This window comes from Pseudomonas putida (assembly GCF_001941965.1).
Classification (GTDB): domain Bacteria; phylum Pseudomonadota; class Gammaproteobacteria; order Pseudomonadales; family Pseudomonadaceae; genus Aquipseudomonas; species Aquipseudomonas putida_L.
On sequence record NZ_MKZO01000001.1, the window covers coordinates 56,263 to 112,732 of the forward strand.

Below are 56,470 nucleotides of genomic sequence, written 5' to 3' on the forward strand. Positions count from 1 at the left end.
GGCGTGGCGACTCACGCCCAGGCCCTGGCCGACAAGGTCGCCGACACCCAGGTGCGCTTGCTCGACACGCGCAAGACCCTGCCCGGCCTGCGTCTGGCGCAGAAGTACGCGGTCACCTGTGGCGGTTGCCATAACCACCGCATCGGGCTGTTCGATGCCTTCCTGATCAAGGAAAACCATATCGCCGCCTGCGGCGGGATTGCCGAGGCCATCGCGGCTGCGCGGCGCATCGCCCCGGGCAAGCCGGTGGAAGTCGAGGTGGAGAGCCTGGAAGAGCTGCAACAGGCCCTGAACGGCGGCGCCGACATCATCATGCTCGACGAACTGAGCCTGGATGAAATGCGCGAAGCGGTGCGTATCACCGCCGGCCGCGCCAAGCTGGAAGCCAGCGGCGGGATCAACGACAGCACCCTGCGGGTGATTGCCGAGACCGGGGTGGACTACATCTCGATCGGGGCGATGACCAAGGATGTGAAGGCCGTGGACCTGTCGATGCGCCTGAGCATCTGACACTCTCTCCAGACCGCCACAAGTCCCTGTGGGAGCTGGCTTGCCAGCGATAGGGCCCGACCTGACAACATCATTGCTCAGGCTGGCCTCATCGCTGGCAAGCCAGCTCCCACAGGGTTTTCTGCACGCCTGTTCCATGTCGCAATCGGAAAGCCCCAAGCCGCAACCGGGTCAATTTGCCCGCCCCGCCTCGCGGTAAGGTAGCTCCGCCGGACCGCCTGACCCGGCGCATAACGACACGCGTAGAGGCACGTCCCTTGAGCGTCGCTGCTTTGTCTCTGCCCCGTTAACTCCCTTCCAACAAGAGCAGAGTATGTCGAGCCCGAATGCCTCCCACGGTGGACAACTGTCCGCCGGTTTCAAGCCGCGCCACGTCACCATGCTGTCCATCGCCGGGATCATCGGCGCCGGACTCTTCGTCGGTTCCGGCCACGCCATCGCCGCCGCCGGCCCCGCCGTGATCCTCGCCTACCTGGCTGCCGGCACCCTGGTGGTGCTGGTCATGCGCATGCTCGGCGAAATGGCCGTGGCCAATCCCGACACCGGCTCCTTCTCCACCTACGCCGAGAAAGCCATCGGCGGCTGGGCCGGCTTTACCATCGGCTGGCTGTACTGGTGGTTCTGGGTGTTGGTGGTGCCGATCGAAGCGCTGGCCGCCGGTTACATCCTCAACCAGTGGTTCCCCGGCATCGACAGCTGGATCTACGCCCTGGCCTCGGTGGTGCTGCTGAGCATCACCAACCTGTTCGGCGTGGCCAAGTACGGCGAGTTCGAGTTCTGGTTCGCCCTGCTCAAGGTCACCGCCATCGTCCTGTTCATCGGCTTCGGCGCCGCTGCCCTGACCGGCTGGGTACCCAACCACGAAGGCGCCGGGCTGTTCAACGTGATGAAGGAGCACGGCGGCTTCGCCCCCAACGGCATGACTGCCGTGGTCGGTGCCTTCATCACCATCATGTTCAGCTTCATCGGTACCGAGTCGGTGACCATCGCCGCCGCCGAATCCGGCGAGCCGTCACGCAATATCGCCAAGGCCACCCGCTCGGTGATCTGGCGCATCGGGGTGTTCTACCTGCTGTCGATCATGGTGGTGATTTCCGTGGTGCCCTGGAGCGATCCGCAACTGGCCACGGTCGGGTCCTACCAGCGCGCCCTGGAACTGCTCGACGTGCCCCACGCCAAGCTGATCGTCGACCTGGTGGTGCTGGTGGCGGTGACCAGTTGCATGAACTCGTCGATCTATATCGCCTCGCGCATGCTCTACTCTCTGGCCCGGCGCAACGATGCACCAGCTGCTGCCGCACGCACCTCTCGCAACGGCGTACCGCGCACGGCGGTACTGGTCACAGCGGCAGTCGGCGCCTTCATCGCCGCGCTGAACCACTTCGCCCCGGCCAGCCTGTTCGACTTCCTGCTGTCCAGCTCCGGCGCCATCGCCCTGCTGGTGTACCTGGCGATCGCCATCTCGCAACTGCGCATGCGCCGCCTGCATGGCGATGCACTGGTGCTGAAGATGTGGCTGTTCCCCTGGCTGACCTACGGCGTGATCCTGTTCATCTCGGCGGCGCTGGCAGTGCTAGTGGTGACCCCGGAGCATCGCGCCGAGGCGACCAGCACCCTGGCGTTGGCGATGGCGGTATCGCTGATAGGCATCGTGGTCTGCCGCAAGCGCGGCAAGGAGACGGCGGCGGGGCTTGAGCGGGTGTACTGAAGACCTGCGCAGAAATGAAAAAGCCGCGAAGGGCCCGGAGGCCCTTCGCGGCTTTTTTGCGTCAGGTCAGAACGAAGCGTTCTGCAGGCCGTCGAGGTAGCGCTCGACGTCCAGTGCGGCCATGCAGCCGGCACCGGCCGAGGTGATCGCCTGGCGGTAGACGTGGTCAGCCACGTCGCCAGCGGCGAACACGCCTTCGATGTTGGTGGCGGTGGCGTTGCCTTCACGGCCGCCGGCCACAACCATGTAGCCGTCCTTCAGCTCCAGCTGGCCTTCGAACAGCGAGGTGTTCGGGGTGTGGCCAATGGCGATGAACACGCCGTCGACCTTGATCTCGTCGAAGCTGCCGTCGTTGTTCTTCAGGCGCGCACCGGTGACACCCATGTTGTCGCCCAGGACTTCGTCCAGGGTGGCGTTGAGTTTCAGCTCGATCTTGCCTTCGGCAACCCGGGCGTGCAGCTTGTCGATCAGGATCTTCTCGGCGCGGAAGGTTTCGCGACGGTGGATCAGGGTCACCTTGCTGGCGATGTTAGCCAGGTACAGGGCTTCCTCGACAGCGGTGTTGCCACCACCGACCACGGCGACCGGCTTGTTGCGATAGAAGAAACCGTCGCAGGTAGCGCAGGCGGAAACGCCCTTGCCCATGAAGGTTTCTTCCGACGGCAGGCCCAGGTAGCGGGCGCTGGCACCGGTGGCGATGATCAGTGCGTCGCAGGTGTAGGTACCGTTGTCGCCCTTGAGAGTGAACGGCTTCTGCTGCAGGGCCACTTCATTGATGTGGTCGAAGACGATTTCGGTTTCGAAACGCTCGGCGTGCTCCTGCATGCGCTGCATCAGCGCCGGGCCGGTCAGGCCATGGGGGTCGCCCGGCCAGTTGTCGACTTCGGTGGTGGTGGTCAGCTGGCCGCCCGCCTGCATGCCGGTGATCAGCAGTGGCTTGAGGTTGGCACGGGCCGCATAGACGGCAGCGCTGTAACCGGCAGGGCCGGAGCCCAGGATGATGACGCGGGAATGACGTACTTCGGACATGACACGCTCCTGTCGGGCTGGCGCTGAATGATTGCCAGCCCCGAAGAATAAAAAAGAACCTGCCGAGCCTTGGGGAAGACCTATCGCGACAGGTTCTGAAAACCGTTGCGGCGCAGGCCTTACAGGCTCTTGGCGTTTTCCGCCAGGTAATCGGCGACACCCTGGGCGTCAGCCTTCATGCCTTTCTGGCCCGGACGCCAGCCGGCGGGGCAGACTTCGCCATGTTGCTCGGTAAATTGCAAGGCTTCGACCAGACGGATCATTTCGTCCACTTCGCGACCGAGCGGCAGGTTGTTCACCACCTGGTGCTGCACCACGCCTTGCTGGTCGATCAGGAACGAAGCACGCAGGGCCACGCCATCATCGTGCTCGACGCCGTAGGCGCGGGTGATCTCGTGCTTGACGTCGGCGACCATGGTGAATTCCACCGCGCCGATGCCACCCTTCTCCACCGGCGTGCTGCGCCAGGCGTGGTGGGTGAACTGCGAGTCGATGGAGACGCCGACCACTTCCACACCCAGCTCGCGGAAGCGCGACATGCGGTTGTTGTGGGCGATGATTTCCGACGGGCAGACAAAGGTGAAGTCCAGCGGCCAGAAGAACAGCACGACGTATTTGCCGCGCAGGGACGAGAGCTTGAAGCTGTCGACGATCGAACCGTCGCCCAGTACCGCTGCAGCGTCGAAATCAGGGGCTTGCTTGTTGACCAGAATGCTCATGGGAACTCCTTGAGAACCGTGGATTCGAAGGCGTTGAAAAAGAATGTGCGCACTGTAGCGAGAGCCCGAAGATTAAGGAAATATCCTTAAACAATCCACCTTATAGACTGGCTCTATACAGGCTCTGAAGGTCCCGGTCTTTGCCTATGACCTATCCTCCAGAGGATTTGTTACACCCCGTTTCGCCGCCCCTGCGCGGCTTTCGTCGCGCCGACAAACTCGGTAAGGTCGGCGCGTTTTCCCTCCCGGAGCCTTCTATGCAAGCCCCTGTTCTGTCCGGCCCGCAATACCTGCGCGAGGGCCTGAAGCTGGTCCTCAGCCCCGGCCTGCGGCTTTTCGTGCTGCTGCCGCTGGCCATCAACCTGCTGTTGTTCGTTGGCCTGATCTACCTGGCCGGGCATCAGTTCGCCCTGTGGGTCGATGCCCTGATGCCGACCCTGCCGAGCTGGCTGAGCTTCCTCACCTATGTGCTCTGGCCGCTGTTCGTGGTGCTGGTGGTGTTGATGGTGTTCTTCAGCTTCACCCTGCTGGCCAACATCATCGCCGCGCCGTTCAACGGCTTCCTCGCGGAAAAGGTCGAGGTGGTGGTGCGTGGCAAGGACGACTTCCCGCCCTTCAGTTGGGGCGAGCTGGTGGCCATGGTGCCGCGCACCTTCGGCCGTGAGATGCGCAAGCTCGGCTACTTCCTGCCACGGGCCCTGGGCCTGTTCATCCTCTCGTTCATTCCGGTGGTGAACATCGTTGCTGCGCCGCTGTGGCTGCTGTTCGGGGTGTGGATGATGGCGATCCAGTACATCGACTACCCGGCGGACAACAACAAGATGAGCTGGCAGGACATGCTCGCCTGGCTGCGCGCCAAGCGCTGGCAGAGCCTGAGTTTCGGCGGGATCACCTATGTAGCGCTGCTGGTGCCGTTCGTGAATATCCTGATGATGCCGGCGGCGGTGGCGGGGGCGACCCTGTTCTGGGTGCGCGAACGCGACGGACGCTGACTACCAGCGCAACAGGCGCGGCCCCAGGGCCGCGCCGATCAAGGTGGGCAGCAGCATGCCGAGCAAGTACCAGATCCCCCAGAACGGAATGCCCATCTCCGGGCAATGCAGGCAATAGGCGAGTGTTGCCGTGCTGCCCGCCAGCAGGCCGCCTGCCGCGCCAGCCTGGCGCAAACGGGTTGGTGCCAGGCCGCGCAACGCCCAGAACACCGCGATGAAGGTCGGCACCGACAACAGCCCGATATTCAATGCACAGGTGCGCCAGGTACTGCCGAAGATCAGTGCGGCCCGGGCCTGCGGCGCAGCATCGGCAAGACTCAACGCGGCCCCGAGCCAGACCAGCAGCACCGGCAAGGCCAGCAGTACCCAGATCGCTCCGCCCTTCACTCCCGGTCGCGACAACCGCTGATTCAGCCAGATTGCCAGCAGCGCCAGACTGCCCGGCAAGGCCACCTTGCCCCAGAACAGCGGTGTCGGCGCGACCTGCGCAAGGTCGCTGCGCACGCCATACAGACTTGCCACCAGCAACAGCGCGAGAAGCGTTCCGCCCAGCAGGGCAAGCCCCATGCGGCGCAGCACGGCATGGCGCTGCACCGGGCCCTCGCCGCTGGCCAGCAGGTTGATCAGTTCATCGGTCTTCATCGTTAGGCTTCCCTCGAATCATGCCCGCCAGCGCCTTCAGCCCGCGGTGAATGCCGACCTTGACGGCCGAGCCGGACAGCCCGGTCAGGCGCGCCGTCTCTTCCACCGACAGGCCCTCGACCTTGACGTGGAGGATCGGCAGGCGCTGACGCTCGGGCAACTGCTCCAGCAGCTTGTTGAGGTCACGACGGGCATCGCTCGCCTCTTCATCGCCTTCGCCGAACAGTGCGTCCTCTTCGCCCAGCGGATCATGCAAGGCATCCCGACGGGCAAAGCCGCGGAAATGATCGGCCAGCTTGTAGCGGGCAATGGCTTGCACCCAGGCAGTCAGCGGCTGCTCCGCCTGATAGGTATGGCGGGCATTGTGCACCGCCAGCAGCACCTCCTGCAGCAGGTCTTCGACCTCCTCCGGGCGCTGCCCGAGTCGTCGGCGCAGGAACCCACGCAAGTGGATGGCCAGGGCCGCGAGGAATTCGCGGTAGGCCAACGCATCGCCGGCCATCCCCTGCAGCAGCAGGGTCCGCAACTGCGCCTCGCGCTCGCTCAGCACCTCATATGAACCAGTTCGTTGCATTGGCCTGCCAGGTTACACCCATGGGGAGATTTATTTTCCAGTCGCCGGGAAACACGGCTCGGGGTGGAACATTAGGAGAGCGCAGAAGGAATCTCAAAAAAATTTTCGATCCGCTGTAACCGTTGCCGATTCCCCGGCGAATTACTCCACGAGCCGGCGGTAAATCACCGCGGCCATCCAACCCTGTGGAGACTGCACCATGAACAACCTCACCCTTGCCACCGCTGCCCTCGCCCTCGCTGCCCTGGCCGGTACCGTGCATGCCGACGACACAAAGACCCAGGCCCCGGCCATGGAGAAATGCTACGGCGTGGCCATGGCCGGCAAGAACGATTGCAAGGCCGGTGCCGGCACCACCTGCGCCGGTACGGCGAAGAGGGACTATCAGGGCAATGCCTGGAAGAACGTCCCCGCCGGCACCTGCACCTCGATCAAGACGCCCAACGGCATGGGCTCGCTGACCCCGCTGAAGTCCTGACCCGGAGCGCCGGCCATGAACCCGTGCAAGCACATCGGCGCAGGCCTCGGCCTCAAGGCGGAGCATTACGCCGAAGCCCTGGCCTGCACGGCCCCGGGCCTGTGGTTCGAGGTCCATCCGGAAAACTACATGGTCGGCGGTCCGCGTCGTGCCTGGCTGCAGCGGATCGGCGAACGTCATCCGCTGTCGCTGCACGGGGTCTCGCTGTCCCTGGCAGCGGATGCAGCCCCGGATGAAGCACATCTGGGCCGTCTTCGCGACCTGGTGGACCTGCTCGATCCGCTGCTGGTTTCCGAGCACCTGGCCTGGTCGGCCTGGCGCGGCACCTATCATCCGGACCTGCTGCCCTTTCCACGCACCAACGAGGCGCTGGGGCGTATCGCCGACAACGTCCAGCGCACCCAGGAGGCGCTGGGCCGGCGTATCGCCGTGGAAAACCCCAGCCATTACCTGCGTCTGGACGGGCACGACTGGGACGAGGTCGACTTCCTCGGCGAACTCGCCCGGCGTACCGGCTGTGCCCTGCTGCTGGACGTCAACAACGTCCATGTCAGCGCCCACAATCTCGGCTACAGCGCCAGCGCCTGGCTGGAGCGAGTGCCTGCGGCGCTGGTCGCCGAAATCCATCTGGCCGGTTTCAGCGACGACGATACCGGCAACCTGCTGATCGACTCCCATGCCGCGGCCGTTGCCGAGCCGGTCTGGGCGCTGTACCGACAACTGATCCAGCGCATCGGCCCGCGTCCGACCCTGATCGAGCGCGACGATGCCATTCCCGCCTTCGGCGAACTGCTGGGCGAACGCGAGACGGCCCAGCGCCTTCTCGATCAAGCGGAGCGACGCTCATGAAACTTGGAGAGTTCCAGGACGCCTTCGTCGCAGCGCTTTACCAGCGCCCGGCCCCTGCGTTGCTCGACCTGACCGCCCAGCCGGCATTCGCGGTGTACCGCAACACGGTGCTGAAGGGCTATGTCGATGCGCTGTGCGCCAACTTCCCCAGTGTCGAACGCCTGGTCGGCAGCGACTGGATGCACGCGGCAGCCAGCGCCTATGCATTGGCTTCGCCACCCGAGGATGCACGACTGGTGTTGTACGGGGCGAACTTCCCGGCCTGGCTCGCCGCCCTGCCCAACCTTGTCGAACTGCCCTGGCTGGCCGACGTGGCCCGCCTCGATCACGACTGGCTGAGCGCCTTCTGCGCACCTGACGACCCGGCACTCGACCTCGCTGCACTCACCGGCATCACCGCCAGCGACCTGGCCAACCTGAACCTGATGCCACGCCGTTCGGTGCGCTGGCGCTGGTGTAAAACCCACCCGGTCTACAGCCTCTGGCACTACAACCGCGAGGGGCTGGACTGGCACGACCAGGTGCCGTGGCAGGGCGAGGGCGCGCTGCTGGTCGGTGACCCGGACGGCGTCGCCCATCAGGCACTGGAGCCAGCAGGGTGCGCATTCCTCGACGCCTGCGCCGCCGGCGACACCCTCGATCACGCCTCGTCCCGGGCCCTGGCGATCCGGCCCGACCTCGATTTCACCGACCTGCTCGGACGCCTGCTGCGCGCCCGGGCGTTCCGCCCTCTGGCGCTCGATTGAAGGAGTCCGTCATGGATATCAGTCAAACCACCCCGCATTGTTCGCGCTCGCTCTACAACCGTATGGCCGACGCGGCGCAACGGCTGCTCGACGACTCCGTCCTGAGCCTGGTCGCGCGCCTGGCCATCGCCGGGGTGTTCTTCCTGTCCGGGCGCACCAAGGTCGAGGGCCTGCTGACCCTGACCCCGGGCACCTTCGAACTGTTTCGCAGCGAGTACATGCTGCCGCTGGTCCCGCCGCACCTGGCGGCCTACCTGGCGACCTACGCCGAGCATCTGTTTCCGCTGTTGCTGGTCCTGGGGTTGTTCACCCGTGGCGCGGCGCTGGCCTTGCTGGGCATGACCCTGGTGATCGAGATCTTCGTCTATCCGGATACCTGGCCGACGCATCTGACCTGGGCCGGATTGCTGTTGCTGCTGATCGCACGGGGCGGTGGACGATGGTCGCTGGACCGGTTGTTGCGGATTCGCTGATCGAACAGCTGCAAGCTTCAAGCCGCAAGTCATAAGAAAAAGCCGGCCATCGCTGGGTCTGCTTTTGTCTTATGGCTTGCGGCTTATGGCTTGCAGCTCACCTCAACTGATTGGAGAACTGCCCCACCGCATTCACCACCTTCTGCGCGCCATCCTGGATTTCGGTAATCACCGTCCCGGTCTGCCCCGCCAGCTCCAACCCCTGCTCGGCCTGGCGCTTGCTGCTGTCGATGATGTCCACCGCGGCCTTGGCCAGTTGCTCGTTCTGCTGCACCACCCGGGCGATTTCCTCGGTGGCGGTGCTGGTGCGCGAAGCCAGTTGGCGGACTTCGTCGGCGACCACGGCGAAACCACGGCCCTGCTCGCCGGCACGGGCCGCTTCAATGGCGGCGTTGAGCGCCAGCAGGTTGGTCTGCCCGGCGATGTCGCTGATGGTCTTGATGATCGAGCCGATCACCTGGGACTGCTTGTCCAGCGCCTGGATGCCGTTGGCGGCGTCCTGCATGTAGGACTCCAGGCCACGCATCACATCGACGGTCTGGGTCACCACCTCGGTGGCACGACGTGCGCTGGTGTCAGTGGCCAGGGAGTTGGTGTAGGCGATGTCGGCCGCCTGGGCGACGGCGTTTTCCTGGTTCACCTGCTCGGTGATCACGGTGGCGAACTTGACGACCTTGTAGAGCACGTCATGGGCATCGATGATCGGGTTGTACGAGGCCTCCAGCCAGACGGTGCGGCCATGGGCATCGACGCGCTTGAAACGCTCGGCGATGAATTCGCCCCGGCGCAGCTTGTCCCAGAACGCCTGGTACTCGGCAGAGTTGTACTCTTCCGGCTCGCAGAACATGCGGTGGTGTTTGCCGCGTACCTGTTCAAGGCTGTAGCCCATGGTGCGCAGGAAACGGTCGTTGGCCGACAGCACTTCGCCATTGAGGTTGAACTCGATCACCGCCGTGGAACGCATCAGCGCCTTGATCAGGCTCTCGTGCTCGCGGGAGGTCTCGATGGTCCGGGTCAGGTCGCTGGAGTGCATGGTGAAGTACTTGATGCGCCCGTTACCGTCCTTGACCGGTTGCAGGATCGAGCGCAGCCAGGCTTCTTCACCGTTGCCACGCAGCAGGCGGAAGGCGCCGTTGAGGTGTTCGCCACGGGCGATGGCCTGCTTCATGCGCTGGTAGAAATCCAGCGGCTTGACGTGGGCCGGAACGATCTCCTCGATAGACCGGCCGACCAGTTGCGAACTGCTCCAGCCCATCTCCTTCTCGAAATTGATGTTCGCCGACTCGATGCGCCCGCTCGGGTCCAGTTGCAGGACCAGCATCTCGCTGTCCAGGCTGTCCTTGACCTGTTCCAGGCTCAGCAGTCTTTCACGCAGTTCTTCGTTTTCTTTCTTCAGTTTGCTGTTGAACATCACCGCTCTCCTGGAGCGCTATCGTCATCGGGGAATGCCCAATGCATCGGCTGGCGGGGTGTCATTCTTGAGCAATAAAAGCGGAATATTTGATCGCAAAAAATGCCGGATATCGGGCGTCATGCAGTTGTCACCCGCGCGTCATCCAGGCGCCATTTGCCCGCCGGAGACTGGGCACCATGACGACACTCCCGCTGCACATCACCCTTATCAGTGAAACCTTCCCACCGGAAATCAACGGCGTGGCCAACACCCTTGGCCGCCTCAGCGACGGCCTGCGCCAGCGCGGCCACCGAGTGGAACTGGTGCGGCCGCGCCAGAACGACGATCCGCCCGGGCAGACCAACGCCGACCAGTTGCTCTGTCGCGGTTGGCCGCTGCCGGGCTATCCGGGGTTGCAGTGGGGCCAGGTGTCGATGCACAAGCTGTTGCGGCGCTGGCGCCGGGATCGCCCGGACGTGCTCTACATCGCCACCGAAGGCCCGCTGGGCCTGAGCGCCCTGCGCGCCGCCCGGCGCCTGGGGATCACCGTGGTCAGCGGCTTCCACACCAATTTCCAGCAGTACTCCAACCAGTACGGCCTCGGCCTGCTGGCCCGGGCACTGACCAACTACCTGCGCTGGTTCCACCACCGTACCCACAGCACCCTGGTGCCGAGCCCTAGCCAGCGCCTGTCCCTGGAACGGCGCGGTTTCGAGCGTCTGGCCCTGCTTTCGCGGGGTGTCGACAGTTGCCTGTTCAACCCGGCGCGACGCAATCCGGCGCTGCGCGAACAGTGGGGGTTGGGCCCTGACGATATCGCCTTGCTCTATGTCGGACGGCTGGCAGCGGAAAAGAACCTGGGCATGCTCGGGCGCACCCTGGAGGAGTTGCAACGCAAATATCCGAAGCAGCGCATGCGCCTGGTGATCGTTGGCGACGGCCCGCAGTGGGCGGCCTTGCAGGCGCAACTGCCGGACGCCATCTTCTGCGGTCCGCAGCGTGGTGAACAACTGGCCAGGCACTATGCCAGCGGTGACATCTTCCTGTTTCCGAGCCTGACCGAAACCTTCGGCAACGTGGTGCTGGAAGCGCTGTCTTCAGGACTGGGCGTGGTCGCTTACGACGAGGCCGCAGCAGCCCAGCATATCCGCCACGGCCACAACGGCGCGCTGGCGATGCCGGGCGATGCCGCAGCCTTTATCGATGCCGCCTGCTGGCTGCTGGAAGACGGCGAGACCCTGCGCCGGGTTCGCCTCAATGCCCGCCAGCACGCCAGCCGCCAGGGCTGGCCGGCGATCGTCGAGCAGTTCGAGGAACACCTGCGCAGCGCCTGCGAACCACTGCGGCCCGAGCCCGCCGTCAAAAGCGGGCCAGGGCTGCTGGTCAAACCAGGCTCGTCAGCGCCTCACGGCTGAACGGCAGGATCTCGCCCTCGCGGCCGTCACGTACCTTGGCCGCCCACTGCGGATCCACCAGCAGCGCACGCCCTACCGCCACCAGGTCGAACTCCTCGGCGTCGAGGCGTTGCAGCAGGTTTTCCAGGCTGGCCGGTTGCGCCACCTTGTCGGTATCGACCATGAACTGCAGGAACTCGCCATCCAGGCCGACACTACCGACGGTGATGGTCGGCTTGCCAGTGAGCTGACGGGTCCAGCCGGCCAGGTTCAGGGGCGAGCCCTCGAACTCCGGCTCCCAGAAGCGTCGGGTCGAGCAGTGGAAGATATCCACGCCGGCCTCGGCCAGCGGCTTGAGGAAATCGCCCAGGGCTTCCGGGGTGGTGACCAGGCGCGCGCTGTAGTCCTGCTGTTTCCACTGGGAGAAGCGGAAGATGATCGGGAAGTCCGGGCCGACGGCGGCGCGGACCGCCTGGATCAGCTCGATGGCGAAACGCGAGCGGCCGGCGAGGTCACCGCCGTACTCGTCATCGCGACGGTTGCTGGCCTCCCAGAAGAACTGGTCGATCAGGTAGCCGTGGGCGCCGTGGATCTCGACGCCGTCCATGCCGATGGCCTGGGCGTCCTTGGCGGCCTGGGCGAAGGCGGCGATGACGGCCTGGATATCCTCGCGGGTCATGCCATGGACCACCACCTGGTCGTCCTTGAGTTTCTCACTCGGGCCGTAGCCCGGGACGCTGGCGTCCGGCTCGGTGCCGAGGCGACGGACCATGCCCACGTGCCACAGTTGCGGCACGATGCGCCCGCCCTCGGCGTGGACGGCGTCGACCACCTTTTTCCAGCCGGCCAGGGCGTCTTCACCGTGGAAGCGCGGAACGTTGGGGTAGCCGTTGGCGGCCTTGTGGTCGACGGTGGTGCCCTCGGTGATGATCAGGCCGACACCGGCGGCAGCGCGGCGACGGTAGTAGTCGACCACCTTGGCATGAGGCACGCCGCCGGGGCAGAAGGTGCGGGTCATCGGGGCCATGACCACGCGGGTCGGCAGTTCCAGGGCGCCCAGTTGGAAAGGCGTGAACAGTGCGGTGGCGGACATGTGGCGCTCCTCGGGATGAAAGGCGCCTGAGCATAGGATGGGTGAGGTGGGGGGACGAGTACTATTGATCCGGGTGATTGGGGAGCAAAGATTTTGTGTTGTTCTTCCGGGCCTCATCGCTGGCAAGCCAGCTCCCACAGGTTTCGCGGTGCACGCGGTCCTTGTGGGAGCTGGCTTGCCAGCGATGAGGCCCGAAAGGCCAGCAAGGAAATCAGGCCAATGCCTTCTCGATCGCCTGCACCACCGCCGGATCATCCGGCGCGGTCCGCGGCGAAAACCGGGCCAGCACCCGCCCGTCCTTGCCCACCAGGAACTTCTCGAAGTTCCAGGTGATATCCCCGGGAAACTCCGCGCCCTCGCCCGCCAGCAGGCGATACAGCGGATGCCGGTGCGCGCCGTTGACCTCCAGCTTGCCCCCCAGCGGGAAGCTCACCCCATAGTTGAGGCTGCAGAACTGAGCGATCTCTTCCTCGCTGCCCGGCTCCTGCCCGGCAAACTGGTTGCACGGCAGGCCCAGCACGCTGAAGCCCTTGGCCTTGTATTGCTGATGGAGATTTTCCAGCGCCGCGTACTGCGGCGTCAGGCCACATTTGGAGGCGACATTGACCACCAGCACCACCTGGCCCTTGAACGGTGCCAGCGACAGGTCCTGGCCGTTCAGCGCTTGCAGTTTCAGGTCGTGAAATGCACTCATGACGTACTCCCCTCTACGACGGATCCCGGTCATCCCGGCGGCCGACCACGAACGCGGCCCACTAAAAAGGCGCCTGGCCTGCCGCATGCGCCCTTGCGGGACTGCACGACGGAAGGACAAGGCGCCTTCGCGACTCTCTGAGCTTAGCGCAGAAAATCAGTGGTGATGGCCACCTTCGCCATGGACGTGGCCATGGGCGATTTCTTCTTCGCTGGCGTCACGCACGTTGACCACTTTCACCTTGAAGTTCAGGCGCTGGCCAGCCAGTGGGTGGTTGCCGTCGACGGTGACGTCGTCGCCGTCCAGGTCACGAATGGTGACGATCTGCATCTGGCCGTCCGGCGCCGAAGCGTGGAACTGCATGCCGACTTCCAGTTGGTCGACACCTTCGAACATGCTGCGGTTCAGGGTGCTGACCAGCTCGGCCAGGTATTCGCCGTAGGCGTCTTCCGGCTCGATGGTGACGTCCAGCTCTTCGCCGACGCCCTTGCCTTCCAGGGCTTTTTCCAGGCCCGGGATGATGTTGGCGGCGCCGTGCAGATACACCAGCGGCGCGCCGCCGGCGGAGCTGTCGATGACCTCACCGGCGTCGTTGGTCAGGGTATAGTCGATGGAGACAGCCTTGTTGGCGGCGATCAGCATGGGGCGAGACCTTTTGCATAAGAAGTATGAAGGGCCAAGTGTAACCAACGCATCGGCCGAAAGCGAACGCAACCCGGACAAACGGGTCAGCCGGATCGAGGGTTTCCATCAGGACGAAGACGGCCATTGGGTGGTCGATCTGTCTTGCGGCCACACCCAGCATCTGCGCCACCAGCCGCCCTGGCAGTCGCGGCCCTGGGTGCTCGACGCCGACGAGCGCCAGCGCCGCATCGGCCAGGCTTTTGCCTGCGGCTGGTGCGCGAAAGGGGCCGATAGCGATACCCTTGGCAATTGACGCTTTTTGCACTCGCTCAATTCGAGAAGTCCGCATGCAAACTTTTTTCATCGCGCCGACCGACTTCGGCGTCGGCCTGACGTCCATCAGCCTCGGCCTGGTCCGCACCCTGGAGCGGGCCGGCCTGAAGGTCGGCTTCTTCAAGCCGATCGCCCAGCCGCACCCCGGTGACACCGGCCCGGAGCGCTCCACCGAACTGGTCTCGCGCACCCACGGCCTGAAACCGCCCACGCCCCTGAGCCTGGCCCATGTCGAGCGCATGCTCGGCGAAGGCCAACTGGACGAGCTGCTGGAAGAAATCATCACCCTCTACCAGCAGGCCTGCGTCGACAAGGACGTGCTGGTGGTCGAGGGCATGGTCCCGACCCGCCACGCCAGCTACGCCGCCCGGGTCAACCAGCACCTGGCCAAGAGCCTCGACGCCGAGGTGATCCTGGTCTCCGCGCCGGAAAACGACGTGCTTGCCGAACTCTCTGGCCGCGTCGAACTGCAGGCTCAGCTGTTCGGCGGCCCGCGCGATCCAAAGGTGCTCGGCGTGATCCTCAACAAGGTGCGCAGCGACGAGGGCATGGCCGAGTTCGCCAGCCGCCTGCGCGAGCACTCGCCCCTGCTGCGCAGCGGCGACTTCCGCCTGCTCGGCTGCATCCCGTTCCAGGCCGGGCTCAACGACCCGCGCACCCGTGACGTCGCCGACCTGCTCGGCGCCCAGGTGCTCAACGCCGGCGACTACGAAACCCGGCGCATGAACAAGATCATTCTCTGCGCCCGCACCGTGGCCAATACCGTGCCGCTGCTCAAGCCCGGCACCCTGGTGGTGACCCCGGGCGACCGCGACGACATCATCCTCGCCGTCAGCCTCGCCGCGATCAACGGCGTGCCCCTGGCCGGCCTGCTGCTGACCAGCGACAGCAAGCCCGACCCGCGCATCCTCGAGTTGTGCCAGGGCGCCCTGCTCGCCGGCCTGCCGATCCTCTCGGTGAGCACCGGCTCCTACGACACCGCCAACCAGCTCAACCAGCTCAACAAGGAAATCCCGGTGGACGACCGCGAGCGGGCGGAGATCATCACCGACTTCGTCGCCAGCCACCTGGATGCCGACTGGCTCAACCAGCGCTGCGGCACGCCACGGGAAATGCGCCTGTCGCCGGCGGTGTTCCGCTACCGCCTGATCCAGCAGGCCCAGGCGGCGAACAAGCGCATCGTCCTGCCCGAAGGCGCCGAACCCATGACCGTGCAGGCCGCCGCCATCTGCCAGGCCCGCGGCATCGCCCGCTGCGTGCTGCTGGCCAAGCCGGAGGACGTCCAGGCCGTGGCCCGGGCCCAGGGCATCAGCCTGCCGGAAGGCCTGGAGATCCTTGATCCGGACCTGATCCGCGAGCGCTACGTCGAGCCTATGGTCAGCCTGCGCAAGAGCAAGAGCCTGAACGCGCCGATGGCCGAGCAGCAACTGGAAGACCCGGTGGTGATCGGCACCATGATGCTGGCCCTGGACGAAGTCGACGGCCTGGTCTCCGGCCTGGTCCACTCCACCGCCAACACCATTCGTCCGGCCCTGCAGTTGATCAAGACCGCGCCGGGCTGCAGCCTGGTGTCCTCGGTGTTCTTCATGCTCTTCCCCGAGCAGGTGCTGGTGTACGGTGATTGCGTGATGAACCCGCACCCGAGCGCCGCCGAGCTGGCGGAAATCGCCCTGCAGAGCGCCGACTCCGCCGAGTCCTTCGGCATTACCCCGCGTGTCGCGATGATCAGCTACTCCAGCGGCGACTCGGCCACGGGCGAGGAAGTGGAAAAGGTCCGCGAGGCGACCCTGCTCGCCCAGGAAACCCAGCGCGCCCTGCAGATCGACGGCCCGTTGCAATACGACACCGCCGCCAACAGCGACATCGCCCGGCAACTGGCGCCCAACAGCCCGGTGGCCGGGCGTGCCACGGTGTTCGTGTTCCCTGACCTGAACACCGGCAACACCACGCACAAGGCGGTGCAGCGCAGCGCCGACTGCGTCAGCCTTGGGCCGATGCTGCAAGGCCTGCGCAAACCGGTGAACGACCTGCCGCGCGGGGCCCAGGTGGACGACATCGTCTACACCATCGCCCTCACCGCGATCCAGGCCAGCCACGCGGCGGAGTTCTGAATCATGGCCGACAAGCTGCGCGGCACCCTCGCCGCCCTGCTGCTGGGGCTCAACACCCTGGTCTGCTGCACGCCGCTGTTCATCGTCAGCCTGGTCAAGCTGTGCCTGCCGTTCGCGGCGGCGCAGCGGGTCACCGACGAACTCATGCGGCATATCCACGAAGCCTGGATCAGCAACAACAAGGGCTGGATGAAACTGCTCGGGCGTACCCGCTGGCAGGTCGAGGGGCTGGAGGGCTTCGACTACCAGCACAGCTACCTGATCACCAGCAATCACCAGAGCTGGGTGGATATCCTCGTCCTGCAATACGTTCTGAACCGGCGCATCCGCCCGCTGAAGTTCTTCCTCAAGCAGGTGCTGATCTGGGTGCCGGTGATCGGCCTGGCCTGGTGGGCGCTGGGCTTTCCGTTCATGAAGCGCTACAGCAAGGCGTACCTGGACAAGCACCCGGAGAAACGTGGCAAGGACCTGGAAACCACGCGCAGGACCTGCGCGAAATTCCGTGGCAAGCCGACGGCGATCTTCAACTTCGCCGAGGGCACGCGCTTCACCCGGGCCAAGCATGACCAGCAGCGGTCACCCTTCCGTCATTTGCTCAAGCCGAAGGCCGGCGGGATCGCCTTCGTGCTGGATGCCATGGGTGAACAGCTGGAGTCGATCATCGACGTCACCATCCACTATCCGGACAGCGCGCCCGGCTTTTGGGACCTGCTCTGCGGACGGGTGCGGCGGATCGTCGTGCAGTTCGAGGAACTGGCGATTCCGGAGGAGTTTCTCGGCAAGAGTTATGACCAGGACGAGGAATACCGGGTGGCGTTCCAGCAGTGGATCAACCGGTTGTGGGAGAGGAAGGATCAGCGGTTGGAGCAGTTGAATCGTTGAAACCTTGAGGGCCTCATCGCCGGCAACGCCGGCTCCCACAGGTATAGCGTCGGCATTGCCGGCGATGAGGCCAGCAAAGATTACTGCTGGTAGTTCTGCCCTGGAATCGGCTTCAGGTTCACTTCTACCCGGCGGTTCTGCGCCCGCCCGTTGGCATCGGCGTTGCTCGCGATCGGCTGGTCAGGGCCCATGCCGCGCACGCTCACCCGGGTCCCGTCCACGCCTTGCGAGGTCAGGTAGGTGCTCACTGCCTGCGCCCGGCGCTGCGACAGGTCCATGTTGTGCTGGCGGCTGCCGGTGCTGTCGGTGAAGCCCACCACCTCGATGGTGTTCTGGTTGAACTGCTTGAACGAGTTCGCCAGGTTGTTCAGCGGCGAGTAGAAGCTCGGGGCGATGTTCGCCGAGTCGGTGGCGAAGGTGATGTTGCCCGGCATGATCAGCTTGATCTGATCGCCTTCACGCTGCACTTCCACCCCGGTATTGGCCATGCTCGCGCGCAACTCGGCTTCCTGCTTGTCGGCGTAGTAGCCGTAGCCCGCGGCCGCGGCACCCACGGCCGCCGCGCCGATCAGCGCGCCCTTGCCACGGTTGTTGTGATCGATGGCGGCACCGGCGATGGCACCGGCCAGCGCGCCCAGGCCGCCGTACTTGGCGGTCTTGCTCATCCCTGAGGAGCCCTGCGCCTGACCCTGGTTGTCATAAGGGTTCTGGCTGGCACAGCCAGTCATCAGGGCAGCGGCGGTAGCGACGATAATCAAGCGACGCATGGTGAACATGGACAAGCTCCTGCGAAATTCGTGTAGATGGCAAACTGATTTGAGTTCGCCACCAGCCTTGGAGTGCGGCGGCGAGGAAAAATTCCCTTGGCTCATGCCCGAACGAAGGGGTTCTCGCGCATTTCCTCGCCCAAACGGGTGTCAGGGCCATGCCCGGCCACCACGGTCGCCTCTTCATCGAGGCGATACAGCCGCTGTTTGATGGATCGAACGATAGTCGCCTGATCGCCACCCCACAAATCGGTACGGCCCACGCCACGGCGGAACAGGGTGTCGCCGGCGATCAGCAGCTTGGCGTCGGCGAACCAGAAGCTCATCGAGCCCGGGGTGTGCCCGGGGGTATGCAGCGCGACGCCGCAACCGCAGGCCAGCTCCTCGTCATCCGCCAGCCAGCGGTCCGGCGACGGCACCGGCACATAGGGCACGCCGAACATGCGGCACTGCATCTCCAGGTTGTCCCAGAGGAACTGGTCGTCCTTGTGCAGGTGCAGGGTCGCGCCGGTCTTTTCCTTCAACTGGCCGGAGGCGAGGAAGTGATCGAGGTGGGCGTGGGTGTGGATGATGCTGACCACCTTCAGACCATGGGCGTCGAGCTTCTGCATGATCAGGTCGGGGTTGCCGCCCGGGTCGACGACGATGGCTTTCTTGGTGATGGGGTCGCCGATGATGGTGCAGTTGCATTGCAGCGGGCCGACGGGGAAGGTTTCGCGGATAAGTGCGGTTGGGGCGGGATTCATGACAGCGTCCTCTCTGGCGAATCGCCCATTCTAGCCATTCCCGCGACCACCCCCGAAGCACCGCAGTGACGCGCAAAAATCTCAATTGCGAAAAATTCTTATTCACTGCTACCATGCGCCCGCTTCGCACGGGGAGACGCGCCATGGAGCCGGGAGTCGGCAAACACGAGCTGGACGCTTTATTCGTCGACCAACGACCGGTGCTGGTGCGCATGCTGGCCAAGGTGGTGGGCTGCGCCACCCTGGCCGAGGACCTGGCCCAGGAAGCCTACCTGCGCGTGGCCCAGGCCATGCAGGGTCGGCAGATCGAGCACTTGCGGGCCTTCCTGTACCAGACCGCCCAGCACCTGGCCTTCGACCACTTGCGCAGCCAGCGCAGCAAGCGCCGTTTCGAGTGCGCCGCGGATGACGATGCCCAGCTCGCCGCCGTGCCCACCCCGCAACCCGGCCCCGAATCCCATGTCCAGGGCCAGCAGCAACTGCGCCAGTTGCAGGCGGTGCTGCGCCGTCTGCCCGAGCGCCAGCAGCGTATACTCCTGCTCCACCGCCTGCATGGCCTGTCCCAGGGCGACATCGCCGCCCGCTTGGACATCTCGCTCAGCACCGTAGAAAAGGATTTGCGCATGGCCCTGGCCGCCTGCCTCAAGGGCACCGAATGGGGGTCGCGATGAGCGTCCACCACCTGCCCGAAACCTGCGAAGAACAGGCCCTCGCCTGGTTCACCCGAAGCCTCGATGCGCCTCTGTCCGAGGATCAGCAACAGGCCTTTCTCGCCTGGCTCGACGCCAGCCCGGAGCACGCCGAAGCCTATGCCCGGGTAGAAAACCTCTGGCAGGCAGACAGTTTCGAACAGGCGCTGCGCGATCTCGAAAGCGACCTCACCCCTACACGGCGTCCACAAGCCCGGCGCTGGACCGGCTGGGCCACTGCCGCCGCAATCACCCTCGCCCTCGGCACCTGGTTCGGCGACCTGCCCCTGCGCCTGCAAGCCGACTACCTCACCGCCGTCGGCGAACAACAGCGCATCACCCTCCCCGATGGCTCGCACCTGCTTCTGGGCAGCAACAGCGCCGTCAGCGCGACGATCGACAACGGCCAGCGTTCCCTGCGCCTGCTGCGTGGCGACCTCTACCTCGAAGCCGCCCACGACAGCCAGCGCCCGCTGCGGATCAAGGCCGACAAGGCCAGCGTGGAGGTGGTCGGTACACGCTTCAGCGTCAGCTTGCGTGATGACGATGTGGCGGTGGCCGTGGATGAAGGTCGTGTACGCCTGAGCAATGCCAGCGGCGATTCCAGCCTGCTCGGACCGGGTGCCTGGCAGCATCTGCGTGGCGAGCAACTGGGTGAATTGCATCCCTGGGGCAGCGCCGACCAGCACGGCTGGACCGAGGGCCGACTGATCTTCCAGGACCGTCCGCTAGCCGAAGTGCTGGAGGAACTGGGCCGCGAGCGGCATGCGCCGATCCTGCTGTTCGGGGACGCCAGGAAGTTGCGGGTCAGTGGCAACTACCGTCTTGATGATCCCGAAACCGTGGTCACCGCCCTGACCCGCCTGGCCGGCGCACAACTGGCCCGTCTGCCCGGCGGTATCCTGGTGGTTCACTGAGCACAAGAAATCCCAAAAAATTTTTACGGGTTCCCCACCCTCAACCCGTCAAGGTGATTCGCGGTTGCAAATCATTCCTGTTCATGAGGGTTCCATGCAGCACTTCAACGTCAAGACCATCTTTGCCAACAGCGCCCTGGCGCTGGCAGTCTGCCTGGGCAGCGGCCAGATCCTGGCGGCCTCGCAAGCGTCCAGCAGCAGTCAACAGGAGCTGCGCCAGCGCTTCGACATCGCCGCGCAACCGCTGTCCAGTGCCCTCAACCAGTTCAGCCGCGAGACCGGCTGGCAGGTCGGCTACACCGCCGACCTGGCGCGGAACGTGAACAGCAAGGGCGTGAACGGTGAAATGACTGCCAGCGAAGCGATCGTGCAACTGCTCGCCGGCACCGGCCTGGGTTTCGACTTCAGCGGACCAAAGGCGATCCTGCTCAACCGCCTGCCCGACGACGGCACCCTGCAACTCTCCGCCACCAGCATCGTCGGCACCGGCGAACTGGGCGGCTACACCGAGAACTCCGGGTCCTACACCAGCGGCGCGGTCACGGTCGGCGGCAAGATGGCCCACAGCCTCAAGGACACCCCGCAGTCGGTGACCGTCATCACCCGCCAGCGCATGGAAGACCAGGCCATGACCAACCTGGCCCAGGCCCTCGACCAGACCCCGGGCATCACCCTGGTGGGCGGCAATGACGCCAACACCAAGATCCTTTCCCGCGGCTTCAACCTGACCAATATCCAGGTCGACGGCGGCGCGCCTTCGATGCGCGAGCAGACCTACGACAGCCTCGCCGATACCACCGCCTACGACCATATCGAAGTGCTGCGCGGCTCCGACGGTCTGTTCGGCGGCACCGGCGAGCCCGGCGGCGCGATCAACCTGGTCCGCAAGCGCGCCCTGGCCGAACCGCAGTTGAAGATCAGCACCTCCGCCGGCAGCTGGGACAACTACCGCAGCGAAGTCGACGTCACCGGCCCGATGGGCTTCGACGGCGCCCTGCGCGGGCGCCTGGCGGCCTCTGTCGAGGACAAGCGCTACTTCTACGACGGCGCCGATAGCGACAAGCACGTGCTCTACGGCACCCTCGAAGCCGACCTCACGCCGGACACCACCGTCAGCATCGGCGGCATCTACGAGTGGCGCGACATGGACGGCTACTGGGAAAACGGCATGCCGCGCTACAGCACCGGGGCCCCGTTGGGCCTGTCGCGCAGCGCGACCCTGGCCGCCGACTGGTCGACCAACAACTACAAGCGCACCGAAACCTTCCTCAAGCTCGACCACCGTTTCAGCGACGACTGGAAGGTCAACGGCAGCTTCACCCGCATCCGCTTCGACTCCGAGCAGGACATGGGCGAAACCAGCAACCCGGTGAACCCCGATACCAACGCCGGCGCTACCTTCCAGCGCGTGGTGCGCAACTTCGACAACCACCAGGACCTGTTCGACGCCAACCTGCAGGGCACCTTCGACGCCTTCGGCCGCCGTCATGAACTGGTAATGGGCGTGGACTACTCGGATATCCGCCGCAGCTACGCCGACCACAGCGAATGGACCTCGCGCATCCCGGTGGATGTCTTCAGCACCGATATCGGCGCACTGCCCAAGCCTGCCGAGCCGGCGCTGTACTACGAGTACCCGGACTGGAACGTACGCAAGCACGGCGCCTACATCACCACCCGCCTGGAGCTGGCCGACCCACTCAAGGCCGTGCTGGGTGCGCGCTATTCGGACTACTCCAGTACCCTGCTGGCGATCGTTCCGTCGTTCGGCACCAACAGCAAGGGTGGCGGTGACGACAGCGGCATCGTCACGCCCTACGGTGGCCTGGTCTACGCGCTGAATCCGCAATGGTCGGTCTACACCAGCTATGCGCAGATCTACAAACCGCAGATCGAAACCCTCGGCGCCGACTTCGCGCCCCTCGACCCCATCGAAGGCGACACCTACGAACTGGGCACCAAGGGCGAACTGCTGGACGGGCGCCTGAACCTGTCCGCCGCGCTGTACTACACCAAGCAGGAAAACAACGCGATCTACGTGTACTCCCAGGCCAGCACCTCGAATGCCTGCTGCTACGTGGCGGGCGGCAAGAACGTCAGCCGTGGCCTGGACCTGGAAGTCAGCGGCGAGCTGACCCCAGGCTGGCAGGTCAGCGCCGGCTACACCTTCAACATCAACGAACAGCGCAAGACCGGCGACGACGCCAGCGCCGGTACGCCGATCAGCACCCAGACGCCCAAGCACCTGTTCAAGTTCTTCACCACCTACCAGTTGCCGGGGCAATTCAACGACTGGAAGGTAGGCGGCGGCGCGACCATCCAAAGCCGCAACTACGTGACTGGCAACGTGCAGCGACGCCTCGAGGATGGCTCGTTGAGCCCGAGCACCAACAGCTTCGAGTACACCCAGGCCGGCTACGCGATCTGGAATGCCCTGGTCGAGTACCGCATCGACGAACACTGGACCGCTGCGCTCAATGGCAACAACCTGTTCGACAAGGAGTATTACCAGACGGTGGCGAGCAGCGCCTATGGCAACTGGTACGGGGCGCCGCGCAACTACATGCTGACCTTGCGCGGGAGTTTCTGAAGGATTTGTAGTGTTCTTCCGGGCCTCATCGCTGGCAAGCCAGCGATAGGGCCCTCGAGAACACCCTCAAATCCACGGCAACAGACTGCTCACGGCCAACGGCAGGGCCACCCCCGCCAGCAACGTCTGCCCGGCAATGATCCCTGCCATCAGCGGCGCATCCCCACCCAGTTGCCGGGCCATGATGTAGGACGACGAAGCCGTCGGCAGCGCCTGGAACAGCAGCGCCGCGATCGCCGCCTCGCCACTCAGCCCGAACAGATGACAGGCCGCCAGGGTCACCATCGGCATCACCACAAACTTCGCCACCGACGACATTCCCACCGGCCGCACCCAACTGCGCGCCGCCTTCAGGTCCAGCGCCGCGCCCACGCACAGCAGGCCCAGCGGCAATGACGCCTGCCCCAGCGCCTTCAGCAGTGGCTCGATCACCGGCGGCAGGCCCAGCCCGGTGGCATGCAGGAAGACCCCGCCGGCGCAGGCCATCAACAACGGATTGAAGGCCATCTGCCGGGCCACGCCTTTCCAGGTCATGCGCCCCGCCGCGCCATAACGGGCGAACACCAGCACGCAGAGGATATTCACCGTCGGCACGATGGCGGCGTTGGCCACCGCCGCCAGGGCGATGCCCTGGGTGCCGAACAAGCCCGCCGCCGCTGATACGCCGACGTAGTTGTTGAACCGCACCCCACCCTGGAACACCGAGGTGAACGCCGCATCACTCACCGCGAAACAGCGCCGCGACAGCACCAGCAACATCGCCACCAGCACCGTGGATGACACCAGCGCCAGGGCCATGCCCAGCACCGGCACGCCGTCCAGCTTCGCCGTTGCCAGGCCATGCACGAACAGCGCCGGCAGCAGCACGTAGTAGCCCAGGCGCTCGGCCTGGGGCCAGAAGGCATCGGCGATGAACTGGCTGCTGCGCAACCAGGTGCCAAGCGCGATCAGCAGGGCAATGGGCACGAGGGCGAGCAGCAGGGCGAGGGTCATGGCAGGGTCCGGACGATCAGCAGATGACCGTCACGATAAAGACCTGAACGCTTGATTAAAAACGATGAATTATTGAGCCATCCTCAAGTTTTACTCATCGGTCAGTGCAGCCTGCCGGCGGATCGCCTGGGCCAGCGCCGCTGCCAGGCGGCCTCGGGGGCGATCCTCGCGTTCGATCAGGACCACCTTGCGGGTCCGCTGCGGATCACCGAAAGGACGGTAGGCCAGATGCTCGATGCGCTGCAGCATCCGATCCGACGACGGCACGATGGACACGCCCAGGCCGCTGGCGACCATCCGTATCAGCGCCTCCTGGCTATCCAGTTCCATGGTGGTGCGCACCCGCAGGCGCATGCGCCGCAGCTCGCGCTCGATGGTGCGCCCGGCCCAGGCGCGGCGGTCGAAGCGGAAGAAGGGCTGCTCCTGCAACAAGGTCCGCGAATCGATATCGGCCAGTTGCCGCGGCGCGATGATCCAGAAGCCGTCCTCGTACAGCACCGTGCTCACCAGGCCATAAGGATGCGGCTTGACCGGCTCGGTGGTGACCGCCGCGTCCAGTTCCCCCGCCTCGACCCGGGTCGCCAGCTCCGCCGACATCCCCGACAGCACGTTGACGCGAAGATGGGGATGCTCGCTGCTCAACGCGGCCAGCGCCGCCGGCAGGATGCCCGCCAGCGCCGTATGGATGGCGCCTACCCGCAAGCGCCCGCGCAGCTCGCTGTCCTCGCCAAGATCCGCCGCGATGCTGTCGTACAGCGCCAGGATCTCCCGCGCCCGCTCCAGGGCCAGGTGCCCGGCCTCGGTCAGCACCGGCAGGCGCCGCGAGCGGTCGAACAGCGGCGCGTTGAACTCCTCCTCCAGCCCGCGGATATGCAGGCTCACCGCCGACTGGGTGAGGTGCACCGCCTCGGCGGCACGGGCAAACGAGCCGTGTTGGGCAATGGCGACCAGGGTTCGCAAGGCACGCAGGGACATGGGTAAAAGTCCGTAGGAAATGATGAATGGTCTGATCGGCGGCCTCGCTGGCACGCCAGATGCTTTCGACTTCGACTACGTTTAATTGAACCTGACCGGAAGTAAACAAGTCTCGGGAAAAAGAACACGGATTTACAGGATTGCACCCATGTCAGGAAAGGAACGCAGATACAAGGCCAGGGCCACTATCATCTGCCTGCGCAGCGGCAAGGTGTTGCTGGTGCGCAAGAAAGGCGGCAAGTGGAACTTCCCCGGTGGCACGGTCGAAGCCGGCGAGCAGCCGGTACAGGCTGCCGCCCGTGAGCTCGAAGAAGAAACCCGGCTGCGCTGCCTTGGGCTGTTGCAATTGTGCTCGGTTGAAGTGGGCAATATCGTCCATCACGTCTTCACCACCCAGTTCGACGACTACACCGAAGCGGTGGCCGACAACGAGATCGTCGCCTGTAAATGGGTACGTCGCGAACAGCTCGACGGCACCGCGCTCACCGCCAATGCCACAGCGCTGATGCTACGCCGGCTGCCTGCCCTCTGCGCCGGTTGAACCGCGCGTTTTGCACGGCCCGTCCGGGCCGGTCATGCAAAATGCACCGCCCCTCCTCCGCCCTCGCCAATGTTTGCTGGCTAAAACCCCTGTGACCAAACAGGCACGGCATTCGCAATGATCCCGTCACAATCCGATGCCTCGGCGCATCACGGCTGGTCAAACGGCTGGACAGCAAAACGGAGGGATTCCACCAATGGCGGGACAACAGTTGTACGTAATCGACTATGAGCTTCAGGGTCAGCCGCGCAGTTTCATCATTCGCCTGGAAAACATGGACAACGCCGAGGCCTGGCACTGGGCGAGTTGCGATGCCGGGGTGGGGGTGATTCCGCGCTTCGGGCAGCAGAAGATCAAGAAGGTCAGCCGGCCGATGGCCGAGCGCTACGGGATTACCAACGTGCGCTGGCGCGTGTCGGGCAAGGGCCCGGAGTTCAAGCCGATGCCGGTGGATATGGGGAAGTTTGCCGGGTCTGATTGATCCAGGGTGGCCTCTCGGGCCTCATCGCTGGCAAGCCAGCTCCCACAGTGACCGCATGCACCGCCGGACCCGTGGGAGCTGGCTTGCCAGCGATGAGGCCCTGAAAGTCACCCGAGAACCTTGGCCATTTCCGCCGTCTTATCCCATCCAAGCCCCTCATACACCGGCCGCCCCACCTCGGTAGCATGCAACACCGCAAACCCCAGCCCGCGCCGGGTGAACTCCGCCTCTCCCAGCCTCATCAACTTCGAAGCCAGACCCCGCCGCCGATACGCCGGCTCCACATACACATTCAGCACATACCCCCGCTGGTCCTGCTGCGGATGCGCCGGATGCGGTGGCCACTCGATGCTCATCAAGCCGATCGCCGCCGCGACCGTCCCGTCACCCAGCACGGCGAACCCGTAGTAGCGCCCATCCTCCAGGCGCGGCAGCAGCCAGGGCCGGAAGTGCTCGCTCATCACCCGCAACGTCGCCGGATCACCGCCAGCCTCCAGGAACATCGCCTCGCGATGCACGCAAATCAGTTCGGCGTCCTCCGGCAGCAGCCGGCGAACGGTCAGCGGAGCGAAATCGATATCACCGGGAATGTCGGTCATCACACTCATACCTTGGTCGGAGGCCCCGATTGTGAAACCCGTCCCGGCAAAGCGTTAGACACAGATCCGCTTTGCCCTCGCCATACAGTTGCGCCCTGCGACCAAAGTACCGACCCCATCGACGACAAAGAAAAACTTCTTTGCCCAAGCGTCAAATGCCCTCTATGAATTGCACATCACGCCCACTTGATCGCAACTCCATGCATCGAGCGCAATACGGGCGCAAAAGCTTTTCTACACACAGGCAACGTTGACATGAACAACAACAAGACGACGGATGCTGTACCGTTTTCCCCTTCCGCCCACTGGATCGGCCCGGCGCTGTTCGCCCTGCTGGCTTTCGCCGCCAACTCGATCTTCTGCCGCCTGGCCCTCATGCATGGCGATATCGACGCGCACTCGTTCACTGCCGTACGCCTGCTCAGTGGCGCGCTGTTGCTCTTCTGCCTGGTGCGTCTGCGCCAGCCTGGCCAGGCCCTGGGCGGCAGTTGGAAGGGCGGGCTGGCGCTGCTTGCCTATGCCTGGCTGTTTTCCATCGCCTATGTGCAACTGGGCGCGGGGGTCGGCGCGCTGATCCTGTTCGGTGCGGTGCAGATCACCATGTTCGCCTGGTCCTGGTTCAAGGGCGACCGGGTCGAGGCGCGGGTGCTGGCGGGCATGCTGGTGGCCTTCGCCGGGCTGATCGCCCTGCTGCTGCCCGGGGCCAACGCGCCTGCGCCGCTGAGCGCGCTGTTCATGGTGGTGTCCGGCATCGCCTGGGGCGCCTACTCGCTGATCGGCAAGGGCTCGGCCGATCCGCTGGGCGACACCGCGGGCAATTTCCTGCGCAGCCTGCCGTTGCTGGCAATCCCGGCACTGGTGGCCCTGCCTTCCGGTCAGCTCACGGCCAACGCCCACGGGCTGCTCTATGCCCTGGCCTCCGGCGTGCTTGCGTCAGGCGCGGGTTATGCGGTGTGGTATGGCGTGCTCAAGCAGGTCAGCGCGCAGCAGGCGGCCACCATGCAACTGAGCGTGCCAGTGATTGCTGCGCTGGGTGGGGTGGTGCTGCTGGGGGAACCATTGTCACTGCGCTTGGCAGTTATTTCGGCAGTGGTTCTGGGTGGGGTGGGACTGGCGTTGGGCAGGCGGAAGGCGAAATAACACGGCCAAGATTGGCCATATTCGGCTACGAAACTTCACCGGCTTCCGACTTTCTTGTAGGCAATTTCCCAAGCATACTTCCGCCGCTTGTTTGCCGTTGCGTGCTGGGGAAACGCTGCCTAGTCTTGCTGCCGTCGCTGATGTCTGGCGACCGGCTTTGACAGGCCGAAGTTTGCAGATTCTCCCTCAGCACCAGCCTCCTGCTTAATGGCGGCTGTACGTGTGGGCGCACTCGTGCGCGCCGGGCTTCTCTGCTCTCGGTCTGTCAACCCACGTACAGCTGCCACCCGATTGTTTGACAGCACTTCGGGGTCAGTTTCATCAGCAGAGAGAGGTATCCATGAAAAAGATCGTCCCCGATCCACCCGCACCATCCCCGCGTGCCGTCACCGTCCACACCCGCTTCGCCGCCTGCAATGGCCATCATCCCCCGTTGTTTGCCGTATGTGCCGGCGCCGATGTGGACGAGGCATTGCTCCATCTCATCGTGCTGCTGCGCTCGGCCTATGAAACCAATCTGCAGGCCTGCGATGTAGTGAAGGACAATCATCTCGCCGGCATCCTCTGGGCGACCCAGCACACCCTGGAGGCATCGCAGGCGTTGGCCGAGTCGATGTTGAGCGGGATCGCGCAGCAGCAGGCTTCGGGTTGAGTCAGCACTGATTCCGTCGTTGCTGATGGCCTCATCGCCGGCAAGACCGGCTCCCACAGAGTTCTGCGGTGCACGCGGTCACTGTGGGAGCTGGCTTGCCAGCGATGAGGCCGGAACTGACAGAAGTAGTCCCCCGCCTACCCCAGCACCATTTCCCTCCTACCTTCCCCTCGCCGTCGGCTGATAGCCCGACATCCGGCTCCAGCGGTTAACTACCCGCTCTTCGCAAAGGAGTCACCCAATGACCATCCGCAACCTGCTCTTGATCTTCATCGCCCTGGCCCTGACCGGCTGCGGGACCTTCAATACCGTGGTGCGCGGCGACCAGGTGACGGCAAAGAACCTCCGGGAATGGCGTACCCACTGCGCCTCCCTGCCCCGGGTCTACAGCGGGGCGGTGTACAACTTCTGCCTGCTGAATGGCGAGCCGAACTATTCCACCCGCGCTCCCGGCTCGCCTGCCGGGATACCCTTCGCCGTAGTGGATATCGCCTTGTCCGGTGTGCTGGATACCCTGGCATTGCCGTACACGATCTATCGCCAGGTGGAGGACGGGAATATCGAACTCCATCCGTAGTGGGATCAGGGCAAATACAACCTGAATAACCCGCCACCCAACGCCCCGCCATTGGCAATCTCGATCCGCCCCGCCACACCATTACGGGCATGCAGCGCCGCGATCCGCGCCGCGAAATACAACCCCAGCCCGGTACTCGCGGTGCTGTGCTCGATGCCCTGAACGTATTCGTCCTGCTGCGCGATCATCGCCGCCGGGAAGCCCGCGCCGTCGTCGTTGACGCTGATCACCAAGGCGTCGTTCTCCTCGCGCACGGTGACCAGCAAGGCATGCCCGGCATAGCGGGTGGCGTTGTTGATGATGTTGGAAATCACCGACTCCACCAGCTCGCGATCAAAGAAGCCCAGCGGTGTGGCTTCGTCGATTTCATAGCGGGCGACGATGCCGCGGCTGTCGAGAATTTCCTGGTAACCGGCCAGCAGCCCGCCGATGAAATCATCGAGGTCGTGGTAGCCCGGCAGCATCGGCAACTGGTTGATACCGAGTTTGTACAGGCCCAACAGCTGCACCAGCATACCGTTGAGGTGCACGAACTCATGCTCGATCACCACCTGTTCCGGCCCTTGCTGGTGGCTCTCCGGCAAGCGCGCCAGCCACTGGCTGTGCGCGCGCATGAGCATGGCAAGCGAGTTCTTCATGTCGTGCACGGTGGAGGCGATCACCGTGGAAAAATCCAGCCCCGATTCCTTGTCCCTGGACATCATGACCCCACAGCGCGAATGCGCAATTTTCGGTAGCGCTCATAGCGCGGATCGGTGTCGGGAATGCCGGCCACCTTGGCCAGGCAATCGCGACACTCCTGCAGCAGCGCCGCCGCCGGATTTTCCCCGCCGATACGCAGCAGGGCCTGGGCGGTATTGAGGGCGATGCTGATGTTTTTCGGTTGCAGCTTGAGGGCTTTGCGGAACTGCTCCAGCGCTTCGTGCAACTGCCCGGCCTGGTAGCTGCGCACGCCCTGGCGGTTAAGGTCGACGGCTTCGTTGCCGGCGCCGAGGATGCTCGGGTCGTCAGTGAGCTTGGCGATGCTCTGCATCACCGCATTGTCATCGCCGTAGACCTCGACGCAGTTCTTCAGGATGTTTTTGCCGGCGTCTTCCTGGCCCAGTTGCTTGAGCTGGGCGGCGACGGCCAGGGCGGCCTCGGCGGAGAAGAACTGGTCCATGGTTTCCAGGCGGGCCATGGCCGCCTCGGTGAGCTTGGCGGCGGTCTCGGCATCACCGGCCTGGGCCACGCCAGTGGCCTTGATCAGGCGCGCACGGACCTGCAGGCCCTGGTCTTCGCCGTACTCCTTGGCCACCTCGCCGAGCACCTGGTTGATCTCGACCCGGGTCCGCGCATCGAGGCCGTTGCCGGTGTTTTTCTGGATCAGTGCCTGGGCCAGGCCGAGGTTGCTTTCCGGGTCTTTGAAGCGCGAGTTCTGGCCCTGGCTGACCGCCTGGCGATAGGCCCGCGAAGCACCGTCGAAGTCGGCGTTGGCCAGGGCTAGCTTGCCCAGCAGCATCTGCCGCTTCACGGCCAGCGGCGAGAGGCGTACGGCGTCTTCCAGCACATGCTGGGCGCGGCGGTTGTCGCCCATCGACATCAGCACTTCAGCCAGGCCGTCGTACAGGCCCGGCATCACCGGGAAGGCCTTGATCGCCTGCTCGTAGATTTCCTTGGCCTGGGTAGCCTGCCCACGCTTGAACAACAACTTGCCCAGCGCCGAATAGGCCCAGGGCGTCGGGCGGTTGGCGAGGATCGCCTTGAGAAAGCGCTCCAGTTCTTCATGGCGGTTCAATGCGGCCATGGCATCGGCGCGGTAGCGCAGGCACAGCGGGGCGAAACGCGGATCCTGGCGGCACAGTTGCTCGCAGGCCACCAGTACTTGCGCCGGGTTGCCGCGATCGAGGGCCTGGAGAATCGGCTTGAGCAGGGTCTTGCGCTGCACCAGCTTGTCCAGGCGCTGGGTCAGGCCGACGCGGTTGAAGGGCTTGGTCAAGTAGGCGTCCGGTTCGTGCTCCAGGGCACTGAGGACCACGGCCTGGCTGCTCTCGGCGGTGATCATGACGAAGATCGCTTCATGACTGATCAGCTTGTCGAGCATCAGGTCTTCGAGCACCTGCTGGCCGTTTTTCTTGCCGTCGCCCATGTGGAAGTCATGCAGGACGAAGTCGTAGCGCTTCTGCCCGCACATGCGGATCGCCGTCTCGCCGCTCTCGGCGGTGTCGACGTCCTTGATCCCCACCTCGCGCAGCATGGAGCGCAGCGACGTGCGGAAATCGGTGAAGTCGTCGACGATGAGAAAACTCTTTTGGCTGTAGACCAGCATCCGCAGAACCTGTCTTGGAATTGAATGAAACGCACACGAACACACACAAGGACAGGCGCCTGGAAGGAACCAGGACGAAATCGTCGCCGCCGATCGTCGTAACGCTATCGGCAGCACGCGACAATTGCTTGAGCCGGCGAACGCCTGGGCGTCGACGGAGGTGAAACGAGGGCCGGGAGGGTGATGCCAGACAACAATAGCTAATTGCCACTATTGGAGTCCAGACTTCCGGCCCCGGGGTGTGCGCTAGTTCACTTGCGGGGCGGCGGCAGCCCTGCGCTGGCGGCTGTAGTTCAGCGCCCAGTGCGCCACCAGGCCGAAGATCAGGCCCCAGAAGGCGGCGGCCAGGCCGAGGAAACTCATGCCCGAAGCGGTGACCAGGAAGGTGATCAGTGCCGGCTCGCGCTGTTTCTCGACGGCCATGGCGCCGGCCAGCCCAGTCATGATCGCGCCGAACAGGGCCAGCCCGGCGAGGGCGGCGATCAGCTCGCGGGGCAAGGCCGCGAACACCGAGGCCAGGGTCGCGCCGAAGGTGCCCATCAGGATGTAGAACAGGCCGCAGGCGATCCCGGCCATATAGCGCTTGTTCGGTTGTTCGTGGGCCTCGCGGCCGGTGCAGATGGCGGCGGTAATGGCCGCCAGGTTGAAGCCGTGGGAGCCGAAAGGCGCAAGCAGCACCGAGCCGATGGCGGTCACGGCGAGGATCGGTCGCGCCGGGGTGTCGTAGCCGGCGCTGCGCATCACCGCCATGCCCGGCACGTACTGCCCGGTGAGGCTGACCAGGGCCAGTGGCAGGCCGATATTGATCACCGCATGCCAGCTCCATTGCGGCGCGGTGAAATGCGGTTCGGCGAGGGCCAGGGTCAGCGCCGAGGCATTCAGTTCGCCGAGCAGGCCGGCCACGGCGCAGCCGACGATCAGCACCGAGAGGATCGCGTAGCGCGGCGACAGGCGCTTGAACACCAGGTAGCTGGCGAACATCGCCAGCACCAGCGCCGGCTGCAGCTTGATCGAGGTGAACAGCTCGGCACCGAAGCGGAACAGGATTCCGGCGAGCATGGCCGCGGCGATGGCCTTGGGCAGGCGGCTCATCAGGCGGTCAAAGGCGCCGCTGAGACCGACCACGGCGATCACCAGCGCGGCGACGATATAGGCGCCGACTGCTTCGGCCAGGGACACCTGCGGCAGCATCGAGACCAGCAATGCCGCCCCCGGGGTCGACCAGGCAGTGATCACCGGGGCGCGCAGGCGCCAGCTGAGCAGCAGGCCGGTCACCCCGCTGCCGATGGAAATCGCCCAGATCCACGACGACACCTCGGCCGGCGACAGCTGCGCCTCGCGGGCGGCCTGGAACACGATGATCAGCGGGCCGGCGTAGGAAATGATCACGGCGATCAGGCCGGCGACCACGGCTGATAGCGAGAAGTCTTTTCTCAGGGTGTCCATGTGGAGGTCTCCAGTGCGGAAGGGAAGCAAATTGACTCGATCTTTTTTCAGCCTATTCGATTCAATTGAATCAACTCAATAGACTCAATTAAACAATTTGAAATATTCTCGCGTCATCCAAGGCCAATTGCTTCGATGTGATAGGCTCGGCCGCACTTGTTTCCATCGGTAGTACGTCCATGTGGGTCCCTCTGCTCAACGCCTTCAATCAACCTGTTTACCTGTCCATCGCCGATGCCTTGGCGCGCGATATCGCCAGTGGCCTGCTCAAGCCCGGCGAGCGTTTGCCGACGTTGCGCGAACTGGCGCAAGCGCTGCAGGTCACGCCTGGGACGGTCAACCGCGCCTATGGCGAAGCGCAGCGGCGGGGTTTGTTGCAGGGGGAAGTGGGGCGCGGAACTTATGTGCGGGCCACGCCGCTGGTGGAGGTGGTTGCCGAACCGGAGCCGCAGGTGCTGCCGTCGCCGCTGGCGGTGGCGCCGCAGGTGCTGGACCTGTCGATCATCAAGCCGGCAGGTGATACCGCCTCGACCTGGCTGCGTGGGGCGCTGGTGGAGCTGGCCAACGGCACCGACTTCGCCCAGGCGCTGGACTACGCGCCGGATGGCGGTCACCCGGCGCACCGTGAGGCGGGTGCGCAATGGTTGCGGCATTCGCTGCCAGAAGCGGTCTGGCAGCAGGTGGTGATCACGGCCGGTGCCCAGCATGGCCTGCTGGTGGCGATCAGCGCGCTGACCGAGAGCGATGACCTGATCCTCTGCGAATCGCTGTGCTATCCCGGGATCATCTCCCTCGCCCATAGCCTGCAACGGCGGTTGCGCGGCGTGGAGATGGACGAGGAAGGCATCATCCCCGCCTCGCTGCGCGAGGTGTGCCAGCGTGAGCGGCCGGCGATGCTGGTGTGTGTCGCCACCTGCCAGAACCCGACCACGGCGACCATGTCGCATCAGCGGCGGGCGGAGATTGCGGCGATTGCCGAGGAGTTCGACTTCCTGATTCTCGATGACGATATCTACGGGTTCCTCGCCACCGACACCACCCTGCGTCCGCTGGCGAGTTATGCGCCGGAGCGTTCGGTGTATCTCACCAGCCTGTCCAAGTCGGTGCTGCCGGCGTTGCGTATCGGTTACCTGTATGCCCCGGCGCGCTTGCTCTCGCGGCTGACGGCGATGGTGCGCAGCAGCGTGTGGATGCCCTCGCCGCTCACGGCGCAACTGGCGAGCAACATCATTCACGAGGGGCTGGATCAGCGCCTGGTGAAGCTGCAACGGGAAGAGGCGGCACGACGTCAGGCGATGGCCCGTGAACTGATGCCGGGGCTGGCGATCAAGGCCCAGGCGCACAGCTATCACCTCTGGCTGGAGTTGCCGGAGCCGTGGAATGCCGATGAGTTCGCTCATCTGGCGCGGGCGCAGGGGGTGAAGGTGCTCAGTGGCTCGCAGTTCCAGGCGGAGCGCAGTGGGGTCAGTCGCGGGGTGCGGGTGGTGCTGATGTCGCCGACGCGGGAGGATGAATTGCGCTTTGCGCTGACACAGTTGGCGAGTCTGGTGGGGGTTGGGGATCCGCGGCGGTTTTACTGAGGGTCTTGGTTGACCTTGAGGGCCTCATCGCTGGCAAGCCAGCTCCCACAGTGACCGCGTCGAATCGGGTATTGGTGGCTGGCAGACAACCTTGTGGGAGCCGGCGTTGCCGGCGATCTGGCCAGACCAGGCAGCCATTTTGTTTGGTCTGACCTCATCGCTGGCAACGCCAGCTCCCACAGGTTCACTGCCGTTCCTGAGAGCGGCGCAGTACCTGTGGGAGCTGGCTTGCCAGCGATGAGGCCCTCAAGAACGAAGCAGAATTACCTGACGAACACCTGCGCCGTAGTAATCGCCATGTCCCCCCCAGGCAACGTGATCTTGCCCAGCGGCTTCAAACTGTCCGCATCGAAGATCGCCACATCGTTGTACGTCCCCGCGAGATAGATCCTGCTCCCCGCCTTGTTCATCGAGACGCAGTAGTACGAGTGATCCAGGGTCGCCGCCTTGACCAGTTTCTTCTCCTTGATGTCGTACTTCGCCAGCCGGTTCAGCACGCCATACACCACGTTCGGATCCTTCGGCGAGCGCATGCCGCTGAAGTAGATTTCCGTGAGCGGACCGAAGTCGACGGTCTGGGTCTTGCCGGTCTTCAGATCGATGTTGAAGAAGCCATAGAGGTTCTCCGCCGTTGCCGGATCCTGCTTCTCATCGGTGAACTTCGCCGTGGTGTAGAGCAGCGAGAAGTCATGTCGATACGTCTGCTGGTTCCACACATAGAGCACGTCCGGCGCACTGTAGTTGGGGCGTTTCCAGTGCCGGCTGGGGACCAGCACATCGAACTTGCCGGTCTTCACATCTACCTTGTAGATATCCGGCCCGGCCACGTACAGGGTGCCGTCATCACCGCTTTGCATGATGGTCAGCTGGCGCGGTGCGGGGAAACTGCGCAGCGGCTTGGCATTCAGCCCGCCATCGGTACCGTAGACGTCGAGGCGCGGCGCCTGCACCTCATAGTGGTCACTGAAGATCTTGGTGGGGTTGGCTACGGTGTAGATCTCCTTGCCGTCATGACTGACGGTGAAGGAGAACATCGAGCGCGCTTTTTCACCCGGCAGCTGGGTGATGCTGGCGTGGAACACCTGCTTGCAGTTGTCCAGCTCGACACCATAGATATCGGCGTAGTGATTGTTGAGCACGTAGGCGATGCGCTTGTCCGGCGACAGCTGCACCGAACCCGGGCCGAATGCGTCAGGCATGGCGCAGGTCTTGTAGAGCTTTTCGCTGTTGAGGTCGATGACGTGCAGGTTGTTCGGGTAGTTGGTGACCACCATGTATTCGTGGCCGGCATTCAGCGCCTTGCCTTCGTCGGCGGCCATCGCCGTACCGGCGCCAAGCGCCACCAGGGCGGCCAGGCCGCGGGTTGCCATCTGGAGCATGCGGATATCCCTCTTCTTGTTCGCCTGGGGGCTCATTTGTTGTCCGGGAACACGGTCCCGAGGTTGCGCCAGTTGTCACCGGAGGACTGCGCGTCCTTGTTCCAGTCCGGGAAGGTACTCATCATGTCCGGCACCTGGGCCGGCCACCAGCATGGGTCGGAGCAGCCATAGAGGTCCGATTCCATCGGCTGGCACAACGACGAGACGCCGCCAAAAGCGTCGATTTCCCAGCCCGGGTCGGTGGTCGAGGCGCAGCCGGCGACCGAGTTCATCGCCACCACTTCCTCGATGCGGTTTTCCTCGGCGGCCTGGTCCAGCTTGAGGGCTTTGTTGTTGATCGGCTTGAGATGTTTCATGTCAGTGCACCTTGCGCGCAGTGATGTAGCGAGTGATGAAGGCCGGGTTCTCGGCCATGATCCGGCTGTAGACTTCGATGCCGAAGTCCACCCAGTCACGCATCAGTTCGCAGTAGTGATAGGTCGGATGAGTCGGGTCGCCATACCGGGCATAACTCTCGTGATAGCAGCCACCGGAGCACAGGTTGCGGATGCGGCAGCTGTCGCAACCGGTGTTGGTGCGGTCCAGGCGCTGTGACAGGAAGTCGTTGAGCTCGACCTGCTTCACCCCGCTGTGCACGTTGCCGAAAGTCGGCAGGCTGGAGCCGGTGAAGCGGTGGCAGAGGTTCAGCTCGCCCTTGTGGTCCACCGCCAGCATCTTCAGCCCGGCGCCGCACGGCAGCGCCTTCTTGTGCCCCTCGTGGATATCGGTGAGCAACTGGTGCAGGTTGGAGAAGCCGATATTGCGATGCTCCAGCGCCGCCTCCAGGTAACGCCGACCGAGAGCCTTCATGTTGGCGAAGACCTCGACCAGTTCCTCGCCAGTGAGGTTGTAGCTGCTGATATCCCCCGACGTCACCGGGGCGAAGCCGACCTCGGCAAAGCCCATCTCGTTGAACAGGTGGTTCCAGATGGTCTCGATATCCGTGACCCCGGTGGTCAGGGTCACCCGCGCACCCACCGGGCGACTGTCGTAGCGCGACAGCAGCATGTCGGCCTTGCGCCGCACCACGTCATAGGTGCCCTGCCCGCCCACGGTGATGCGGTTGCGGTCGTGCACGGTCTTCGGCCCGTCGATGCTCACCGACAAGCCGAAGCGGTGGGCATTGAGGTAGTCGACGATCTCCTCGGTGAGCAAGGTGGCGTTGGTGGTCATGACGAACTCGACGCGCTTGCCCGCCTCGACGAAACGCCGCTCGCAGTAGTCGACCATGTACTCGATCAGCTTGCGGTTGCTCAGCGGCTCGCCGCCGAAGAACACCACGGTGTAGACCGGCTCGTCCGGCGACTCCTTGAGCAGCATTTCCACCGAGGCCACGGCGGTCTCGACGTCCATGCGCTTGCCGGCCGAGGGCTTGTCCAGGTCTTCCTTGTAGCAGTAGGTGCAGCTCAGGTTGCAGCCGGTGTTGACGTTGAGCACCACGGTGTTCAGCGCCGTGCGCTCGACCCGTCTGGCGGAGATTTCCGGGGTCAGCGGCGAGCCGTCGCTGACCAGTTCCAGGGCGATCAGCTCGCGCAGCACCTCGTTGACTTCAGCACCATCGAAGCGCTCGGCCAGGCGTTGCACCAGCGTTTCGCTGGAGCAGCCGGCGCCGCGCAGGCTGTCGATGATTTCCCCGGTCAGGGCATCGCTGGCGAACAGCGAGCTGCTGGGGATATGGAACAGCATGCGGGCGTCGTCGACCCGCACTTCATGCAGATTGCGTTCTACCAGGTTCAGGATGGCACCCATCACAACCTCCTCGAAAACTCGAATGTGGCCAGGTCAAACCGCCGCCTCACGGGATGGGCGGGTTGTTCCAGCGCTGGATGGTCACGATCATCTGGCCCTCGCCGGTGCGCGCCGTGCCGGCGTCATCCACCGCGGCGATCACCTTGAGGTTGCCGGCATTTTTGGTGGACATCTTGCGCGCCGGGTTCGGCCCGGCATCGCCCGGGGTGAACACGCCGGTATCGGCCTGCATCACGCCAGCGAACTTGACGTCCTCGTCCTCGCGGGCACGCTCGTCGAACGGCTCGACCTTCCATTTGGCCGGGAAAACGCCAATGCGATAGGCCTTGCCATCGGCGCCCTGCCCCCAGGCCTCGGCGTCGAAGCGACCCTGCACCTTCGGCGTCGATCCGCCGTTGTCACCCACCCGGGCGACCGAGAAGGCCGGCACCACCTTCACTTCGGCGATCTCGCGATAGACCGCCAGTTGCTGGCCGCCGAGCTTGCCGACGGCAACCTCCTGCAGACCGCTGGCAGCCTCGGCGGAGGCTTTCACCTTCACCCGAATCCGCTGTGGTGTGTTCTCCAGCACCTCGACCACCTCGACGCCTTTGCCGAACGATGGCGTGCCGCTCAGGCCGCTGCCGACCAGGGTCAGTTCGCTTTCGCTGCCGGCCTTCACATAGCCCGGCTGCACCGCCAGCAGACGCGCACTGCCCTGCTGCGCGGCGGTGAAATCGAGGCCACGTTCGTCATGGGTCTTGTCGAACATGCGGCCGCTGAGCTGGCCATTATTGGCGGCGAGCACCTGGCGCATGCTCACGCCGTCCACGGTGACCGTGCCGCGCCATTCATAGCCGCTGTAAAGCACCGCCGAGCCGTCGCCCTTGAACGGCGTACCGTCGGCGTACTGGCCGTCGAGGCTGACCTTGAAGCGGTCGCCGTCCTCGGCAGTCACTTTCATCACCCCATTGAGTTCGCCCTTGCCCGGCAGATGACCACTGAAGCTCCAGTCGCCGGCCAGGGTCGCGGACTTCGGCATGGACTTCTGCCAGTCGCTCCAGGCCTTGCTGTCGAAGGGGTATTTCTGTGCGAGCAGCGGGACCATGTCCTTCTTCGCCAGATCGAACCAGTCGCGGTCGCGGGACAGCGCCTGATACTCCAGGGACGGCCACTGGCCGAGGTGGAAATTCACCAGCCGCTCCCATTCCTGGGCCGGCCGCCGCTGCAGGGCGATCCGCGCGCCGGAGTGGCAACGGGCACACATCTGCTGGGTCGGTTCCTCGATCTTCTCGACGGTGTTCAGGCGGCGTTCGAGGGCGTAGCGCACGCCATCGGTCTCGCTGGGGGCGAGGCCCTGGGTGTCGGCGAGGTACTTGACCAGGGTGCGACGGTCTTCGTCGCTGATCTGCAACTGGTGCATGGTCTGCATGCGGCCGATGGTCATCAGCCAGCCTTCCGGGGTCTTGCGCTGGTGGCTGATGCGGCTCAGGGCGTCGTTCCCTTCGGGAAGGTGGCAACCCTGACAGGTCTCCATAAGAATCTGCTTGCCCTCGCGGGCCTCACTGACCTGCGGCTGCACGGCAAGGCCGACGGCCACTGCCAGCAGGCCACCGGCGCTGGCGAACCTGAGTGTTCTCTTCATCGATGACTGACCTCCCACGGGGTTCTTCTTATTGTTCGTACACTTCTTATAGGTCTCTTCCGTCGGCCATACAGCGGCAGAGCGCGCACCGAAGAGCCGCTTGAGGGTGTCGATACATATTGTGTGCCAAGAGCCGCAAGCGCCGTTTTACGCGGCTTGCAGGCCACGGAGGGCGGGCCTTGCGGCACGTTTCGCGACGAATGAGACGGCGTGAGACAGCTGTCTCAAGGCGCCGAGACTGTCTCGCCCGCTGTCGCACTTTGCGACGACCGGCATGAGGCCGGGGTTTGCCGCACAGGTGCCCCGGCCTTGGATTGCACGGGCTGGCGCCGACATCCACGGGCTTGGCACAGCGGTTGCGATGGCCCAGGCAATCACTCACAAGAACGAGGTTTGCCATGTCCACCACTGCCCCTTTGCACCCGGCCGTCGAGGCTTTCGTCCGGCGTGCGCCGACCATGCTGATCGGTGCCGACTGGGCCGAGGCCGCCGACGGCGAACGCCTGACCCTGCGCAACCCGGCCACCGGCGAGGTGCTGTGCCAGGTACCGGCCGCCACCCCGGCCGACGTGGCCCGGGCAGTGGGCGCGGCGCGCCAGGCCTTCGACGACTCGGCCTGGAGCCGCACCCGCCCGCGCGAGCGGCAGAACCTGCTGTGGAAGCTGGCCGACCTGATGGAGCGCGACGCCGAGATCCTCGCCCAGCTCGAATGCCTGAACAACGGCAAGAGCGCGGTGGTGGCGCGGGTCATGGACGTGCAGTTGTCCATCGACTTCCTGCGCTACATGGCCGGCTGGGCGACCAAGGTCGAGGGGCACACTGTCGACGTCTCCATGCCGCTGATGCCGAATGATGAGTTCCACGGTTTCGTCCGTCGCGAGGCGGTGGGTGTGGTCGGTGCCATCGTCGCCTGGAACTTCCCGTTGCTGCTGGCCTGCTGGAAGCTCGGCCCGGCCCTCGCCACTGGCTGCACCGTGGTCCTCAAGCCGGCCGACGAGACCCCGCTCAGCGCCCTGAAGCTGGCCGAGCTGGTGCTGGAAGCGGGCTACCCGGCCGGGGTGTTCAACGTGGTCACCGGCACGGGCGCCATTGCCGGCGACGCCCTGACCCGCGACCCGCGGGTGGACAAGCTGACCTTCACCGGCTCCACTGCCGTCGGCCAGCACATCGGCCGCATTGCCATGGACAACATGACCCGGGTCACCCTGGAACTGGGCGGCAAATCGCCGACCATCGTCATGCCTGACGCCGACCTCGCCACTGCGGCTGCCGGTGCGGCCACGGCGATCTTCTTCAACCAGGGCCAGGTGTGCTGCGCCGGTTCGCGGCTGTATGTGCACCGCAAGCATTTCGACAATGTGGTCGCGGATATCGCCGGGATCGCCAATGGCATGAAGCTGGGCAACGGCCTCGATCCAAACGTGCAGATGGGCCCGCTGATTTCGGCGCGCCAGCAGAAGCGCGTGTTCGACTACATCGAGCAAGGGCGTGGCAGCGGCGCCACCATTGCCTGTGGCGGCGAGCAGTTCGGGCCGGGGTATTTCGTCAAGCCGACGGTGATCGTCGATGTGGACCAGAAGCATCCGCTGGTGCAGGAAGAGATCTTCGGGCCGGTGCTGGTGGCGATGCCGTTCGATGACGAGGCCGAGGCGCTGCGGCTGGCCAATGACAGTCCTTACGGGCTGGGGGCGAGTATCTGGTCGAATGACCTGGGCGCGGTGCACCGGATGATTCCGCGGATCAAGTCGGGCTCGGTCTGGGTCAACTGCCACAGCGCCCTGGACCCGGCACTGCCGTTCGGCGGCTACAAGATGTCCGGCGTCGGCCGCGAGATGGGCGCGGCGGCGATCGAGCACTACACCGAGGTGAAGTCGGTGCTGATCAAGCTGTAACGCAAATTCAGGTACCAGATGCCCAGTGGCTGATCGGGGCTGATCATCACATGCGAGGGCGGTCTGGTACCTGATCTATTTCTTGCACTTGAGATGTAGGAAATATCCCAGGAAGATCTTCTAGTTAATGCAGGAAGATTCCTTCTACCGCCACGGGAATTTCCTGAACCATCTGCGCACAAACTGCAAAACAAAGACAAGTTACTGATATATAAACAAAATTAAATATAACCAAAGAAACTGCGGGCGTGGAACGATAGCACCCTGTCCTTTTGATTTATCGGTTATCTGCGATTAGCTTCTAGCCCTCGATAATTTTTCACGGGGCCTTCCCTTGAGCGTTTTAATGGGATTGTTGACTGCCTTGCTTTGGGGGGTTACGGACTTCCTGATAGGTATCAACGCGCGAAGTGTCGGAGTAAGACAAGCCGTTTTCTTCAGTCAGGCCTTTGGGCTGCTGTTGATGGTCAGCATCATCGTGGTGTCTGGTGATCAGTGGGCAGTGCTGACTCCGGCGCCCCTTTCGGTAGTGATCCTTGCTGTGACTGCCTCGATATTTACGGTGTCAGGCGCCTTGGCGCTTTCCAAAGCGTTCCAGCTAGGTAAAACGGCGTTGGTCGCACCGCTGGTAACGATGTTCGGAGTATTCACCACTCTTCTGGCCTGGCTGGGAGGCGAAGTGCTTTCGGGGTGGCAGCTCTCAGGGATCCTGATTTGTGTTGTCGGCGTGTTGTTCGCCAGCGCCGGGCACAGCACAACCTCAGTTGAGGACAAGTCCCGTAGCAATGCCCCTTTCATGTATGCCCTGTTGGCAGCGATGCTCTATGGCACCAGCTTCTGGGTTCAAGGCAGTTTTGTCTTGCCAACACTTGGCCCGATAAACATGCTTGCCCTTGGGTACGCCGTTGGCGTTATCGTGCTGATTCCGGAGAGCCTCAGAGTCCTGCGTCGATACAAAGCTCTAAAGCCGCTGGTATTCCTGAGTCTTGTCAGCGCAAGCGTTCTTAACCTGGGTGCGTTTTCCGCATTTTCCTGGGGAGTGGTACATGGCTCGATTTCAGTTGTAACGGTCATCAGCACCCTGTCAGGTGCCATTGCCGCGATTCTCGGATATTTCCTTCATCAGGAACGCCTCAGCGCTCTTCAGATATTCGGGATTGGTTTGGCATTGGCGGGAACAATGTCGATTCACTTCTATGGGTGACGAGCCCCGAAAAGTTGGCGGGCACTGAGGGCCTCATCGCCGGCAACGCCGGCTCCCACAGGGTTCTGAGACAGCCATAAAACTTGTGGTCGCCACAGACCCTGTGGGAGCTGGCTTGCCAGCGATTGGGCCCGACCTGACAACATCATTGCCCTTGCCGGCCTCATCGCTGGCAAGCCAGCTCCCACAGGGTTCGAAGCTAGCCATGGGCGTTGTGTTCGACGCGGACATTGTGGGAGCGGCTTTACCCGCGATTGCGGTGGTGGGCCCACTATTGCAATCGCGGCGGTTCGGCGCTCCGATGAACCCGCTCCCACAGGGTCCGCGCTCTGCTTCAGGGGCGGTAACCCTGGCTCAGGAGCCAGCTGCGCAGGTATCGCTGTTGCTCCGGGCTTAGATGGGCCAGCACTTGCTCTGCCGGCTCACTCTGTAATCGACTCACCAACGGCGCCAGCTCCACCCCATTCAAATGCCAGATCCCCAGCGGCTGATCCGGGCTGATCACCACCTGCGCAAGATCCACGAACCCATCCCGCAACACCGGCGCCTGCTCGACCCGCAGATCATCGAAACACGCCTCGGCATGCACTGGCTCGCCATCCGGCCACTGCCGCCGTACCTGCCAGAACGGCTCCTCGGCCCAGCGCCGTTCCTCCAGATAGAAATCCCGCCCCAGCCGGGCGAAACGCCAGAACAGGTGCTCGACCCGTTGCTGATGGAACCGCAACGCCAGCTCACGCCGCTCAGGATAAGTCAGCAGGGTGTTGATCACCGCCGGCGCCTGCAACGCCGAGGACAGCGACTGGAAGATCCCATTGCCCGACAGCGGATCCACCGCCATCGCCGCATCCCCGACCCGCAGCCAGTTCTCCCCGCCACACACGGGCGTAAGGATCGCCGTGCTGCTGCGGGCATGCAGTTCGAGATCCTGTTCCTGGTCGTTATCGAAAAACGCCTTGGCCAATACCGACTCCCAGCGCCGAGCCCGGCAGAAATCCAGCAGCGCTGCCTTGTCCGGCAACGGCGTGGCGCCGACATCCAGGGTCCACTGCCAGTAGCAGCGGCCATCCGCCTGGCGGGCCATCCACATCCAGCCATCAGGCTGGCTTTCCACCGCACTGGCGCTTTTGCCGGGCGGGCCTTGCCAGCGATTGAGCAGGCTCAGCGTCTCCGGCCCACGGGCGGCACGGCCAATGGATTTATCGTGTTGCGGGGCCTGACGACCACGGGCTTCGACATGGAAATCGGCGACCAGGGAAGGCGCGCCATCCAGTTCGATCACGCTGCGTCCGTCCTCCTGCCGCACACCCAGCACCCGCGCTTCGACCAGGGCAATGCCCGCGGCATGCAGATCGTCCCGCAGCCCTTGATCGAAGCGCGGACGGTCCAGGAGGAATTCGACATTGCGATTCTGCGCTTCACTGTTCCACCGCGAATGCCGCCGCGACGGCTCACCCGCCACCGCCAGCGCATGGTTCAAACCCGCCCCGCGCAACGCCTCCAGCACCCGCTGGGAAACCCCTTCAAGCGCCGCGAAACGCCGCCATTCACTGACCACGCTGACCGGGTAGCCGAGCCGCTTGAGACCAAGGGCAACCGCCGCGCCCGCCGGGCCGGCACCTAATACGACAATGGATTTCAAGCACGTCCTCGATATTCACGACCACGGTAATGAGCGTTGTGCAGCAGCCAGGCCATGACCAGCGCATTGGTGGCATGGGGCTGGTCACGCAGGAACGCGGCGATTTGACCGGTCAGCGCCGCACAACCGAAACTGGCACCGGACAACGGACTTTCCTTGGCCCGCACGCAGGCGCCGAAGTCGGCCTGCGGGCTGTCCAGCCAGCTCCATTCGTCACGCTGGCAACGGGCATCGCCGGTGATGCGCAGCACGCCCGGATAGGCGGCGGGATAGACCGGCGCACCCTGCGCCGGTGTCGAGGCGCAGATCAGCACGCCGGCCTGCTGCGCCGCCTCGCAGGCTTCGCGCAACGCCGGGCGATCTTCGCGCAGGCCGAGGCTGAGGTTGATCAGGCGCACGCCGCGCATCACCAGCCATTCGATCCCGGCCGCCACCTGCAAGGCACTGGTCACGCCACGCTCGTCAAAGACCTGGGCGACATGGATCGGCATATCACCCGCCCCCGCCGCGATCAGCTCGACCACCGCACTGCCATGCCCCAGGGCATCTTCCCGCGCAGGTTGTTCGCTGACCCCGACCGCCGCCAACTGGAAGCGGCGCGACTCCGCTACCCGCTCCAACGGCGCCCCGCTGTCCACCACGCCGATCCGCACCTCAGACATGCCCCGCCTCCCGCTCGCGCAACTGGCCGTCCTGCAGGATCAGGTGCAGGTCGGCATTGGCCAGGGTCGAGGGGCGATGGCTGACCAGGATCCGCGTGCGGTCAGAAAAGAGTTGGTCTATTGCAGCTATCACTTCGCGCTCCGTGTCTTCATCGACTTGTGAGGTGGCTTCATCCAGCACCAGCAGCAGCGGATTCTGGAGCAATGCGCGGGCAATGGCGATACGTTGTTTCTGTCCGCCGGAAAGTTGCTGCCCGCGCTCACCCAGCGGGCTGTCCAGGCCCTCCGGCAAACTGGCGATCAAAGTGTCCAGGCGCGCCAGCCGGGCGACCTCGGCGATCGCCTCGCGGCTGGCGTCCGGAACGCTGTAGGCGAGGTTGTCGGCGAGGCTGCCGCGGAACAGCACGATATCCTGGCTGACCACCGCCACGCGCCGACGCAGGTCATGCAGATCGAGCTCGCGCAGATCGGTACCGCCCAGCAGGATCTGCCCGGCCTGGGGATCGTAGAAGCGTTGCAGCAGATCGATCAGCGTCGACTTGCCGGCACCGGACATGCCGCTCAAGGCCACCTTGCGGCCATGGGGAATCTTCACCTCGACACCCTGCAATATCGGAGGCCGGCCCGGGTGGGCGAAGCACACGCCGCGCAGGTGCAGATCGCCACGCTCCGGCATCGGCCGGGTTTCGGCGGGGCTTTCCACTTCCGGCGCTACGCCACGCAACTCCATGACCCGGCCAAGGCTGACGCTCATGCGCTGCATCGCCACATACAGCCCGAGCAGGCTCTGCACCGGGCCGACTGCCATGCCAAGGTAGGTGGAAAAAGCGATCAGCGCCCCCAGTTGCCAGGTGCCCTGCACCACCCAGTAGCCGCCGACCAGGAAGGCGCAGGCACGGGACAGCGAGGTCAGGGTGCCGGGCACCGCCTGGGTAAAGAACTCGGTGACCTGCAGGCGCAGCAACTGGCTCATGTAGCCCTGCCCCAGTCCGTCGAGCCGACGCGCCTCACGCTGCTGCTGGCCGGCGGACTGGATGAATTTCATCGCTGGCAGGGTCTCCACCAGAAACGAGGAGACATCCGCCGAACGCTCGCGCAACTGCCGGACTTCGCGCTCCACCTTGCGCCGCATCCAGCGCAGCCAGAGCACGTCGAGCGGGATCAGCAGCAGGGCCAGCAGCGACAGTTTCCACGACAGCACCAGCAGCATGCCCAGCGCACAGACCAGGCCGATCACGCTGGACACGGCGGAGAACAATGAGTCCACGGCAAAGCGCTGGATCTCGGCGACATCGCCATCCAGGCGCGACATCAGGTCACCCAGGCGGCGCTGGCCGTAGAAGGTCGGCGAGAGGCGTTGCAGATGGCGATACAGCTCGTCGCGCAGGGCGAACAGGATGCGCCCGGACAGGCGGGTGTGCAGGTAGCGGTTGAGTCCGGACAACAAGGTGCCGAGGATACCGGCGAGGATCATCGCCCCGGCGACCAGCACCAGGGTCGGGAAGTCCTTCGCCAGCAGGCCGTCATCGATCAGCAGCTTGGTCAGCCAGGGCTGCACCAGCACCAGGGCCGTAGCGCACATCGACAGGCCGAGCAGCCCGAGGATCGCCAGGCGGTGGGGGCGGATGAATCCGTAGAGCCAGTGCAGGGCGTCATGCAGGGCGGGCCGGTCCTGATGCTCGATCAGGCGGCTGAGCAGACGCTGCATCACGAATTCATCTGCTTGAGCTTGCGGTACAGCGTGGCGCGACTGATGCCCAGGGCCGTGGCGGCCGCGGTGGCGTTGCCGTGATGGCGGTCGAGGGCCTGGCGGATCAGCTCCAGTTGGTTGTCGCGCAGGCTTTCCCGTTTCGCCGGTTGCTCGCCGGCGCGCAGTTCATCGAGCAGGTTGTCCGGCAGATGATCGAGGCCGAGCACCTGCTCGCCCTCCTCGCGCATGGCCAGCAGCAGGCGCAGGCTCATTTCCAGTTGGCGGATATTGCCCGGCCAGTGATAGCCCTGGATAAGCTGCGCCAGCTCGTCGGAGAGGCGCACGCCCTGGCCACCGAGACGCGCCAGCAGGCTGTCGATCAGTGCTGGCAGGTCGTCGCGCTCGCGCAGGGGCGGCAGTTGCACGCTGATGCCATTGATCCGGTAGTAGAGGTCTTCGCGGAAATGCTGGTCCTGCACCTGGGCCTTGAGGTCGCGGTGGGTGGCGCAGATCAGGGCGATATCCAGGTCTTGCTCCTGGGCCGCACCCAGCGGCGCCACCTTGCGCTCCTGCAGGACCCGCAACAGCCGCGCCTGCAGGGCCAGCGGCATATCGCCGACCTCGTCGAGGAACAGCGTGCCACCATGGGCCTGTTGCAGGCGCCCGACCATGCCGCCGCGCCGGGAACCGGTGAAGGCGCCTTCGCGGTAGCCGAACAGTTCGGATTCGATCAGACCCTCGGGAATCGCCGCGCAGTTCACTGCGACAAAGGGTTTGCCGGCCCGGGCGCTTTCCTGATGCAGGGCACGGGCGACCACTTCCTTGCCGCTGCCGGTCTCGCCCAGCAGCACCACTGGCAGGTCGTTGGCCAGGCCCTGGCGCGCCATGCGCAGGGTGCGGGCGAAGCGGCTGTTGCCGGCGCCGAGGGTTTCCAGCGAAGGCGTGGTCGAGACGGGGCGGCTGACGACGGCCGGCACCGACAACGCCAACGGTCGCTGCGGCACATGCAGGGTCTTGTAGTGGAAGGCGCCCTTGGCGGTCTCGACGCTGTCGACCTGGCCCTGTTGCAGACGCGCCAGCCACTGTTCGACACGCAGGCCCAACAGGCTGTCGCAGCGCTGGCCGACCAGATTGCCGCGGTCGCTGCGCAGCAACTGGCAGGCCTGGTTGCTGGCGGCGAGGATGCGCCCGTCGAGGCTGACCGCAAGCAGGCCCTGCCAGCAGGAATCGAGGTATTGGCGACGGCTGTGGAAGGCGAGGACGATCTGTTCCGGGAAGCTGTTCCTGAACAGCCGGCTTTCGATCTGCATCACCGCCAGGGCCAGCAGCGCAGTGCGGTCCGGCAGGCGGCCGAGGGGGCCCTGGCGGGTCAGGTCGAGGACCCCGAGCAGTTCGCCTTGCGGGCAGTGGATGGGCACCGAGGTGCAGGAGAAATCGCTGAGGCGTTCGAGGAAGTGTTCGCCGCAATCGATCTGCACCGTGCGTGCTTCCACCAGGGCGGTACCCAGGGCATTGGTGCCGCGGGCCGCTTCGCTCCAGCAGGTACCGGGGGCGATATCGCCGAGGCCACGCTGCTTGAGCACGGCGGACTCGCCCTGGATGGTGAGGATGGTGGCGTCGGCATTGGCCAGGATCACCAGGCTGTCCTGGCCCTGGCGAGCGCCGAGGTAGTCGAGTTCGGCAGTGGCGGCGTCGAGCAGCGGGCGGTTGTTGGCCAGCAACAGATCGAGGCTGGCGGCGGACGTCAGGGCGACTTCCTGGCCGGCGTTACCGGTGACCCCATGATCAAGGCTGCGGCGCCAGGAGGCATCGATTTCGGCGCGCAGGAAACCGTCGGGCAACTGGCCCTCGATGGACAGGCGTTCCCGGGCAAGGCGTGGGTTCGAGGTCGGGGCGGTTTTTATTGTGCTCATCGGCGGCTCCGGATCGGGTATCCGATACAAGCAAGACCTGCGCCAGATCAGGCGGGTAACACTTCCTTGGGATCTTGGGTGTTGCTGATGGCCTCATCGCCGGCAACGCCGGCTCCCACAGGTTCCGCGTACACCACAGAACCTTGTGGGAGCTGGCGTTGCCAGCGATTGGGGCCACCACAAGAGTCCGAGTATAACCCCGTTACAAAAGCCCCAGCGACTTGGCCCGGGCCACCGCCTGGGTGCGCCGCTCAACCCCGAGCTTGCTGTTGATATGGCTGGCGTGGGTCTTCACGGTATGCAGCGAGATGAACAGTTGCTCGCTGATTTCCTGGTTGGAGCACCCCTGGGCAATCAACTTGAGCACCGAATGTTCGCGGGCACTGAGGGTGTCCGCACTGGCCGCTTCCTGGCTCGGCAGCAGCCCCAGCAAACTGGCCTGGGCCGGGCTCGCCGGCTGCGCCTGAAGCTGTTCACGCAACCAGTCGGGATACTCCGCAAGCAGGCGTTGGAACGGTTGCAACGCCCCGCCCCGCGCCGCTTCGAGCGCCTGGACAAAACGCTCGCGGGCCTCCGCCTGCTCTCCCTGCGCCAGCAACAAACCAACCTGCTGACACAGCGCGATCACACAGAGCAATTGCCCACCACTGGCCTGCCCACGATTGACCAGCGCCTGCAAGCGCTGCCCGGCCTGGGCGCTCCGCCCCTGGGCCTGCTCCAGCAAGGCCTGCTGCAACTCGATATGCAGCGGCAGCAACGGATGGAATTCCGGCGCCGCCGCAGCCTGCTGACCACCATAGGTCTGGCTCAGGCGCAGCAGCCAGGACTCGGCCAGGTCGTTGCGCCCCTGGGCCAGCCACAGTTCGCATTTCACCAGGGTGATCATCGCCAGGTAGAAGATCGGTGGCACGTCCCAGATATGCATCAGGCGTTCGGCCTCGGCCAGCTCGGCGAAGGCTTCGGCGAAGCGCCCTTCGCGCCCGTCCAGGGTCGCCAGCGCGCAGTGGCCGATCAGCACGCTGATATCGCGGCAGGCCCGTGCCTCGATCAGGCCGGCACGCAGACGACTGCGGCCGGCCTCGGATTGCAGGCGCCCAACCAGCAGGTAGCCCTCGTACAGCATCAACCGCGCACGCACCGCATACAGCCGCTGCGACGACAGCCCGCGCAGCCGATGCAGGCCCTGGCGCACTTCGTCCATGGCCCGCAGCACTTCGCCCCGGGCATGCAGGACCCGGGCACGGTCGTAATGGGTCAAGGCTTCGAACAGCGGATTGCCGACCCGCTGCGCCAGCTCCAGTGCTTCGCGATTCCAACCCCGGGCACGCCAGAAATCGGCGTCGGCGATGGCCAGGTTGGAGAGCGTCGACAGGCACATCAGACGCTGCCCGTAACGCTTGTGCGGCAGGCTTTGCAGGGCCTGCTCGCAATAGGATTTCGTACGTTCCCGGTCGCCGCGCCCGCGAGCGATGATCCCGCTCAGCGCCAGCCATTGGGCGAGCATGGACTTCTGCGCAGTGGCCGAGGGTGCCGGCAGGAAGCGGCTGAGGTGGCTGGCCAGTTCCTCGGCCGCATCCAGTTGGCAAGCCAGGCCGAGGGCCCAGCTGTACAGGACGATCAGCCGCGGTGTGCTGATCAGCAGGCTATCGGGCAGGTCCATCTTCCAGCGCAGGAGCATGCCGACGTTCTGCTCGGCCAGCAGTTGTTCTTCCGAGAGGTTCTGCACCAGGTTGGCGGCGACATCGAGATGGCCGGCGCGCAACGCCTGCTCCACCGCTTCGTCGAGCAGGCCCTGGCCGTGGAACCAGCGGCAGGCCCGCAGGTGCAGGCTCGACAGCGGCAAACTGGCCTGGCGGGTGCGCAGCAGGTCGGAAAACAGATGGTGATAGCGGAACCAGTAACCGTGTTCGTCCAGCGGCACGAGGAACACCTGGTGCGATTGCAGGAAACGCAGGATCTCGCTGCTGTCGTGGCTTTCCCGCAGGGCGTCGCAGAGGTCGGCGCAGAAGCGGTCCTGGCAGGCGGTGTCGTTGAGGAAGGCCTGCACCTCGGGCGGCAGGCAGTCGATGACTTCTTCCAGCAGGTAATCGCGGATCAACCCTTCGCCACCGTGCAGGGCCTGGGGCAGATGGTGGTCGGCGCCGGATTCGTTGGCCGCCAGCAGCCAGAAGCGCAGGCCGGCGACCCAGCCGTCGCTGCGCTGGACCAGGTTGTCCAGCGCCTGGCCACGCAAGAGCGAGGGATGCTGGCCGAGCACGGCGAAGGATTCGTCGGGGGTCAGGCGCAGGTCTTGCTCGGTCAGTTCCAGCAGTTGCCGCGACAGGCGCAGGCGCGCCAGGTGCCAGTCCGGGCGCAGGCGGCTGGTGACCAGCAGCACCAGCCCTGGCGGCAGGTGGTTGAGGAAGAATTGCAGGCAGCGGTCGAGCACCGGCCCCTGGGCCAGGTGATAGTCGTCGAGGACCAGGAGGATCGGCGCGCCGCCTTGCAGGTGCACGGCCAGTTCGTCGAGCAGGCCGTCGAGCCATTCCTCGAAGGCGAAGGGCTGGTGGCGCTGGCGCATCTTCAGCAGGCCGAGGGCCTGGGCGCCGAGGCTCGGGCAGTGTTGCTGGAGGCCTTCGAGCAGGCGTTCGAGGAAGCGACCGGGATCGGCATCACGCTTGCTCAGGCCCAGCCACAGGCTGCGCCATTGCGCGGGCAGGTTCTGGCAGAACTCAACCGCCAGGGAGCTTTTACCGAAGCCAGCGGGGGCATTGACCAGCAACAGGCGACCACCGAGCCCGGCCTGCAGGCGCTGGCACAGGCGCGCCCGCGGCACATGCCCGTCAGGCAGCGGCGGCCGGTAGAAACGCCCTTCCAGCGCAGACACGGTCTGGCCGGGGAACCCTTGCGTGCTGGACAGATCGGTCATGGCCGGCTCGGTTGGTGGAAAGTCTCGGCGACAGGGATTGCCGGAGACTAGCGGTTTAGCCGGCACATTTGAAGGTGATTGCAGCAGGAAAGGAAAAAAAGACTACAACAAGAAGCAACAGAAACAACATTGATCAGGGGCAAGGGATGACTGCCTTGCAGGGAAGATTGAGGGTGCTGCTGGTGGCCTCATCGCTGGCAAGCCAGCTCCCACAGGTACAGCACAAGTCTCAAGGTTTGTGCTGTACCTGTGGGAGCTGGCTTGCCAGCGATGAGGCCCGAGAGACCACCACAAATCAAAACGCCCCGGCAAGGCCGGGGCGTTCTGGGGGATCACACGGAGTAGCTGAAACTTAACGAATGCCCGACTGACGCAGGGCCGCCGGCTGGAAGTCAGCCTTCGAGGCAGTGAAGCCGAAGTCGTAGGATTTTTTCTCCTCGTTCTTCATGCCCAGCGCCAGGTAGCGACCCGATTGCAGGTCGTAGATGGCTTCCAGGGTGTACCACGGCACCTGGACGTTGTAGTAGTCCTGGGCATGGGCCTCGGAAACACGCCACAGCTGGTCACGACCGTCGTACTGGTCGATCACCGCAGCCTGCCAGGTGTCCTCGTCGATATAGAAGTCACGCTTGGCGTAGATATGGCGCTGACCCGGTTTCAGGGTGGCGACCACATGCCAGACACGGCGCAGCTCGTAACGGGTCAGGTCCTGGTTGATATGCCCCGGCTTGATGATGTCGGCGTACTTCAGCGTCGGCGAGTCCAGCTTGTAGGCGTTGGAGGCGATGTACATCTCCTTCTTGCCTTCCAGCTTCCAGTCGTAGCGATCCGGCGCACCGTTGTACATGTCGAGGTTGTCGGAGGTACGCAGGCCGTCGGCAGCAGTACCCGGACCGTCGTAGGACACCTGCGGCGCCTGGCGCACACGACGCTGGCCGGCGTTGTAGATCCACGCCTTGCGCGGCTCCTTGACCTGGTCGAGGGTCTCGTGGACCAGCAGCACGGTACCGGCCAGACGCGCCGGTGCGGTCACTTCCTGCTTGAAGTAGAACAGCACGTTGCCCGGGTTGGCGGCATCGTAGTCCTTCATGCGGTCACGGAAGACGAACTGGTCCTGGAAGTACACCAGGCTGTAGCTGCCGTTCTGCTGCGGCGTGGCCTGGGTCACCAGGCGGGTCACGCTGCCGCCGCGGTAGCGGGTGATGTGGTTCCAGATCACCTCGACACCGCTTTTCGGAATCGGGAACGGCACGGCGACCTGGAAGTTGTTCAGGCCGTTGCCGCCCTCGACCAGGGTGGTCGCGGTGGCGTTCTTCTTGATCGCGGCGAACACGTCATCCGGGACGGTGGCGCCGCGGTGGGTCTTGTACACCGGCAGCTTGTAGCTGTCGGGGTAGCGCTTGAGCATGGCGATCTGGCCAGGGGACAGCTTGTCCTTGTACTGCTCGACGTTCTGCGCGGTGATGGTGAACAGCGGCTTGTCGCTGCCGTACGGGTCGGACAGGAAGCCCCGGGCATCGACGCTGCCGGCAGTCTTGGAGAGCGGCTCCCACGGGCCGATGGAGCCGTCGGCGTTACCGGCCTTTTCCGCGCCCATCGGGGTCAGGGTGGTGCCCAGTTTGGCGGCTTCGTCGGCGGAAACCGCGGCCATCACGCTGCTCGCCAGCAGGGACAGGCCCAGCACGCCGGCTTTGAGCAAGGTCTTGGTGTTGATCATGGTCATGTGCTTCTTCCTGAAAAATGCGCTTAGAAGTTCATGCCGAAGCTGAGGGCGACGAAGTCGCGGTCATCCACGGTGGTGTACTTGCCGTCGAAGAAGTTGGTGTACGACACGTTGGCGGTGTAGGTATTGAGGTATTCAGCCTCGAGACCAAGACTGATCGCCTTGCGACCTTCCTCGAAGTTGCCGCCAGGGCCTGGCGAGTAACCCTCCACGTCGTGGGACCAGGCCACGCTCGGCTTGAGGTTCACACCGGCGAACACGTCCGGGTAGTCCCAGATGGCACGGGCGCGGTAACCCCAGGAGTCGGAGGTGGTGAAACCGTCGTTTTCGCAGTAACGGGTCAGGTTGTTCTGTGGTCCGCCGGCCAGGGTGCTGCCGTTGAGCGAGGCGCAACGGCCATTCGGCAGCGGGCCAGGACCGTAGACCGGGTCGCGGCCGTAGCGGGCTTTGGAGGTGCTTTCCAGGCCACCGACGTGCGTCCAGCCGACCTCGCCCACCAGGGTCAGACGGCTGGCGCCCATGACCTGATCGAAGAAGTGGGTGAAGGTGGTCTGCAACTGGGTGATTTCCTTGCGGCGGTAGCCCGGCTGATCGGTGCCCGGACGCCCTTGCAGGACGGAGGCGGTCGGATCCAGCGGGGTCAGGCCGGAGTACAGGATATCGGTGGTGTTGAGCTGTACCGGTGCGTTCGGACGGTAGCTGATCTCGCCACTCCACGCAGTGCCGGTAGGCAGGGTGGTGGAGAAGCTCAGGCCGTACAGGCGAATGTCTTCAGGATATTCGACGTAGTAGCTGGAGTTGCCCGCCACCACCAGTGGCAACAGGCTTGGCGCCAGGGCGCTGGCCTGGGCCAGGCTCAGGCCGTTGGCCATCAACCGGCCAACCAGGTTGGCCGGACTGTATGAGCTGGCCGGACCGCCCTTGCCGCTGAAGATTGGCGCGCGGCTGTGGTAGTTCATGAAGTAACCACCGAACTCGGTGTTCAGCGGTTCGAACACATAGCGCATGGCGACACCGAACTGGCCGCTGTCACGGGCATCACGGTCCGGGCCGCGCTTCACGATCACACCTTCGTCAGGCGAACCGTGGGTCACGCCCAGTTGGGTCAGGGCATTGCGCACAGCCGGGGAAGCGATGCTCGACTGCTTCGCCAGTAGCGCCAGGTTGTTGTTGCAACCATCGGCGATCACGTCCGGCTGGGAGAAGAAGGTGCCGCAGTTGTCCACTACGGTCTGGTCCCATTCCAACTGGTAGAAGGCTTCGGCCGACAGGTTGTCGGTCAGGCTCTGGGACACGTAGAACATGTTGACCGGGATCAGGCCTTCCTTGATCTCGGCGCCCGGACGGCGGAACGCGGAGACGTCGATCGGGTTGATGGAGTTGATGCCACCACCGATGAAGGTACTTTCACCCCAGCTCACCACCTGCTTGCCCAGGCGCACGGAGCCCGGCTGATCGGCAATGGCGTAGTTGTGGTAGACGAACGCGTCGAGAATCTGCCCGCCGGATGACTTGGCGCCTTCCTTGCGGTTGGAGTCGCTGATGTCCTTGAATTCGCGGCCCTCGTCCTTCAGCTCGAAGTCGTACCAGTACTTGCCACGGACGAAGACGCCGGTGTCGCCGTACTTGAGTTCGAGGTCGTGGATACCCTTGAAGATCTTCGAGAAGGTCTCACCGCGCTTGAAGTTCAGGTGGCCATCGTCGGAGGTCTGCGACAGGCCGTGGCCGCCGTTGTTGACCCCGATCAGGTTCTTGTTCGCCTTCTCGGTGGACCAGCTCGCACCGACGGACAGCGACGAGTCGAAACTCCCCTCGATCTCCCCGATATTGAAACTGACCGCGAATGCAGGACTTGCAAGCGTAGAAGCGAGGCTGACGGCCAGGGGCAGTTTCGCCCGGCGCCAGAACAGATTTACTGATGTCATCGACGCTACTCCATGTACTTTATTTTTATGGCAGTGAGTCCTTCAAAGAAACGAGGCCGAGCGGTCGCCAGTTGGCAGGGCGTGTCGGTTGCGCTGGAGCGCCTTCCCCATTCCTCAAAATCCCCTGACCCGACTATAGCCAGCAGGTAGTAGTGCTTGATCCCTCTAAAGTGTGATTTGCACATCACCCTCGTCCGTGGTGCTGCCTGAGCGGACGACGCGAAGACTGGCCGGGGAAGAATGGCTGATTTTTTTCATTTCACAAGGCGGCGAAGCCTCTGGAATGCGGCTCGCACCGTTGAAGGTGCGAGCCGCTGCGGCCTACAGGGTGGAAAGGAAGGCGCTGTTGCTGGCCTGCCACTCGAGGATGTCGACGCGAATGCGCTTCTTGTCGAGCTTGCCGACGCTGGTCTTGGGAATTTCGGTAACAAGGGCGATCTGGCTGGGAATCGCCCACTTGTTGATATGCCCAAGCTCGACGAACGGCTTGAGGTGTTCCTTCAATTCCCGGGCATCGATGCTCGCGCCCTCGCGCACCACCAGCAGGGCAAACGGACGCTCACCCCACTGCGGATCGGCGACGCCGACCACCGCCACCTCACGCACGGCACCGTGGCGGCTGATGAGGTCTTCCAGATCCAGCGACGAGATCCACTCGCCGCCGGTCTTGATCACGTCCTTGATACGGTCACGGATATCGATCACGCCCATGGCATCGAGGGTGGCGACGTCGCCGGTGTGCAGCCAGCCGCCGGCCCACAGTTCCTCGCTCTTCTCCGGCTCGCGGAAGTACCCCATGGTCAGCCATGGCGCGCGCAGCACCAGTTCGCCCTGGGACTCGCCATCGGCCGGGAGGAAGTTGCCGTTGCCATCGACGATCGCCGCCTCCACCAGAGGCACCGGCACTCCGGCCTTGATGCGGTAGGTGGTGCGCTCGTCTTCGCTGCCGGCCAGCAGTTCTTCGTTGAGGTGGGCGCAGGAGATCAGCGGGCAGGTCTCGGACATGCCATAGGCCGCCGTCAGCTGGATGCCGCGGGCCTTGGCTGCGTCGTACAACGCGCGGTTCAGGGCGCTGCCGCCGATGATGATCTTCCAGCCGCCGAAGTCCTCGTCCTGCGCGGTCTTGCAGTTGAGCAGCATCTGCAGGATGGTCGGCACGCAGTGGGAGAAGCTGACTTTCTCGTCGCGCCAGAGCTTGACCAGCATGTCCGGCTCGTAGCGCCCGGGGTAGACCTGCTTGAGCCCGAGCATGGTGGCCACGTACGGGATGCCCCAGGCATGCACGTGGAACATCGGGGTGATCGGCATGTAGACATCGTCGGTGCCGAGCAGGCGCACGCTGTCGATGCTACCGGTAACAGTGGCCACGCCCATGGTGTGCAACACCAGCTGGCGGTGGGTGAAGTACACACCCTTGGGGTTGCCGGTGGTGCCGGTGGTGTAGAAGGTGGTGGCGACGGAGTTCTCGTCGAAATCCGGGAAGTCGTAGTGCGGGCTGGCCGCCGCCAGCAGTTGCTCGTACTCGCCGACCAGATTGGGCAGCTCGGCGGTTTTCTCCGGGCCGTCGGTGAGCAGCAGGGTCTTTTCCACCGTGGTCAGTTGCGGGGCAATGGCCTGGTAGAGCCCGACGAAATCGCTGTTGACCAGCACGACGCGGTCGTCGGCGTGGTTCATGGTGTAGAGGATCTGTTCCGGCGACAGGCGTACGTTGATGGTGTGCACCACCGCGCCGATCATCGGGATGGCGAACATGCATTCCAGGTAGCGATGGCTGTCCCAGTCCATCACCGCCACGGTGTCACCGGCCTTCACGCCGGCTTCGGTCAGGACGTTGGCCAGGCGCGCGATACGCTCGTTGAGGGTCGGGTAGCTGTA

50 protein-coding genes (2 of these 50 running past the window's edge) are annotated in these 56,470 nt (G+C 64.5%); 22 read left to right on the plus strand and 28 right to left on the minus strand.

What is annotated here, in order from left to right; all coding sequences use genetic code 11:
- Together nadC and PSEMO_RS00245 are read left to right on the plus strand one after the other, a co-directional pair.
- Positions 1-510: the 3' portion of a carboxylating nicotinate-nucleotide diphosphorylase gene (gene nadC / locus PSEMO_RS00240; protein ID WP_075801201.1), read on the plus strand. Its footprint begins 339 nt before the window's first position; the window shows 510 of its 849 coding nt (coding positions 340-849); its start codon lies beyond the left edge, outside the window; it ends in the stop codon at positions 508-510.
- Between the two features lie 313 nt (positions 511-823).
- Positions 824-2,218, plus strand: a complete 1,395-nt coding sequence (locus PSEMO_RS00245) for an amino acid permease (RefSeq protein ID WP_075801202.1) — start codon at positions 824-826, stop codon at positions 2,216-2,218.
- 66 nt (positions 2,219-2,284) lie between these two features.
- Here the strand turns inward: PSEMO_RS00245 and trxB are convergent, their stop codons facing one another.
- Together trxB and PSEMO_RS00255 are read right to left on the minus strand one after the other, a co-directional pair.
- A complete protein-coding gene (trxB, locus tag PSEMO_RS00250; RefSeq protein WP_075801203.1) occupies positions 2,285-3,247 on the minus strand; it encodes a thioredoxin-disulfide reductase in 963 nt (320 codons plus the stop codon).
- Between the two features lie 119 nt (positions 3,248-3,366).
- The gene (locus tag PSEMO_RS00255) at positions 3,367-3,966 is read right to left on the minus strand and encodes a peroxiredoxin (protein ID WP_042120946.1); all 600 of its coding nucleotides are present in this window, start codon (positions 3,964-3,966) and stop codon (positions 3,367-3,369) included.
- 257 nt (positions 3,967-4,223) lie between these two features.
- Between PSEMO_RS00255 and cysZ the strand changes: the two genes are divergently transcribed.
- A complete protein-coding gene (cysZ, locus tag PSEMO_RS00260; protein WP_075801204.1) occupies positions 4,224-4,958 on the plus strand; it encodes a sulfate transporter CysZ in 735 nt (244 codons plus the stop codon).
- On the opposite strand, the gene PSEMO_RS00265 is transcribed toward cysZ, so the two are convergent.
- Both PSEMO_RS00265 and PSEMO_RS00270 read right to left on the minus strand, forming a co-directional pair.
- Positions 4,959-5,600 carry a DUF1109 domain-containing protein gene (locus PSEMO_RS00265; RefSeq protein WP_075801205.1) on the minus strand — a complete coding sequence of 214 codons (642 nt, stop codon included), beginning with the start codon at positions 5,598-5,600 and terminating at the stop codon, positions 4,959-4,961.
- Positions 5,587-6,174 (minus strand): sigma-70 family RNA polymerase sigma factor, encoded by a 588-nt coding sequence (locus PSEMO_RS00270; RefSeq protein ID WP_075801206.1) that lies wholly within the window; start codon positions 6,172-6,174, stop codon positions 5,587-5,589. Before PSEMO_RS00270 ends, PSEMO_RS00265 begins: the two co-directional genes overlap by 14 nt.
- 199 nt (positions 6,175-6,373) lie before the next feature.
- Between PSEMO_RS00270 and PSEMO_RS00275 the strand changes: the two genes are divergently transcribed.
- Genes PSEMO_RS00275 through PSEMO_RS00290 form a run of 4 tightly spaced genes read left to right on the plus strand, consistent with a single transcriptional unit; the run spans position 6,374 to position 8,720 of the window.
- Entirely contained in the window at positions 6,374-6,652 is a 279-nt protein-coding gene (locus PSEMO_RS00275; RefSeq protein ID WP_075801207.1) for a BufA1 family periplasmic bufferin-type metallophore, read from the plus strand.
- 15 nt (positions 6,653-6,667) lie between these two features.
- On the plus strand, positions 6,668-7,501 hold the full coding sequence (gene bufB, locus PSEMO_RS00280; protein ID WP_075801208.1) for an MNIO family bufferin maturase: 834 nt from the start codon (positions 6,668-6,670) through the stop codon (positions 7,499-7,501).
- Positions 7,498-8,247: an HvfC/BufC N-terminal domain-containing protein gene (locus tag PSEMO_RS00285; RefSeq protein ID WP_075801209.1), complete on the plus strand. Its 750-nt coding sequence runs from the start codon at positions 7,498-7,500 to the stop codon at positions 8,245-8,247. Before bufB ends, PSEMO_RS00285 begins: the two co-directional genes overlap by 4 nt.
- An 11-nt stretch (positions 8,248-8,258) precedes the next feature.
- Complete coding sequence (locus tag PSEMO_RS00290) at positions 8,259-8,720, plus strand: DoxX family protein (RefSeq protein ID WP_075801210.1); 462 nt, start codon at positions 8,259-8,261, stop codon at positions 8,718-8,720.
- A 97-nt stretch (positions 8,721-8,817) separates the two neighbouring features.
- Here the strand turns inward: PSEMO_RS00290 and PSEMO_RS00295 are convergent, their stop codons facing one another.
- Positions 8,818-10,131, minus strand: a complete 1,314-nt coding sequence (locus PSEMO_RS00295; RefSeq protein WP_075801211.1) for a methyl-accepting chemotaxis protein — start codon at positions 10,129-10,131, stop codon at positions 8,818-8,820.
- Positions 10,132-10,310: 179 nt separating this feature from the next.
- Here PSEMO_RS00295 and PSEMO_RS00300 point away from each other — a divergent pair, with 179 nt between their 5' ends.
- A complete protein-coding gene (locus PSEMO_RS00300) occupies positions 10,311-11,528 on the plus strand; it encodes a glycosyltransferase family 4 protein (protein WP_075801212.1) in 1,218 nt (405 codons plus the stop codon).
- Here the strand turns inward: PSEMO_RS00300 and PSEMO_RS00305 are convergent.
- From PSEMO_RS00305 to PSEMO_RS00315, 3 genes are all read right to left on the minus strand, one after another.
- Complete coding sequence (locus PSEMO_RS00305) at positions 11,497-12,600, minus strand: NADH:flavin oxidoreductase (RefSeq protein ID WP_075801213.1); 1,104 nt, start codon at positions 12,598-12,600, stop codon at positions 11,497-11,499. The genes PSEMO_RS00300 and PSEMO_RS00305 overlap by 32 nt on opposite strands.
- A gap of 211 nt (positions 12,601-12,811) precedes the next feature.
- Positions 12,812-13,294: a glutathione peroxidase gene (locus PSEMO_RS00310; protein WP_075801214.1), complete on the minus strand. Its 483-nt coding sequence runs from the start codon at positions 13,292-13,294 to the stop codon at positions 12,812-12,814.
- Between the two features lie 156 nt (positions 13,295-13,450).
- Complete coding sequence (locus PSEMO_RS00315; RefSeq protein WP_075801215.1) at positions 13,451-13,936, minus strand: FKBP-type peptidyl-prolyl cis-trans isomerase; 486 nt, start codon at positions 13,934-13,936, stop codon at positions 13,451-13,453.
- On the opposite strand from PSEMO_RS00315, the gene PSEMO_RS00320 reads away from it, so the two are divergent.
- From PSEMO_RS00320 to PSEMO_RS00330, 3 genes are read left to right on the plus strand one after another with little or no spacing between them, the layout of a single operon-like run.
- Complete coding sequence (locus tag PSEMO_RS00320) at positions 13,905-14,231, plus strand: DUF3565 domain-containing protein (protein ID WP_075801293.1); 327 nt, start codon at positions 13,905-13,907, stop codon at positions 14,229-14,231. The two genes, PSEMO_RS00315 and PSEMO_RS00320, sit on opposite strands and share 32 nt — an antisense overlap.
- A 34-nt stretch (positions 14,232-14,265) precedes the next feature.
- On the plus strand, positions 14,266-16,362 hold the full coding sequence (gene pta / locus PSEMO_RS00325; RefSeq protein WP_075801216.1) for a phosphate acetyltransferase: 2,097 nt from the start codon (positions 14,266-14,268) through the stop codon (positions 16,360-16,362).
- 3 nt (positions 16,363-16,365) lie between these two features.
- Positions 16,366-17,244, plus strand: a complete 879-nt coding sequence (locus tag PSEMO_RS00330; protein WP_075801217.1) for an acyltransferase — start codon at positions 16,366-16,368, stop codon at positions 17,242-17,244.
- Between the two features lie 80 nt (positions 17,245-17,324).
- Here the strand turns inward: PSEMO_RS00330 and PSEMO_RS00335 are convergent, their stop codons facing one another.
- Positions 17,325-18,020 carry an OmpA family protein gene (locus PSEMO_RS00335; protein ID WP_075801218.1) on the minus strand — a complete coding sequence of 232 codons (696 nt, stop codon included), beginning with the start codon at positions 18,018-18,020 and terminating at the stop codon, positions 17,325-17,327.
- A 92-nt stretch (positions 18,021-18,112) separates the two neighbouring features.
- The gene (locus PSEMO_RS00340; protein ID WP_075801219.1) at positions 18,113-18,757 is read right to left on the minus strand and encodes an MBL fold metallo-hydrolase; all 645 of its coding nucleotides are present in this window, start codon (positions 18,755-18,757) and stop codon (positions 18,113-18,115) included.
- 143 nt (positions 18,758-18,900) lie between these two features.
- On the opposite strand from PSEMO_RS00340, the gene PSEMO_RS00345 reads away from it, so the two are divergent.
- The 3 genes from PSEMO_RS00345 (at position 18,901) to PSEMO_RS00355 (ending at position 22,953) form a co-directional block, all read left to right on the plus strand.
- Entirely contained in the window at positions 18,901-19,428 is a 528-nt protein-coding gene (locus PSEMO_RS00345) for an RNA polymerase sigma factor (RefSeq protein ID WP_075801220.1), read from the plus strand.
- Positions 19,425-20,363 carry a FecR family protein gene (locus PSEMO_RS00350; RefSeq protein ID WP_075801221.1) on the plus strand — a complete coding sequence of 313 codons (939 nt, stop codon included), beginning with the start codon at positions 19,425-19,427 and terminating at the stop codon, positions 20,361-20,363. Before PSEMO_RS00345 ends, PSEMO_RS00350 begins: the two co-directional genes overlap by 4 nt.
- 94 nt (positions 20,364-20,457) lie before the next feature.
- On the plus strand, positions 20,458-22,953 hold the full coding sequence (locus PSEMO_RS00355) for a TonB-dependent siderophore receptor (RefSeq protein ID WP_075801222.1): 2,496 nt from the start codon (positions 20,458-20,460) through the stop codon (positions 22,951-22,953).
- Positions 22,954-23,019: 66 nt separating this feature from the next.
- Here PSEMO_RS00355 and PSEMO_RS00360 read toward each other — a convergent pair whose 3' ends face one another.
- On the minus strand, positions 23,020-23,946 hold the full coding sequence (locus PSEMO_RS00360; protein WP_075801223.1) for an AEC family transporter: 927 nt from the start codon (positions 23,944-23,946) through the stop codon (positions 23,020-23,022).
- A 90-nt stretch (positions 23,947-24,036) separates the two neighbouring features.
- The gene (locus tag PSEMO_RS00365) at positions 24,037-24,921 is read right to left on the minus strand and encodes a LysR substrate-binding domain-containing protein (RefSeq protein ID WP_075801224.1); all 885 of its coding nucleotides are present in this window, start codon (positions 24,919-24,921) and stop codon (positions 24,037-24,039) included.
- A gap of 148 nt (positions 24,922-25,069) precedes the next feature.
- Between PSEMO_RS00365 and PSEMO_RS00370 the strand changes: the two genes are divergently transcribed.
- Together PSEMO_RS00370 and PSEMO_RS00375 are read left to right on the plus strand one after the other, a co-directional pair.
- On the plus strand, positions 25,070-25,462 hold the full coding sequence (locus PSEMO_RS00370) for an NUDIX hydrolase (RefSeq protein ID WP_075801225.1): 393 nt from the start codon (positions 25,070-25,072) through the stop codon (positions 25,460-25,462).
- A gap of 196 nt (positions 25,463-25,658) precedes the next feature.
- The gene (locus PSEMO_RS00375) at positions 25,659-25,943 is read left to right on the plus strand and encodes a DUF6555 family protein (protein WP_075801226.1); all 285 of its coding nucleotides are present in this window, start codon (positions 25,659-25,661) and stop codon (positions 25,941-25,943) included.
- Positions 25,944-26,050: 107 nt separating this feature from the next.
- On the opposite strand, the gene PSEMO_RS00380 is transcribed toward PSEMO_RS00375, so the two are convergent.
- The gene (locus PSEMO_RS00380) at positions 26,051-26,542 is read right to left on the minus strand and encodes a GNAT family N-acetyltransferase (protein ID WP_075801227.1); all 492 of its coding nucleotides are present in this window, start codon (positions 26,540-26,542) and stop codon (positions 26,051-26,053) included.
- Positions 26,543-26,797: 255 nt separating this feature from the next.
- Here PSEMO_RS00380 and PSEMO_RS00385 point away from each other — a divergent pair, with 255 nt between their 5' ends.
- The 3 genes from PSEMO_RS00385 (at position 26,798) to PSEMO_RS00395 (ending at position 28,911) form a co-directional block, all read left to right on the plus strand.
- Positions 26,798-27,682: a DMT family transporter gene (locus PSEMO_RS00385; RefSeq protein ID WP_081430176.1), complete on the plus strand. Its 885-nt coding sequence runs from the start codon at positions 26,798-26,800 to the stop codon at positions 27,680-27,682.
- A 340-nt stretch (positions 27,683-28,022) separates the two neighbouring features.
- Positions 28,023-28,334, plus strand: a complete 312-nt coding sequence (locus PSEMO_RS00390) for a hypothetical protein (RefSeq protein WP_075801228.1) — start codon at positions 28,023-28,025, stop codon at positions 28,332-28,334.
- A 241-nt stretch (positions 28,335-28,575) separates the two neighbouring features.
- Positions 28,576-28,911: a YceK/YidQ family lipoprotein gene (locus PSEMO_RS00395; protein WP_075801229.1), complete on the plus strand. Its 336-nt coding sequence runs from the start codon at positions 28,576-28,578 to the stop codon at positions 28,909-28,911.
- A gap of 5 nt (positions 28,912-28,916) precedes the next feature.
- Here the strand turns inward: PSEMO_RS00395 and PSEMO_RS00400 are convergent, their stop codons facing one another.
- From PSEMO_RS00400 to PSEMO_RS00410, 3 genes are all read right to left on the minus strand, one after another.
- A complete protein-coding gene (locus tag PSEMO_RS00400; RefSeq protein WP_075801230.1) occupies positions 28,917-29,612 on the minus strand; it encodes a sensor histidine kinase in 696 nt (231 codons plus the stop codon).
- The gene (locus PSEMO_RS00405) at positions 29,612-31,219 is read right to left on the minus strand and encodes a tetratricopeptide repeat-containing response regulator (protein WP_075801231.1); all 1,608 of its coding nucleotides are present in this window, start codon (positions 31,217-31,219) and stop codon (positions 29,612-29,614) included. Before PSEMO_RS00405 ends, PSEMO_RS00400 begins: the two co-directional genes overlap by 1 nt.
- Positions 31,220-31,465: 246 nt before the next feature.
- Complete coding sequence (locus PSEMO_RS00410; protein WP_075801232.1) at positions 31,466-32,665, minus strand: benzoate/H(+) symporter BenE family transporter; 1,200 nt, start codon at positions 32,663-32,665, stop codon at positions 31,466-31,468.
- 179 nt (positions 32,666-32,844) lie between these two features.
- On the opposite strand from PSEMO_RS00410, the gene PSEMO_RS00415 reads away from it, so the two are divergent.
- Positions 32,845-34,245, plus strand: coding sequence for an aminotransferase-like domain-containing protein (locus PSEMO_RS00415; RefSeq protein ID WP_075801233.1), 1,401 nt, complete (start codon positions 32,845-32,847; stop codon positions 34,243-34,245).
- Positions 34,246-34,508: 263 nt separating this feature from the next.
- Here PSEMO_RS00415 and peaD read toward each other — a convergent pair whose 3' ends face one another.
- From peaD to peaA, 4 genes are read right to left on the minus strand one after another with little or no spacing between them, the layout of a single operon-like run.
- Positions 34,509-35,624 carry a quinohemoprotein amine dehydrogenase subunit beta gene (gene peaD / locus PSEMO_RS00420; protein ID WP_075801234.1) on the minus strand — a complete coding sequence of 372 codons (1,116 nt, stop codon included), beginning with the start codon at positions 35,622-35,624 and terminating at the stop codon, positions 34,509-34,511.
- Positions 35,625-35,656: 32 nt separating this feature from the next.
- Positions 35,657-35,980, minus strand: a complete 324-nt coding sequence (qhpC, locus tag PSEMO_RS00425) for a quinohemoprotein amine dehydrogenase subunit gamma (RefSeq protein WP_075801235.1) — start codon at positions 35,978-35,980, stop codon at positions 35,657-35,659.
- A 1-nt stretch (position 35,981) separates the two neighbouring features.
- A complete protein-coding gene (gene peaB / locus PSEMO_RS00430; protein WP_075801236.1) occupies positions 35,982-37,412 on the minus strand; it encodes a quinohemoprotein amine dehydrogenase maturation protein in 1,431 nt (476 codons plus the stop codon).
- Positions 37,413-37,458: 46 nt separating this feature from the next.
- The gene (peaA, locus tag PSEMO_RS00435; protein ID WP_075801237.1) at positions 37,459-39,036 is read right to left on the minus strand and encodes a quinohemoprotein amine dehydrogenase subunit alpha; all 1,578 of its coding nucleotides are present in this window, start codon (positions 39,034-39,036) and stop codon (positions 37,459-37,461) included.
- 398 nt (positions 39,037-39,434) lie between these two features.
- Here peaA and PSEMO_RS00440 point away from each other — a divergent pair, with 398 nt between their 5' ends.
- Positions 39,435-40,928, plus strand: coding sequence for an aldehyde dehydrogenase family protein (locus PSEMO_RS00440; protein ID WP_075801238.1), 1,494 nt, complete (start codon positions 39,435-39,437; stop codon positions 40,926-40,928).
- A 346-nt stretch (positions 40,929-41,274) separates the two neighbouring features.
- Positions 41,275-42,132: a DMT family transporter gene (locus PSEMO_RS00445; protein WP_081430177.1), complete on the plus strand. Its 858-nt coding sequence runs from the start codon at positions 41,275-41,277 to the stop codon at positions 42,130-42,132.
- 334 nt (positions 42,133-42,466) lie between these two features.
- Here the strand turns inward: PSEMO_RS00445 and qhpG are convergent, their stop codons facing one another.
- The 8 genes from qhpG to PSEMO_RS00485 form a co-directional block, all read right to left on the minus strand.
- Complete coding sequence (qhpG, locus tag PSEMO_RS00450) at positions 42,467-43,774, minus strand: flavin-dependent monooxygenase QhpG (RefSeq protein ID WP_075801240.1); 1,308 nt, start codon at positions 43,772-43,774, stop codon at positions 42,467-42,469.
- On the minus strand, positions 43,771-44,436 hold the full coding sequence (gene qhpE / locus PSEMO_RS00455; protein WP_075801241.1) for a subtilisin-like serine protease QhpE: 666 nt from the start codon (positions 44,434-44,436) through the stop codon (positions 43,771-43,773). The genes qhpG and qhpE overlap by 4 nt, the downstream gene beginning before the upstream one ends.
- Positions 44,429-46,144 (minus strand): ABC transporter ATP-binding protein, encoded by a 1,716-nt coding sequence (locus PSEMO_RS00460; RefSeq protein WP_075801242.1) that lies wholly within the window; start codon positions 46,142-46,144, stop codon positions 44,429-44,431. The genes qhpE and PSEMO_RS00460 overlap by 8 nt, the downstream gene beginning before the upstream one ends.
- Complete coding sequence (locus tag PSEMO_RS00465; RefSeq protein WP_075801243.1) at positions 46,144-48,039, minus strand: sigma-54-dependent Fis family transcriptional regulator; 1,896 nt, start codon at positions 48,037-48,039, stop codon at positions 46,144-46,146. Before PSEMO_RS00465 ends, PSEMO_RS00460 begins: the two co-directional genes overlap by 1 nt.
- A gap of 202 nt (positions 48,040-48,241) precedes the next feature.
- Positions 48,242-50,947 carry a LuxR C-terminal-related transcriptional regulator gene (locus PSEMO_RS00470; protein WP_075801244.1) on the minus strand — a complete coding sequence of 902 codons (2,706 nt, stop codon included), beginning with the start codon at positions 50,945-50,947 and terminating at the stop codon, positions 48,242-48,244.
- Between the two features lie 352 nt (positions 50,948-51,299).
- Positions 51,300-52,664 carry a DUF1329 domain-containing protein gene (locus tag PSEMO_RS00475; protein ID WP_075801295.1) on the minus strand — a complete coding sequence of 455 codons (1,365 nt, stop codon included), beginning with the start codon at positions 52,662-52,664 and terminating at the stop codon, positions 51,300-51,302.
- A gap of 29 nt (positions 52,665-52,693) precedes the next feature.
- Entirely contained in the window at positions 52,694-54,595 is a 1,902-nt protein-coding gene (locus tag PSEMO_RS00480; RefSeq protein WP_075801245.1) for a DUF1302 domain-containing protein, read from the minus strand.
- Positions 54,596-54,916: 321 nt separating this feature from the next.
- A protein-coding gene (locus PSEMO_RS00485; protein WP_075801246.1) for a fatty acid--CoA ligase crosses the window boundary here: on the minus strand, positions 54,917-56,470 show its 3' portion. 129 nt of this gene lie beyond the right edge of the window; the window shows 1,554 of its 1,683 coding nt (coding positions 130-1,683); the start codon falls outside the window, past its right edge — the gene reads right to left on this strand; it ends in the stop codon at positions 54,917-54,919.

Coding starts and splice junctions, on each gene's coding strand:
- PSEMO_RS00470 (WP_075801244.1), bottom strand. CDS start 50,947: ATGACCGATCTGTCCAGCACGCAAGGGTTCCCCGGCCAGACCGTGTCT.
- PSEMO_RS00385 (WP_081430176.1), top strand. CDS start 26,798: ATGAACAACAACAAGACGACGGATGCTGTACCGTTTTCCCCTTCCGCC.
- PSEMO_RS00370 (WP_075801225.1), top strand. CDS start 25,070: ATGTCAGGAAAGGAACGCAGATACAAGGCCAGGGCCACTATCATCTGC.
- PSEMO_RS00300 (WP_075801212.1), top strand. CDS start 10,311: ATGACGACACTCCCGCTGCACATCACCCTTATCAGTGAAACCTTCCCA.
- PSEMO_RS00295 (WP_075801211.1), bottom strand. CDS start 10,131: ATGTTCAACAGCAAACTGAAGAAAGAAAACGAAGAACTGCGTGAAAGA.
- PSEMO_RS00255 (WP_042120946.1), bottom strand. CDS start 3,966: ATGAGCATTCTGGTCAACAAGCAAGCCCCTGATTTCGACGCTGCAGCG.
- qhpC (WP_075801235.1), bottom strand. CDS start 35,980: ATGAAACATCTCAAGCCGATCAACAACAAAGCCCTCAAGCTGGACCAG.
- peaB (WP_075801236.1), bottom strand. CDS start 37,412: ATGGGTGCCATCCTGAACCTGGTAGAACGCAATCTGCATGAAGTGCGG.
- PSEMO_RS00360 (WP_075801223.1), bottom strand. CDS start 23,946: ATGACCCTCGCCCTGCTGCTCGCCCTCGTGCCCATTGCCCTGCTGATC.
- PSEMO_RS00270 (WP_075801206.1), bottom strand. CDS start 6,174: ATGCAACGAACTGGTTCATATGAGGTGCTGAGCGAGCGCGAGGCGCAG.
- PSEMO_RS00475 (WP_075801295.1), bottom strand. CDS start 52,664: ATGATCAACACCAAGACCTTGCTCAAAGCCGGCGTGCTGGGCCTGTCC.
- PSEMO_RS00440 (WP_075801238.1), top strand. CDS start 39,435: ATGTCCACCACTGCCCCTTTGCACCCGGCCGTCGAGGCTTTCGTCCGG.
- PSEMO_RS00335 (WP_075801218.1), bottom strand. CDS start 18,020: ATGTTCACCATGCGTCGCTTGATTATCGTCGCTACCGCCGCTGCCCTG.
- PSEMO_RS00465 (WP_075801243.1), bottom strand. CDS start 48,039: ATGAGCACAATAAAAACCGCCCCGACCTCGAACCCACGCCTTGCCCGG.
- PSEMO_RS00265 (WP_075801205.1), bottom strand. CDS start 5,600: ATGAAGACCGATGAACTGATCAACCTGCTGGCCAGCGGCGAGGGCCCG.
- PSEMO_RS00285 (WP_075801209.1), top strand. CDS start 7,498: ATGAAACTTGGAGAGTTCCAGGACGCCTTCGTCGCAGCGCTTTACCAG.
- PSEMO_RS00355 (WP_075801222.1), top strand. CDS start 20,458: ATGCAGCACTTCAACGTCAAGACCATCTTTGCCAACAGCGCCCTGGCG.
- PSEMO_RS00275 (WP_075801207.1), top strand. CDS start 6,374: ATGAACAACCTCACCCTTGCCACCGCTGCCCTCGCCCTCGCTGCCCTG.
- peaA (WP_075801237.1), bottom strand. CDS start 39,036: ATGAAGAGAACACTCAGGTTCGCCAGCGCCGGTGGCCTGCTGGCAGTG.
- cysZ (WP_075801204.1), top strand. CDS start 4,224: ATGCAAGCCCCTGTTCTGTCCGGCCCGCAATACCTGCGCGAGGGCCTG.
- PSEMO_RS00445 (WP_081430177.1), top strand. CDS start 41,275: ATGGGATTGTTGACTGCCTTGCTTTGGGGGGTTACGGACTTCCTGATA.
- PSEMO_RS00395 (WP_075801229.1), top strand. CDS start 28,576: ATGACCATCCGCAACCTGCTCTTGATCTTCATCGCCCTGGCCCTGACC.
- PSEMO_RS00290 (WP_075801210.1), top strand. CDS start 8,259: ATGGATATCAGTCAAACCACCCCGCATTGTTCGCGCTCGCTCTACAAC.
- PSEMO_RS00345 (WP_075801220.1), top strand. CDS start 18,901: ATGGAGCCGGGAGTCGGCAAACACGAGCTGGACGCTTTATTCGTCGAC.
- PSEMO_RS00245 (WP_075801202.1), top strand. CDS start 824: ATGTCGAGCCCGAATGCCTCCCACGGTGGACAACTGTCCGCCGGTTTC.
- bufB (WP_075801208.1), top strand. CDS start 6,668: ATGAACCCGTGCAAGCACATCGGCGCAGGCCTCGGCCTCAAGGCGGAG.
- PSEMO_RS00305 (WP_075801213.1), bottom strand. CDS start 12,600: ATGTCCGCCACCGCACTGTTCACGCCTTTCCAACTGGGCGCCCTGGAA.
- PSEMO_RS00405 (WP_075801231.1), bottom strand. CDS start 31,219: ATGCTGGTCTACAGCCAAAAGAGTTTTCTCATCGTCGACGACTTCACC.
- PSEMO_RS00390 (WP_075801228.1), top strand. CDS start 28,023: ATGAAAAAGATCGTCCCCGATCCACCCGCACCATCCCCGCGTGCCGTC.
- PSEMO_RS00480 (WP_075801245.1), bottom strand. CDS start 54,595: ATGACATCAGTAAATCTGTTCTGGCGCCGGGCGAAACTGCCCCTGGCC.
- PSEMO_RS00400 (WP_075801230.1), bottom strand. CDS start 29,612: ATGTCCAGGGACAAGGAATCGGGGCTGGATTTTTCCACGGTGATCGCC.
- PSEMO_RS00380 (WP_075801227.1), bottom strand. CDS start 26,542: ATGACCGACATTCCCGGTGATATCGATTTCGCTCCGCTGACCGTTCGC.
- PSEMO_RS00460 (WP_075801242.1), bottom strand. CDS start 46,144: ATGCAGCGTCTGCTCAGCCGCCTGATCGAGCATCAGGACCGGCCCGCC.
- PSEMO_RS00410 (WP_075801232.1), bottom strand. CDS start 32,665: ATGGACACCCTGAGAAAAGACTTCTCGCTATCAGCCGTGGTCGCCGGC.
- PSEMO_RS00315 (WP_075801215.1), bottom strand. CDS start 13,936: ATGCTGATCGCCGCCAACAAGGCTGTCTCCATCGACTATACCCTGACC.
- PSEMO_RS00350 (WP_075801221.1), top strand. CDS start 19,425: ATGAGCGTCCACCACCTGCCCGAAACCTGCGAAGAACAGGCCCTCGCC.
- PSEMO_RS00310 (WP_075801214.1), bottom strand. CDS start 13,294: ATGAGTGCATTTCACGACCTGAAACTGCAAGCGCTGAACGGCCAGGAC.
- pta (WP_075801216.1), top strand. CDS start 14,266: ATGCAAACTTTTTTCATCGCGCCGACCGACTTCGGCGTCGGCCTGACG.
- trxB (WP_075801203.1), bottom strand. CDS start 3,247: ATGTCCGAAGTACGTCATTCCCGCGTCATCATCCTGGGCTCCGGCCCT.
- PSEMO_RS00365 (WP_075801224.1), bottom strand. CDS start 24,921: ATGTCCCTGCGTGCCTTGCGAACCCTGGTCGCCATTGCCCAACACGGC.
- PSEMO_RS00375 (WP_075801226.1), top strand. CDS start 25,659: ATGGCGGGACAACAGTTGTACGTAATCGACTATGAGCTTCAGGGTCAG.
- PSEMO_RS00340 (WP_075801219.1), bottom strand. CDS start 18,757: ATGAATCCCGCCCCAACCGCACTTATCCGCGAAACCTTCCCCGTCGGC.
- qhpE (WP_075801241.1), bottom strand. CDS start 44,436: ATGTCTGAGGTGCGGATCGGCGTGGTGGACAGCGGGGCGCCGTTGGAG.
- peaD (WP_075801234.1), bottom strand. CDS start 35,624: ATGCTCCAGATGGCAACCCGCGGCCTGGCCGCCCTGGTGGCGCTTGGC.
- PSEMO_RS00415 (WP_075801233.1), top strand. CDS start 32,845: ATGTGGGTCCCTCTGCTCAACGCCTTCAATCAACCTGTTTACCTGTCC.
- PSEMO_RS00320 (WP_075801293.1), top strand. CDS start 13,905: ATGGAGACAGCCTTGTTGGCGGCGATCAGCATGGGGCGAGACCTTTTG.
- PSEMO_RS00330 (WP_075801217.1), top strand. CDS start 16,366: ATGGCCGACAAGCTGCGCGGCACCCTCGCCGCCCTGCTGCTGGGGCTC.